The organism is Vibrio sp. V04_P4A5T148, assembly GCF_963875605.1.
In the GTDB taxonomy this organism is placed as follows: Bacteria; Pseudomonadota; Gammaproteobacteria; order Enterobacterales; family Vibrionaceae; genus Vibrio; species Vibrio anguillarum.
Genome location: NZ_CAWNMS010000018.1, coordinates 1 through 57,671, shown reverse-complemented (window position 1 = coordinate 57,671; position 57,671 = coordinate 1). Strand labels below are relative to the sequence as shown.

Genomic DNA, 57,671 nt, shown 5'->3' with positions numbered 1-57,671 from the left:
GGTCTGTCGTACCTCCGCCCACATCACAAACCAAGATCAAAGGGAGTGACTGTAGTTGCTGTGAGGCACAATGGCGGTGACGTGCGTACCAGTCATAGCAAACGGCTTGTGGCTCTTCAAGTAGTACAATTGAGCTTAAGCCAGCCAGTGTTGCAGCTTCGATGGTGAGCTTACGAGCCGTTTCATCAAATGATGCCGGTACGGTGATAATGACATTTTGATCTTCAAGTCGATGACTTGGATGACGGTGGTTCCATGCTTGCCGGATGTGATTGAGATAACTGGCGCTGGCAATGACAGGGGAAACTTTCGCCACATCGTGAGCACCTGCCCACGGTAAGATGGCTTGCTTGCGATCAACCCCTTGGTGGGAGAGCCAACTTTTCGCGCTGGATACTTGTCGCCCTTCTACTTTTGCACCTAAATCTCTTGCCCATTGGCCAATAATTACCTCTTTGCTATCGCCCATAACCGGTTCAATTTGCCAAGGGAGCGATAGGGCATCAGGTGCGATCTGCCCGTCGGCTGGGTGATAACGAAATGACGGAAGGAGTGGTTTTCGAACCACTTCACCGGGGCCAATCAATTGGTCGACCTCAAAAAGATGCACGGGTGAGTCTTCTAACGATTCGGTGATTTCACAAAATGCCACCACAGTATTGGTGGTGCCTAAATCGATACCGACGAGAAAGCGAGGAGAAGACATGGAGGCTCCTGAATTTCAAAAACGGCATCCGAAGATGCCGTGTGGGGATTATTGAGTGACTTGAGGATCTTCACGCACATCGAACTCAACGTGCCATGTTTGGCCGTTGTCGGTCGCAATGGCTTCTAAGTGAAGTGTCCCGAGTTCTGTGATCGTTGAGGCTAAGTGAACCGGAACGACTTCGCCTTGTCGACGTCCTTCAGAAACAGGCAAGGTGACGTGGATCTCGGGCAGCTCTACAAGTTCTTCTGGAGCCCAATAATCTAAGTGCATGCCAGCTTCGTCATCGCGGCGTATTGTTGAACCAAAGAATTGAAAATGTACAGGCTCACCAATGACCAATCCAAACTCTTGGCTTGGTACGCGGACACTACTTCCTTCTTCCATGCCAAATGGAGCGACGCACAAGGCTTCCATCGGCGGTGTGATCCCCGGAATGGCAGGCATAGCACTTTCAATACCGACGTAATAACTCGAGGCAATGCCACCGCGAATACGCACACCTTGTCCACGACGAACTGCGCCGTAATACGCTGCGCCACATGCGACGGCTAAATCAAGGTCTAAGCCTGTTAAGCGCTTCATCTGTGGTGCTCCCACAGTGCTCAACCAAGCATTAATCGTGCTGAGAAGACGGTTTGCTAATAAATCGGATTTTAACACGCCACCGTTTAGTAAGATGGCGGTCGGTTTGATAAAATCCATCTCCGGAGCTTCGCCCATACCGGGCATGCCAGCAAATGGATTATCATTCAGAGCGGATATGTCGCCACCCATTGCATGGGCTTGTTTTGCCAAGAACGCGGCGATATGGCGGGTAACTCCAGCGTCTTGCGCGTAGGGAAGGCCCATTTGCGTTAATGCGCCACGTGCTTTTTGTACGGGATGATCAGTGATATTCACTTGTGGCAAAAAACCATCGACCAAGGTTTGTTGCACTTCTTGTTGAGTCAATTCGGTTTTAAGCGTTGTACCGAGCAGTTTTGAACCGCGACTTGGTACCACAATCGGTACGGAATGTAGGGCACTGTCATTAAGAAGCGCCTCTTTGGCATCTCGGCAAGCGTGCGTCATCGCTTGTACTTGCCAAGGGGCTAATTCTTTACCTTCTTGCGCCAATTTCATTTTTAAACGGTAAGCAAGGGCAAGGTCCATGTTGTCGCCGCCGAGTAAGATGTGCTCACCAACCGCAATCCGATTGAGCGTTAAGTTACCAGCGTCTTCAGTCACTTCCACTAAGGATAAATCAGTGGTTCCCCCACCAATATCAACCACCAGAACAATGTCACCCACTTTGACTTCATCGCGCCACGCATCGTGGCTATTATCTATCCAACTGTATAAAGCCGCTTGTGGCTCTTCAAGCAGCGTTAATTGCTCAAAACCAACGTTGCGTGCTGCTTCAGCGGTTAAATCTCGGGCGGCTGGATCAAATGAAGCGGGTACTGTTAACGTGACATCTTGTGTAGCTAAGGGGAAGTCAGCGTGAGCGTGATCCCAAGCGCTTTTTAAATGCTCTAGATAGCACTCAGTGGCTTTTAATGGCGAGATCTTTTCCACTTCATCGCTGCTACCCACGGGTAAAAATGCATCACGTCGATTGATGCCACCATGACATAGCCATGATTTGGCACTGGCGACTAAACGAATCGGTGTCTTACTGCCAAGGTTGCGCGCAATGGCACCGACTAAAGCTTTTGGCTCGGCCGACCAAGGCAAAACGCGTGCGGCAGGGCTCATCTCATGTTCATGAGGCTGGTATAAAAACGAGCCTAATTGATGACGGCTTTCAACCGTACCGGGCGCGGTAAGTTGAGGGATGCTCATTACTGAAACGCGAGCGTTTTCATCCTGTGTATCAACATAAGAGAGCACGCAATGTGTTGTGCCTAAGTCAATACCAATACTAAATTTTGGCGCTGTCTGTTCCATTACAATTCAACCTCGGCAGGTGCGATGATTGAAGCATCATACTGTTCAGCCAATTTAGGCAAAGTGATAGCCGTTGCTTTCCAACCTTTATGGACTAAGGTGCCATTAAAGGGTGCTGAACCCGTCACATTACCCGTTAAGCGAACTTCTTGCGGGTTGAAACCAGCTTCAATGGTAATTCGGCTTTCTTCATCTTCGCCGCGAATGGGCGTGAGCTGAATGTAATCTTGCAGAACTTTTTTACCACCTGCGTGGATCACGCGCGCCGCGGCTCCGACTTCTTCATCCGAAAAGGCGGTGACATCTTCATTTAAGAAGTCAATCAGACGAGCTTCTTGCTGCATTAACGATAAAAGTTGTAGGGCGGAATCGGTTGGCGCTGTCGCTAATTTAGATTCGACTTCAACTACGCGCTCAACCACTTTTTCTACTGCTACGATTTTTTCGACTTCAACAATCGTTTCAACCGGCTTTTCGACTTCGACAATTTTCTCGACAGGTTTTTCAACAACTTTCTCAACGACTTTTGATTTGCGTGATACCACAATGAGAAGTAGCAAAAAGCTTGATGCACTGAGCCCAGCATGCAGCATATCAAAGGTGGTAGGGATCATATTTAAATCGAAGTTCATCACAATTCTCTTTACACAATGAAGTAGGCGTGGGAATTCTCGTGAGCCTACGGTGAATAGACTTAAAAATAGGGGCGCAGCTTACCATATTCAAGGCGAATACAGGATAGAAAGTCCGCATCATCACGTTTAAGCTAAAGTGATTGCTTGCGTTTTGAGCAGTATCAATCATTAATTCTCTATTTTGGTTCAACTTTAAGATTAATTGGTTAATAAATTGGTGACTGGCTATTGATTTACCTACTTTTATAAGAGTAATTTGAGTCCTGAGTCCTGAGTCCTGAGTCCTGAGCCACGGAGAGGCTGTTATGTTAGAGAGCGACAAAAAGGTGATCTACCCTTTATGTATTTCAATTATTACCTTAATGATGACAGCGTCAGTCATCTCATTACTCTACATTAATCAAAAGAATCATATTGTCATGTTGTTTGATAGCCACGCTGAACATCAAGCAAGCATATTAGACACGTTGGTTGGAAATGATGTCAGTTTTATTGGTTCGGCTGCCAATTTTTTGCATGCTACCGAGGGGGGTAATGTACAAGGATTTGACGTTTTTGCTCATGGTGTTATGTCAACATCCTACAGCCTTATCGGTTTGCAATGGTTAGCGAAAGTAACGAAAGATGATGCTGACGAATTTGTAACATTAATGAGGGATCGTTTGCCTCAATTTGAGTTATTTACAGTACCTAAAGCGGGTCAAAAGGTGATTGGATTTTCTGAAGATAATGAACAACCCGTTTATGTTCTGAGTGATATTTATCCTCAGACCAAAAGTAACCTTGAATTGCTCGGCTTCTATTCGCTACGCCCTCGCTTTCAAAGAATTGCTGCACATATTGAGAGTACGGGGCTACCTGCTATATCCGATAAGGTCCGCCTATTGCAAGATGGCATAGAAGCACACCACAAAAAGGATGGATTATTAGTATATCATCCCGTTTTTAACTACAACAAACAGGAAATGATTGGTGTGGTAGTGGGTGTTATTCGACTCTCTACTTATTTTGATGGATTGGTGAGCCGCACGGCATCCGATCATCGATTGTATATGAAAGTAACCGATCTCGGATTTGATGCCGAAGATGATCCGATTCTATTCCAAAGCCCAGATTGGGATTCAATCAAAGGCATAGAAATAGAGAAACGCTTATCTCTGCCTAACCGTGATTGGAAAATTGATTTTAAGTTCTCAGAACCAATAGCGAGCAACATACAGTGGATTTTAGTAGCGCTCAGCGTCGGTGGTTTAATTATTTCGATCTTGTTAGGTTATGTTGTCTATTTGTTGATGAGAGAAAAACTTCATCTTAGCGAGATGCTAGAAGAACGTACTGAAGAACTGCGCTTTTTAGCGGACCACGATAGTTTGACTGGGTTGTATAACCGACGTGCATTCGGACGTTTACTGCAAGAGAACGTCTTACAGAAAAAAGCTTTTTCGTTGGTAATGTTTGATGTCGATGATTTTAAACTGATTAATGACAACCATAGCCACATTGCAGGCGATGAGATGCTAATACATATCGCAACGGTTATTTCACGTCATATGGGAAATAATGATGTTTTAGCTCGGTTAGGTGGGGACGAATTTTGCATTATTTGTGAATTGTCAGAACTTCAACCTTTGCAGTGTTATTTAGAAACATTACGAGCGGCTGTTGAATCAACCGGATATGAGTTCATGGATGAGGTGCTGTATTGCACGCTCAGTATTGGGGCGGCGATCAATCATACTTATGATCAAGAGTCTTTATTACATTTGGCAGACAGCAAGTTATACGAAAGCAAAGAAAATGGTCGCAACCGAGTTTCAATCGCCCAATAACTGTCCGAACGAAAGGGCGAGAGTCGAGTTTTTGAGAGGAGTCGAGTAAGATAACGTTCTTTGACTACTTATATCTAAAGGATACGCCTGAACAATGAACTATAACCGAGTTGTCTGCTTCGATTTAGAAATGTGCTGCTGGAATGAAAATGGGGTTGGGACAACGGGTGAAATCATTGAAGTGGGTTTAGCTGAAATTGATGTGCAGTTGGGCATGATTGTGAAGCGCGCTCAATATTATGTCAGGCCAGAGCAAGACGAAATTTCGCTGTTTTGTAGTGAGTTAACCGGGATAACTCCGCGTAAAATTGAAAAACAGGGGCGACCACTTGCAGGTGTCGTTCAATCAATGGTCAAGAATTTTGGCGGCCCAAACAAGATTTATGTTTCGTGGGGGCGTGATGATCAAATTTTAGCTAAAGAGTGTGAGCAGAAGGGGATCGTTATGCCTTTTAGCGAGTTCATCAACCTAGCAACGCTCTACCGTATTCAGCAGAGAATGAAAGAAAAACGTATTGGTCACCGCGCCGCACAAGAAGCGCAAGGTATTGAGTGGGAAGGGCGACAGCACTCCGCTTATGTTGATGCCTACAACCTTGCGAAATTGGCGTTAACGATGTTGTAATCCGCTCTATTTTTGAGCGGAAAGTTTAGCGCGGATAAATTCACTGTGGTCGACATACAATAATTCTGCCGCTTTGCGGATCACCGCCTCTTCGAGTGGGTCTATCTCACCGTCCGCGTGCGCCACTTGCCACATCGCCTTGATAAGTTCATATCGCGTATCTTGCGAGAGCTCGCGTAATTGTGAAGTGAAATCATACAATGAAGCTGACTGTTTGACGCTTTGTTCTGCCCGAATGAGCAGTTCTGTGGTTTCTGTATCATCTAACGCTAATAGTCGTTTAACTAATTGAAACTTAGCGTCATTTTCTCGTGTGTCAATTTGATGATCGGCTCCTGCCACTTCTCTGAGCAAACAAGCAATCGCTAGGTTGGGGTTAGTGTTGGAACGCTGGCCTAAATCTTCTCCGTCCAAGAGTTGCTTGAATAGCGATGTAATGGCATTAAACATAAAAAAACCTACTGAAAATTTCGAATCATTATTGTTTAAATAGTGGCGTATTGAGCAAAACACAAGTCAGAATAAAGTGAGATTCTAAATATCAAGGGATTCATCTTCATCGTTCTCGTGATAAAAATCATTCGGATCTTGAGGAACGCTAGGGTCTTCTAGTATTTCAATGACTTCTGAACTTGAGTATTCATGCCCCATCAGGAAAAGCGCTAACATGGCGTCGGCTTTGGATTTATTGTCCGCTTTTTCTAGCAAAATTTCTTCAAAGCGTCGCCGTATCATGGCAATCTCATGTTCAACAAAACCGCGACCTTCTTCCTCTCCTTCACCTTCCTCGGGCGCATTATCAAACTCCAGAAACAGAAAATGGCCGTCCAATTGTGTGTCAATAAGACGTTCAGGCAACCAAGCCTCACCCATCACCAATTCTGGATCGGTGTTATCGGGTAGTGAATCGAGTATGTGTTTCAGTTCAGATGCTTTCACAGTTTTATCGTTTCAGTAATCATGTCGCTATTGTAGCGGCGATTTTCTTATAAACATAAGAAATCCTGATCCGATTGCCCAATTTTAAATCGCTTAATCATACGAACGATGGCAAAACATACCGGAATCGAGGAGGAAGCGAATAAATGCTCGCCGTTTGTGAAAGGATAACTGATTGCAGGCGCGTTGATTATGCTACAATCCGCTCAGTTTTATGTAATGAAATGAATAGGAAATGCTTTGACCTCGTCACAGCCCAATCAACACAAGTCAATGAACGCTAGCAGCAACAGTGCGGCATCTCTGCGCAATGCATTGAAAGAATGCATGATGCGTGATCGTTTTCGTCTGAGTAAACGCATCTCTGGTGCGAGCAAAATAAAAAATGAGCAAGCCAAACATGCCGTTTTTGATCAAATTGCGCTCGATATTGCTCAGTCAATGATGGTGGCGCAGCAGCGTCTCAACAGCCGCGTTACCATCGACTACCCTGATTTATTGCCCGTAAGCCAAAAACGCGATGATATCGCCAAAGCGATTGCTGAAAACCAAGTGGTAATTGTGGCAGGTGAAACAGGGTCAGGCAAAACGACTCAGTTACCCAAAATTTGCGCAGAACTTGGGCGCGGTAAATATGGCCTGATCGGCCATACGCAACCACGTCGCCTTGCTGCGCGTTCGGTCGCGAGCCGAATAGCGCAAGAGATGGAAACAGAACTGGGTGGCTTTGTTGGCTATAAAGTTCGTTTTAACGATCAAATTTCCGAGCAGACTCAGATCAAATTGATGACTGACGGGATATTGTTGGCCGAAATCCAGCATGATCGTTTTCTCAATCAGTACGATACCATCATTATCGATGAAGCGCATGAGCGCAGCTTAAATATCGATTTTATCTTAGGTTATTTGAAAGAACTGCTGCCGCGTCGTCCGGATCTCAAAGTCATCATTACTTCGGCCACCATCGATCCTGAACGCTTCTCTAACCATTTTAGTGGTGCGCCTATCATTGAAGTGTCGGGTCGTACTTATCCGGTCGATACGCGTTATCGACCACTGTTTGGTGAAGAGGACGCAGACCGCGATCAACTTGAAGGTATTTTTGAAGCCGTCGATGAACTCTGTGCTGAAGGGCTTGGCGATATTCTGATCTTCATGAATGGTGAACGAGAAATTCGTGATACGGCCGATGCGCTCAGTAAACGTAACTTACGTGATACTGAAATTGTGCCGCTTTATGCACGATTATCCGCCGGTGAGCAGAATAAAATCTTTCAGCCCCATATAGGGCGGCGCATTGTTTTAGCCACCAACGTGGCAGAAACATCCCTTACCGTTCCGGGTATCAAATATGTCATCGACCCTGGTACGGCACGTATCAGCCGTTATAGCTACCGCACCAAAGTCCAACGTTTGCCGATTGAACCAATTTCTCAAGCGAGTGCAAATCAGCGTAAAGGACGTTGTGGCCGTGTTGAAGAAGGGATTTGCATACGCCTCTATTCCGAAGAGGATTTTCTTTCACGCCCAGAATTTACCGATCCGGAAATACTGCGTACCAACTTAGCCTCGGTTATTTTACAAATGACCGCACTTGGGCTGGGTGATATTGAAGCATTCCCATTTGTGGAAGCGCCGGATAAACGCAACATTCAAGATGGTGTGCGTTTGCTTGAAGAGCTTGGTGCGATTGTTCCTGATACCAATAAAAATGGTCACGACAGCAAAAAGCAGTTGACGGATATGGGGCGCAAATTAGCACGCTTGCCGATTGATCCCCGTTTGGCGCGTATGGTGCTCGAAGCGCCAAAGCTTGGCTGCGTAAAAGAGCTGATGGTGATTGCCGCTGCACTTTCGATTCAAGACCCACGTGAACGTCCATCAGATAAACAACAAGCCTCAGATGAGAAACATCGCCGATTTTTTGATGAAGAGTCCGATTTCCTGAGCCTAGTGAATTTGTGGAACCACATTCAAACTGAGCAAAAAGCGTTAAGCAGCAGCCAATTTCGTAAGCAGTGCAAACAAGATTACCTCAATTATTTGCGGGTACGCGAATGGCAGGATGTCTACTTCCAAATTCACCAATCGATGCGTGAAATGGATTACAAATTGAACGACGAACCGGGCAATTACCAAAATATCCACAGTGCAATTTTAGTTGGTTTACTGTCGCACATCGGTATCAAAGACCAAGAGAAAAATGAATACCAAGGGGCTCGTAACGCCCGCTTTAATATCTTTCCCGCTTCTGGCCTGTTTAAAAAGCAACCCAAGTGGGTGATGGTCGCTGAATTGGTGGAAACCTCTAAACTGTGGGGGCGTATTGCAGCTAAAATCCAGCCTGAATGGGTTGAACCGCTGGCGCAGCATTTGATCAAGCGTAGCTACAGCGAACCGCATTGGTCAAAAAAACAAGCCGCCGTCATGGCCTATGAAAAAGTGATGTTATATGGCATTCCTATTGTGCCTAAACGTTTGATTAACTACAGCACCATTGACGAGCCACTATGTCGTGAGATTTTCATTCGCAGCGCATTAGTTGAAGGTGATTGGGAAACCAAACATGCGTTTTTCAAGCAAAACCGTCGCTTATTACTTGAAGTCGAGGAGCTTGAGCATAAGTCTCGCCGCCGCGATATTTTGATTGATGATGAACAGCTTTTCGAGTTCTATGATCAGCGAGTCGCAACGGATGTGGTCTCTGGGCGTCATTTTGATGCGTGGTGGCGAAAAGCCAGCAAAGCCACTCCAGATCTACTCAACTTTGAAAAAGAGATGCTATTTAAAGGTGATGCTAGCCACATCACTGATTTAGATTATCCCAACTTTTGGCACCAAAACGGTATTAAACTGAAGCTCAGCTACCAATTTGAACCTGGCGTGGATAGTGACGGTGTCACGGTGCATTTGCCACTGCCGATCCTCAATCAAATTGAACCGACAGGGTTTGATTGGCAGATCCCTGGGTTACGTCATGAATTGGTTGTCAGCCTCATCAAGTCGTTGCCTAAAACACTGCGCAAAAACTTTGTACCGGCACCTAACTATGCGGATGCGTTTTTAGCTCGTGTCACACCGATGGAATTGCCTTTATTGGATGCGATGGAAAAAGAGTTAAGACGCATGACGGGCGTCGAGGTGAAGCGTGAAGATTGGAAGTTAGAGCAAGTTCCGGATCATTTAAAAATCACTTTTCGCGCGGTGGATCATAAAAATCGCAAACTCAACGAGCATAAAGATTTATATCAGCTGAAAGAGAGTTTGAAAGAGAAAGTACAAGAAACACTCTCTCAAGTGGCAGACGATGATATTGAACAGCAAGGTCTGCATACGTGGAGCTTTGGTGAATTACCGAAAGTGTACCAACAGAAGCGCGGCGGTTTCGAGGTTAAAGCCTATCCAGCGTTAGTGGATAGTAAAGAGAGTGTTGAAATTAAGCTTTTTGAGACCGAGCAAGAACAACTCAATGCAATGAAAGCAGGGCAAAGGCGTCTGATTTTGCTGAACGTTCCTTCGCCGATTAAATATCTGCACACCAATTTACCGAACAAGTCAAAATTGGGGCTCTACTTTAACCCGTATGGCAAAGTACTAGACCTGATTGATGACTGTATTGCTTGTGGGATTGATAAGTTAATTGAGCAGCAAGGCGGTTTAGTGTGGGAGCCGGAGCAGTTTGAGGCACTGAAAGAGTTTGTGCGCGCTGAATTGGGCGATACTGTGGTCGATATCGCTCAACAAGTGGAGACGATTCTTACCACGGCATTCAACATTAATAAAAAGCTGAAAGGGAAAATCGATTTTACGATGGCCTTTGCCTTATCGGATATCAAAGCGCAGATCGAAGGTTTGATCTTTAAAGGCTTTGCCACCGAATGCGGCTGGAAGCGTTTGCCGGATATTCTGCGTTACATGCGCGCGATTGAACGTCGGATGGAGAAGTTACCCATTGATCCAAATAAGGATCGTTTGCACATGTTGAAAATTGAAGCGGTAACCAATGATTACAAAGCGCTACTAAACAAGATACCTCGCGGTGCAGAAGTACCTGAAAATGTTAAAGAGATCCGTTGGATGATTGAAGAGCTTCGCGTGAGTTTATTTGCTCAGCAACTTGGCACTCCTTATCCAGTTTCAGATAAACGTATAAAAAATGCGATTGATGCTTGTTAGGTATAAGATTTGCATCTAACCAACAGTTCACTATAATTTGACGCTATGTGGCAATCGGTCGCCGTTTTGAGGCCACTGCCAAATTAAATAAAGAAGGTTCATCATGAAAAAGACTTTAATCGCACTGGCGCTGATCAGTACATCTTCAATGGCGTTTGCTGACTCTTGGATTTATGGCGGCGCATCAGTAGGCCAATCGGATTTGAATGGTAAAAGCGGTACTTCGTACAACATTCATGCCGGTACTGGTATTCTTCCTCTGATTGGCCTCGAAGCGGGTTACACCGACCATGGCAAATTTGAAGTCACTGCCACGAATGAAATCGCGGCCTCTTCTGTTTATTTTGCGGTAAAGCCAAGCATTGATTTTGGCCCTCTGCATGTGTATGCCAAGGGTGGTTTGCATTCTTGGGATAAAAAATTAAACAGCAATAAAATAGATGATGGTTTTGACATCATGTACGGTGTAGGCGCTGAATACTTCCTGATGGGGCCAATTTCAGTTGGTGCAAGTTACATGAATTACACTTTGGGCGATGACGATATTGGTACGGTTTCATTCAACGCGACCTTCCACTTTCTTTAATCTAGTCACTCAATCGCTTTCAACCACTTCTTGCTCGTTAGTAGCAAGAAGTGGTTTTTTATTTGAGCAGTATGGTGTGGTGTACATTCTCAAGTACGCCAGTAACTGAAAGCAAAGCGTGACCAGTGATTGATGATGTAGTCAATAAATGCCTGAGTTCGCTCAGGAAGAAAACGTCTCTGAGGGTGCAGCAAATAAACATCCGCTCCTTCAATCTGCCAATTAGGCAATAATGGCACTAATCGTTTCTCCTCTAACTCCTTATCAATTAATCCTTTAGGTAACCTTGCAATACCCATATTCATGAATGTGGCTTGCAAAATCGTATCAATTTCCTCAGAGCTAATACGTGCCTGAGGGATAAATTGAAAACGTTCTTTGCTTTGCTGATGTTCAAATATCCACGCTTGTTTGGTATTTAAAGTGAGTAGTGGCAGAGAAAGTAATTGCTCTGGATGTTTTAGCAGCAAAGAAGCCGAGTAGTCAGGACTTGTGCACAACACGGAAGGGTTATTAGCTAGTTTGCGCGCAACCCAATCGGATTGCGGTTGTGGACCAAAACGTAGCGCTATATCAAGGTCGTGCTGGGTATGATAATCCAGCCCTGCACCGACTTGAATACGAATGTTGACTTTAGGATGTTGCTGACAAAATTCCAGTGCTAATGGACTTAGCTGATGCCGAATGGGTAGGATTGGCGCGTTAATGACGATCTCGCCTCTAAACTCTTGTTTGGCTTTTAAAGCTTGTGCTTGTTTATCTTCTATTTGGCTAAATAGGTTGGCATAGGTTTCAAACAAATGCTCGCCTTCTTTCGTTAGTACCACTTCTTTACTGTTTCTGATCAGTAGAATGCTGCCAATGTCTTGCTCCAACTGCTGAATTCTGCGGCTCAACGTGCTGGTGGACAAGGCTTTTTGTTTTGCTGCCAGCGTAAAATTGCCACATTTCACTACCGTTAAAAAGAGTGATAAATCATCAAGTTTCATCATTAATCCCATTTATGCAATAAGCCATCCCATTCTATCCTATTTTAGGATGTGCACTATTACGTTATCGTGTCGGTCGCGCATTCTAATCAAGTTCATATGAGGGGCACATGCCTACCGATTCAACTTATTCGGCTAATCCGAAAATTATTTTTGCCAGCGTTGCTTTAGTCATCGCTTTAGGCTCGCTTGAAAAAAGCATCGTTACCACACCATTGGCTCTTATTGGGCAAGATCTCTCGGCAGGACAAGCATTAACATGGGTGATTACTGCTTATCTATTAGCATCGACCGCTGTATTGCCCGTCTACGGTAAACTGAGCGACTTGTTTGGACGAGTTCGGATGCTAAATGTCAGTATCGTGATCTTTATGTTGGGTTCCGCGCTGTGTACCTTTGCTTTTGATCTACCCAGTTTAATTGGTGCTCGTGTGATTCAAGGGATTGGCGGTGGAGGCTTAATAGCTCTGGCATTTACCGTTATCGCCGATTCAATTCCTGCGCGCGAAGTGGGCAAGTACCAAGGTTATATTTCAGCGGTTTATGCGGTGTCCAGTATTGCAGGGCCACTGCTTGGCGGCTATTTTGCTGACTACCTCAGTTGGCGGTGGGTATTCGGTATTAATTTACCGTTAGGGTTGGTGGCACTTTACATGGTTAACCGCTATTTGAAGCATCTCAATAAACGCAGAGATAGTCGCTTTGATTGGGTGGGAGCAGCGTTACTCATGAGTGCGACGACTTTGCTGCTGTTATTACTTTCTTCACATTCATTTATCCCTACTGGCTGGGGTGCGTTTGCATTACTGGCGTGTTTAGTTGCTTTGGTGGTTGTTGAACGCAGAGTGAGTGATCCTATTTTACCGGCGCGTTTAGCACGTCTTCCGAATTATCTGACCGCGATTGTTCTTATTATGGGATCGCAAATGCTGATGTTTGCGCTTTTGGTTTATTTGCCGCTGCAGTTTCAGTGGCAAAAAGGACTCACTCCGTCAGAAAGTGGTGCGATTATGGTGATCTTCATGGTCTGTATTACCTCTGGCGCTTATGTGGGTGGGAAGCTCATCGCGAAGTTTGGCCGTTATAAGATGTTAGTGATCGTCGGTTTTGCTTTGGCTATGGCTGCATTGTGGCAAGTTCATTACGATATGTGGGTGAAATTTGCATTGGGTTTTGCGGGTATAGGTATTGGTTTAACCTTACCGGCCTTAGGCGTTGTTGTACAAAGTGTCTTACCCGCACGTGATCGCGGCATTGGCATGTCACTGTTTAATTTTGGACGAGAACTCGGCGGTGCACTCGGTGTTGCGTTCTGTTCCGCGCTCTTTTACCTGAGAGTGCCGAGCGAAGTCATGGTTGCTGAACACGGTGCCGAGCAGGCCGGCGTTTCCACTCAGGTATTATCACAAGGTTTTAGCTTGGTTTATATTGGCATGAGCGTACTAGCATTACTGGCGATGTTACTGACAGTATGGCGCTTGCGTAAAGATGCATTGATGAAAAGTTCATCATGAATTCCTGCGTGTTATTGAGCGTTAACTAAGTGTAAAAAAAGCAGCGATTTAAGCTGCTTTTTAAGTTTGGCGCTAAAGGTATCTATTCTTTAGGTGGTCTTGGAAATATTGAGCGTTAAGCACATCCCCAGTTGCTTGTTTCACTAATTCATCGGTTGTTAATAGGCTACCTTTTCGCCAAATATTATCGGCAAGCCAAGTAAATATTGGTGATAAATTGCCACTGCGAATGGCGGCATCAACATCCACCGTTTTCTTCATTGCTGCCATAAACTGGGCCGCATACATAGCACCCAGCGTGTAACTAGGGAAGTAGCCAAAGCTTCCATCTGTCCAGTGGATGTCTTGCATACAGCCGTTTTGGTCATTTCCTTGGGTAGAAAGGCCGAGGTAAGCCTGCATTTTGTGATCCCATAGCTCAGGCACATCGGTATGTTTGATATGACCATTGATCAAATCACGTTCAATTTCATAACGTAAAATGACATGCGCTGGATAAGTGAGCTCGTCGGCATCGACACGAATAAAGCCTTTTTCAGCGCGAGTGTAGATCTTCTGGAAATTCGCTTGTGCAAATACTTTATCTTCACTACCTGAAAAATAGCGGGCGGCTAGGGTGGCTAAGTGCTCAATAAAGGGTTCACTGCGCCCCATCTGCATTTCAAAGAAGAGCGATTGAGATTCATGAATACCCATCGAACGCGCTTCTCCTGCTGGTGTACCAGCAAGATGTTTAGGCAAGCCTTGCTCATAACGTGCGTGGCCCGTTTCATGGACAATGCCCATTAGAGACTGAATAAACTCCGACTCATTATAACGAGTGGTGATCCGAACATCGGTTGGAACACCGCCGCAAAAAGGGTGAACGCTTTCATCAAGGCGACCGTGTTCAAAATCAAACTGAAGCAGTTTCATGACTTCTAAGCCTAGCGCCTTTTGCTTTTCAGCAGGGTAATGGCCAGTCGGTATGATTATCTCTTCGGCGCGTTGCTTCTCTATGACTTGATCGATTAATGTTGGCAGCCAAGTTTTAACATCGCTGAAAACAGCGTCCAATGATTGAGTTGTTGTACCCGGTTCGTAAAGATCGAGCATCGCATCATAAGGCGTTAAACCTGTAGCATCAGCGCGGATCTGCGCTTCTTGCTGTGAGAGTGTGACCACCTCAGCCCAGTTTTTCTCAAAACCGACCCAATCATTGTTTTTGCGTTGGGTACGCCAAGCATGTTCACACTTTGAACCAGCAAGAGATTTCGCTTGCACCAAAGCTTCAGGTAGTACGTTTGCCTGCTGCCAGTGGCGTTTGAGTTCACGCAGAGTTGCTTTTTGCTCATCGTCCAATGGCTCATTTTGTGCTTTATCAAACCATTCAGCCAATTGAGGTTGAGTATGTAAACTATGAATATGAACGGACAAGTGCGCCATCGCTTCCGAGCGAGCTTGAGCGCCGCCAGCAGGCATTACTGCGGCTTGATCCCAGCCACAAATAGCCGCTAAATGATTGAAATGTGAAATTTTCTTAGAATGTTGAACTAATTGATTGAATGCATCCATGGAATTAGCCTTCCGTGACGTAAAAGAGAAGTAAGTGTAGCAACCATTAAGTGTCTAACCAAGGCTATCCAAGTCAATCAAGGTGAAAGAGCGTGACCCAAACCGACAAGGCTGTGAGTATTTCATTATTTTCTTATCCAGTGAAAACTGTTAAAGACTTTATAAAAGAGCTCAGGTATAAAAAGGCAAACGATGACATTTCTTTTATACAAGGACGGGTATGTATATCCAAAACGTTGAAGCCTTTCTGATCGCAATTACTATATTAACGCTAACTCCAGGGCTAGATACGGCACTGGTGATTCGTAACACATCACGAGCTGGGTTCACTGACGGCAGCATAACAAGTTTGGGTATTTGCATGGGGTTATTTGTGCATGCGACCTTTTCCGCCGTCGGTATTTCGGCGATTTTGGCACAATCGGCCGAGCTGTTTCATGTGGTTAAAATGATTGGTGCGGCGTATTTAATTTGGCTGGGACTATCTAGCTTAAAAGCGTTGCTGAAAAATAGCCAAGGTATGCAGGTTACGGCCATTTCACACAGTGAATTTACGCTGAAGCGGTCATTGCGTGAAGGCTTTCTTTCCAATGTGTTGAACCCTAAAACGGCAGTATTTTATCTCGCATTTTTGCCGCAATTTATTAACCCAGAATATTCTCCGTTGTTGCAATCGCTTTTGATGGCTGCTATTCATTTTGTTATCGCTATGTGTTGGCAGTGCGGTTTAGCGGGCGCATTGAGCTTTGCAAAAAACTTACTCAAAAATGCGTCATTTATGAAATGGATGGAAGGGACAACAGGCGTGGTTCTAGTTGCTCTGGGTCTAAAATTAATGCTTGAGAAAAGATAATTTAATCAATTAGTTGTAGGAGTTTTCTGAACAAAGCTAGAATGACATTTTTTTGAAGTTACTGCTTTAAATTTACGATATAAAACCTTGCATGGATTACGAGACATCACGTGTTGAGGGTAATTTGAATATATTGGTTATTTGTGCAGTTATCTTAGTGTGTTTTTTGTTGTTTCTGGAAGGATTAGCCTTGGGATACGGTGTTCCTACCTCGATAATCATTTTAGCTGTTTTAAACTTATCGTATTCTTGTTTGGATAAACAGATTAAAAAGCGGAAAAGACAGGCTTCAAACCGCAGGTAGGCGATTTAATGCCTACCTGCAATGTGGTTACTCAGTATTGAGTTTGAGGATTACGCGCCAAAGGCGCTGACTGTTTTTCAAAAAATAGCTTGGTCTCTTCAAGCACAATATGACGTAATGCGATTAATCCGATCAGATTAGGGATAGCCATTAAACCGTTAACGATATCAGCAATAATCCAAATCATATCAAGGTGCAAGAATGCACCTGATGCCACCAAACCGATAAAAATCAGCTTATAAGGCATTACTGCTTTGGTGCCAAACAAAAACACCACGCAGCGCTCACCGTAATAGTTCCAGCCTAAAATCGTCGTAAAAGCAAAAAACATCAAACCAATGGAGACCATCATCGGGCCCAAGGTTTGCGCATTTAAGCCCACGGCAAATGCATAGGTTGTCATAGCGGCACCAGAAAAATCACTTTGCCATGCGCCAGTTAAGATCAGCGCAAGCCCGGTCATGGTGCAAATAATGATGGTATCAAAGAAAGTACCAGTCATTGAAATCAACCCTTGTTTTACGCAAGAGTCAGTTTTCGCTGCCGCCGCGGCCATTGGCGCGCTGCCAAGACCAGATTCATTAGAAAATACACCGCGCGCAATCCCTGATTGAATCGCTAGCATGATGCTCGCTCCTAAGAAACCACCAGTAGCGGCTGTGGAAGTGAAGGCAGAAGTAATAACTAAACTGATGGCCGTGAGTAATTGATCGCTGTTGCTGATGATCACACTCAAACACGCAAGGATGTAAAAAAGGGCCATGGCAGGTACCACTTTCCCAGCCACTTTAGCAATTGATTGAATACCACCGACCGTGACAAATGCGACTAACAGCGTTAGAACCACTGCTGATATTTCGCGTGACACACCAAAAGAGATTTCAGTAGCATCTAAAATCGCGTTGACTTGTGGGAATGTACCAATGCCGAAACAAGCGACGCCGATGGCAAATAGGGCGAATAAAACCGCCAAAGTTCGCGAGCCCACGCCATATTGCAGGTAATACATCGGGCCACCAACCATTTGGCCTTTGTCATCCACTTGACGATACTTTACTGCCAGTAAACATTCAGCGTATTTGGTCGCCATACCAAACAGCGCGGCTAACCACATCCAAAATAGCGCGCCCGGCCCACCGAGCTTAATCGCTGTCGCTACGCCAACGATATTACCGGTTCCAATCGTCGCGGAAAGTGCGGTACATAAGGCGGCAAAGCTTGATACATCGCCTTGTTTACCGGTGTCTTTGTCTTTACTAAACACCATCTTAAGTGCGGTAGGTAAATGTCGAAATTGGATAAGACCGAGACGAAACGTAAAATAGATGCCTGTACCGACCAATAAAATTAAAAGTGGTGGTCCCCAGACAAAGTTGTCTATAGATTCAAGAATAGATTGCAGGTTGTTCATTAGTTCCCCTTAATAAAACGACAGTTAAGGAGAAGAGGGAAAGGGCAGTAATCTGAAAAGATCCCACAAAAAGATCACAGCAGGCCAGTGGTGAAGAAACCACACCTATTTATGATTGTAACTTTCCACTCCTCTGTCCTTTTGCCTGAGAGTTTCACCCCAAATAGGGTTTGCTCCTTCGGCGACCGATTAAACGGTTCTCTCCAGAGGTTCCTCCAACTACAGTCCTCGCCAGCTCTCATAAGAGAGAGCATTAGCACCTGAAAGATTTACTTCTTCGGCGAGCCTGTTTACTCATACTTTGAATAAACTAAGGCTACTCTCCTGCAGTCTTCATCGGAACTGATGATAAGTGCGCTTACCATCAAGGCGAGATATGTTACATAAAGCGTTTTTCAAGACAAGAAAAATTGTGCTTTTGATCTCAATTTGCTGCCGTTTGGTGGTTTGTTAACCATTTATAGACGTAAACGTAGGATGAGGGGTGAAAACTTTACGCTTGTTGTCGATTGTTCTACTTTTTTCTGACTTATCGCGTGTTATAAATGATATACACTACGTGAGAGGATAGGCTAATGACACGACTCATCACCATTATTTTATTGATCGCCATTGCTTTTATTTTTATTCGTTATCGTACCAACGAAAAGTTGCAAAAAGGTGTGGTGGTTTCTTTACTCACTGCTTTTGTCATTTATGCTGCCTCAATTGTGATTACTGAATTAACTCGCTGAGATAGATAGGAGCGAAAGAGTGAACAAACAGACGGACATTGATGCACAAGACGATGTCGTAGTGATTGAAGAACGAGACAAACGCACCTACGTCTACATCGCGTTAGCAGGGGTGTTGGGGTTAGCATTAGGTGGCTTAATCGGTTCAAGTATCACCACGAATAACTGGCAAAAAACATACCATCAGCTAGAAGAAAAATATGAACAGCTCACCCAAGATAAAAGCCAATTAGCTGAAAAAGTGCAATTAAAAGTCGCCAGTGTCGAAACTGAAGTAGCAAATAAACTTCAACAAGCATTAGAAGAGCAACAAAAGCAGTATCAACAAGAGCTGGATCAAGCGCAAAGCCAATACCAAGCATTAATGGCAGAAAATAAAGCGCTGCAAGCGAAACTTAATACACAGGAAAATACACTAGCGCAAGTTGAGAACAAAAATTCTAAATTAAATCGGCAAGCCGATATGCAGGCAACGATTTTTGAACGTTCACGCGAACTGTTCCAACGTGAATTGAAAATTAAGCAAGAGTTAGAAGCGCTGCAAAAAGAGAAAGAAAGTTTAGTACCGAAGTTAAAAACGCTCAAAATCGATTGTGATGTCTACTTAGAAGGTAAGTCGTGGGATGCAAAATCAGACGCATGTGATAAGCAAGATGAAGCGAATTCAAGAATTAGCCAAATCGATCAGATGATCCAAGTCCACCGCATGGATTTAGAACAAATCAAAGCGTTAACGGAAAATATAGGCTTATAATTTATACAAATCCCACCAATGTTTCTTTAGCAGGCCTCGCGAAAATGAGGCCTGTTTTATCGTAAGGCTTATTCGGTCAAATACGTTGTTAGGAATTCTGCAATCTTCACCATATCACTGATCGCAATATACTCTTCGGTGGTGTGAACTTTCGCCATGCCCGTTGACAAATTGACGGTCACTAATCCTTTTTCGTTAAAGTTGTTTGCATCACTGCCTCCACCAGTACGTTTGGTTTTTGGTGCAATCCCAACCGATTCAAAGCTCTTTTTGATCGCAGCGATATGCGGATGCTCTTCATCCAATACAAAGGCGTTGTAAGCACGAGTAGATTCAATCTCAACCTGCGCGCCATGCTTGTGCGCCGCGGCCTGAAATGTTGACACCATATGTTCAACTTGTAGGCTCAACTTATCATCATTCAATGAACGGGCTTCAGCGACAATTCTAAGATCAGGCATGACGATATTCGTTGCGCCACCGCCATGAACAAGGCCGATATTCGCCGTGGTTTCCTCATCAATACGCAGCAATTTCATTTGGGTAATCGCATCGGCTGCGACGGCGATAGCGCTAATACCTTCTTCAGGAGCAAGGCCTGCGTGTGCGGGTTTGCCTTTTATATTAACGATGATTTTTTGCTGCCCTGGGGCGGCTTTAACGATGGTTCCTATTGGACCACCAGTGTCGAGTACAATCGCCTTAGCCGATTGAATATGAGACATATCAAAGTGTTTGGAGCCTTGTAGCCCGCCTTCTTCATGGACGGTGAATGCAATTTCAATGGTTTTATGAGGTTGTTTTTGCGCTTTAATCGTTCGGATCGCCTCCATAATGGCCGCAATACCCGATTTGTCATCGCCGCCCAAAATGGTTTCACCGTTAGAGCGAATGACGCCATTTTCAATGACGGGTGTAATGCCAATCCCCGGTTTGACGGTATCCATGTGACAGCTCAGTACGACACTGTCATCGAGTTGTCCTGCTAGGCGAGCATAAAGGTTAAAGCCATTGGAAACATGTTCAGGTACGAGCAGTTTTTGGACTGAAAAACCAAGCTCACCCAATTGTTCAGACAGCGTTTCTGCAATCTGTTTTTCGTTACCCGATTCGCTGTCAATTTGAATTAGTTGTAGAAAGTGCTCAACCAAGCGCTGTTCATTTATCATGGTCATTTTGTTATCTCGTAGGAAACAGAAGCCATACCATATCGCGTGTGGATGACGCGATGTTCTGCGATAAATCAAAGAAGCACGACAAAATAACCGAATTTTTCGCTTATATATAGCCAATGGCTATTGTTTTAAACTTAATGATTCACCTGTGTTGGCCTAATGTTTTGTTCGTGTAGCTCGACATATAAAAATCATGTGCGCCTAACACCTCGCCCGATTGTGTGTTTTTTGCCGGAGGCAGTGTCGGCTTTTGATAAATGTAGCTAAAATGTTACGCCGTGCTATTTATCTTACTGAGCAACTGGTTATGATTGACTTGTGATTAACGTGGCCAATTAAGTAAAAGTGCTTAGTATTCAGTCAAATAAAAATAAATCATCTCTGTGAAATTCGCTAATTTACTATCCTATTGCTCATTAATAGATTTGTGTAACATTTTAATTACATTGACACTATTTGTTCTCCGCTAAACCGTTTTTCGTTATAGGGTTCATTTTTGCTGAAAATTACGCCATGTTCGCAATACTCAACACAAGCGTTAACAAAAAAGGAGCGCGAGATGACCTCAACATTTAACCCATTGGGAACAGACGGTTTTGAATTTGTGGAGTACACCGCGGCTGATCCCGCTGGAATCGCGCAGTTAAAAGAGCTGTTTACTTCTCTTGGCTTTGCTGAGATAGCCAAACATCGCTCAAAAGAGGCGTGGTTATATCGTCAAGGGGATATCAATTTTATCGTTAACTCTCAACCCCATAGCCAAGCTGCAGCGTTTGCCAAAGTGCATGGACCTTCAGTGTGTGGGATGGCGTTTCGCGTTAATGATGCATCTGTCGCCATGCAGCATGTGCAGGCAAATGGCGGGCGAGAATACAAAACACAAATTGGCCCAATGGAGCTGAGTATTCCTGCGATTTATGGAATTGGCGATAGCTTGCTTTATTTTGTCGATCGTTATGGTAGCCAGAGCATTTATGATGTGGATTTCAAGTTCTATGCCGATGCTAATCAACGAATGACCGACGCCAATGTTGGCTTGTTCGAAATTGACCACTTAACGCATAACGTCAAACAAGGCCACATGGACATTTGGTCTGGCTTTTATGAGCGGATTGGTAACTTCCGTGAAATTCGCTATTTTGATATTGAAGGGAAGCTAACTGGGTTAGTTAGCCGCGCAATGACAGCGCCTTGCGGCAAAATTCGCATCCCAATCAATGAATCGTCTGACGATAAATCACAAATAGAAGAGTTTATTCGTGAATACAATGGTGAGGGGATCCAACACATCGCTTTATCCACTGATGATATCTACCAGACGGTACGTACTCTGCGCGAGCGAGGGATGGATTTCATGCCGACACCGGATACTTACTACGAAAAAGTCAGTGATCGAGTTGAAGGGCACCAAGAAGATGTTGATCAGTTAAAAGCGCTGCGGATCCTGATTGATGGTGCACCGATGAAAGATGGAATTTTGCTGCAAATATTTACTCAAACCGTCATTGGCCCAGTCTTTTTTGAGATCATTCAACGCAAAGGCAATGAAGGTTTCGGGGAAGGTAATTTCAAAGCGTTATTTGAGTCGATTGAAGAAGATCAAATTCGGCGAGGAGTACTCAGCGATGCATAAATGGATCACATTTCCTCATCGAGAAGGGGTATGTTCAAACCAAGCTCATGCCGACTTCCCGCAAGAGGCCATCTATGAAAGAGAAGCAGGACGCAGTGGCTTTTTTGGCCCTGCGGCCCATTTCCATCACCAACATGCACCGACAGGGTGGAGTGAATGGCAAGGTGAGTTAAGGCCGAGAGCCTTTAATTTTAATTTGATCGAGCAAGCCAAACAAAGTTCACCGTGGAGCGTGCCGCATCTATTGCATAATGCACAATGTAAAGTCCGAGTATGGAGGCTGGCTCAAGCGATGGATCATTTAGTGCGTAACGCCGATGGGGATGAGTTACTTTTTATTCATCAAGGAAGCGCTGATTTTTATTGCGATTACGGGCATTTGAGCGTTTCACAAGGGGATTATGTGTTGATCCCGCGCTCAACCAATTGGCGGCTTGAGCCAAGTGAGCCGATGTTCATTCTAATGATAGAGAATACGGATGCGGCGTATGCTTTGCCAGAAAAAGGGCTAGTAGGGAACCACGCCATATTCGATCCTGCGGTTTTGCAAGTCCCGTCGATTAATCCAGAGTTTAAAGCGCAGTATTCAGAAAAGACCACCCAAGTTCATTTAAAACGTCATGAGAAAATCAGCGTCATTACTTATCCATTTAACCCATTGGATGCAGTAGGTTGGCACGGTGATCTTTCTGTGGTGAAACTCAACTGGCGAGACATTCGGCCGTTGATGTCGCATCGCTATCATTTGCCGCCCTCCGCTCACACAACGTTTGTTGGCCAAGGTTTTGTGGTCTGCACCTTTGTGCCTCGGCCGATTGAGAGTGACCCCGGCGCTTTAAAGGTTCCGTTTTATCATAACAATGATGATTACGATGAAGTGCTCTTCTACCATGCGGGTGATTTCTTTAGCCGCGATAATATTGAAGCTGGCATGGTCACTTTTCATCCTGCCGGGTTTACCCATGGCCCACATCCGAAAGCGTTCCAAGCTGGGCAAGAGTATAAGAAAAAATTTACCGATGAAGTGGCTGTGATGATTGATACGCGGCATGCATTACACTTTAGTGAGGCGGCGCAGCTGGTTGAAAATCAACAGTACGTCTACAGTTGGAAGAGCGAATAAACGAATAAGAATAAGGAAGTGACATGAAGTTAGCTACGCTAAAAAACGGCACAAGAGATGGGTTATTGGTTGTGGTCAGCCATGACTTATCAAAATGCGTTGCTGTGCCTGAGATTGCCGAGCATTTACAGCAAGCCTTAGACCGTTGGCAGGAAACCGCACCGATGCTCAGCGAAATTTATACGGCGCTGAATGAAGGCGAATTGCTGCAAGAGATGCTGTTTGATCAAACCTTGTGTCATTCGCCGCTGCCTAGAGCGTATCAATGGGCCGACGGTTCTGCTTACGTCAACCATGTTGAGTTAGTACGAAAAGCACGAGGAGCAGAGATCCCTGAAAGTTTCTGGAGTGATCCGTTAATGTATCAAGGTGGTTCGGATGCTTTTCTTGGACCGCGTGATGATATTCAAATGCAAGATGAAGCATGGGGAATTGATTTTGAAGCCGAAGTGGCCGTGATCACCGATGATGTCAGAATGGGTGCAACCCTAAGTGAAGCGGCGCAAGCGATTCGATTGGTGATGTTGGTTAACGATGTGTCGCTGCGTGGTGTGATCCCTCAAGAGCTTGCTAAAGGATTTGGTTTTTTTCAATCCAAACCGTCTTCAGCATTCTCTCCTGTCGCTGTGACACCCGATGAACTAGGCTGCCATTGGGACGGCGGAAAACTCAACCTGCCATTGCTATCAACCTATAACAATAAACCATTTGGTTGCCCCAATGCTGGCGTGGACATGACGTTTGAATTTCCACAGTTAATTGCTCACGCAGCAAAAACGCGCCCCTTGTGCGCGGGCACTATTATTGGCTCTGGTACAGTTTCCAATAAACAGGGAACCGATTTTGGCAGTGCGATTGCTGAAGGGGGAGTCGGCTATTCATGCATTGCAGAAGTGCGGATGATTGAAACCATTCGGAACGGTAAACCAAGTACCGAATTTATGAAATTTGGTGACAGGATAACGTTAGAAATGCGTGATGATAAAGGGAACAGCCTGTTTGGTTTAATCGATCAACGCGTGGTGAAAGGGTCATGAGTGGCCTCAAGTTATATGGGTATTGGCGCTCTTCAGCCGCTTACCGAGTACGCATCGCACTTCACCTCAAGGCGCTCGATTACCAGTCGATTGCTATCCATTTAGTTAAGGAGGGCGGAGTGCAACATTCAGCCGAGTTTAGCGCTCTCAATCCGAGTGAGTTAATTCCGGTACTGGAAGATAACGGACATTGCATTACTCAGTCGTTAACCATCATCGAATATTTGGATGACCAGTATCCCCAAGTACGTTTGGTTCCGCTATCAGGTAAAGAGAAATATCAGGTTAAAGCACTGGCGCAAGACATTGCTATTGATATTCATCCACTGAACAATCTACGAGTTTTACAATATTTAACGCGTGAACTGGCCGTGGATGAAAGTCAAAAAGGAGGCTGGTATCGGTATTGGATAGCCACGGGGTTTCATGCCTTGGAAAAGAAATTGGCGACAGTATCAGGGGAGTACTGTGTTGGTGATCAACTGAGCTTAGTGGATGTTTGTTTAGTACCACAAGTGTATAACGCGGAGCGCTTTAATCTTGATATGGCGCAGTTTCCGATCATCAAACAAATCACTGCTGAGCTTCGTGCTCATCCGGCGTTTATTGCCGCTGCACCAGAAAACCAGCCCGATGCTGAGAGTTAATCGAAAAGCCAGCCTTGCGGCTGGCTTTTCTTTGCGCTGTTTATTGAGCATTCGCCACTAAACTTGCATTGCTGTAATTGTTGTATCCATGCAGCAAAATAGAATAGCGGCCCGGTTGAGCATTGGAGAACTGACACGTTTCATTATTGCCACTGCGATAAGGACGGCAGTCGTATTGCTGTAGATCGGCATCAGTTTGATACTTAACGTATAAATCGGCATCGCCGCTTCCCCCTGACAATACAATACTCAAGTTGCCCGCTTCCTGCAGTTCGAATTGATACCAGGTTTTGCTATTTCTGCTGGCCGATAAACCGTTCACAGGTACGCCATTTTTCAGTTGATTGCTCGGTGTAGGCGGTGTTGAGGCGTTACCCATTTCAACCACATAAGCCAATCCAAGTTTAGTAAATTTCACCGCATGAAATCCTGTTGGGTCGGAATTTTGCAGAGTGTCTTGCGGGCTATGAATATTAGGGTTGTAATCATTAAGTTTGGATTCAAAAGGCATCGCAGCTGGGTAACCAACCGCATGCCAAGAGGCATGATCAGAGCAGGCATAGCCACAGGTATCAAATCCATAGGTTAATGACGGTAAATATTCATCCAATAGTTGTGTCAAATACTGGGTAAAATTACTGTCGGTGTAATCGCTCATAAACACAATATCTTCGCGTGAACCTTGGTAGTTAGTCATGTCTAACTGCATCACAGACATTACTTTTTTACCTTCGGCTTTAAAACGATTGGCTAAGTCTTGTGAACCTCGAAGGCCCACTTCTTCAGCAGCGTAAGCCATGAAAGCGATGCTGCGTTTAGGACGAAAATTTTGCTCAGACAACAAACGGATGATTTCTGTCACGCCCGCGATACCTGATGCATCGTCGTCCGCACCCGGCGCAATGCTGCTTTCGTTGGTTCGAGAACCAAGTGTCGAGTCTAAATGCCCGCCAATCACCACCCATTCGTCAGGTTTTTCAGAGCCTGTAATTGTGAGCATTACCGATTTCTGGTTGTAGCCTGAATGTGTGATTTGTTCTACTTTGCTTGCGGGCAGTGACGCAGAGAGTGAGCGCCAATGATCTGCAATCCAATTCGATGCTTGAGCACCAGTCGAGGTGGTATAAAAGCGATTTTTAAACTGGGTTAAGGTGGTGATGGTACTGGTGATTTGTTGCGCTGATACTGATGGCAGCCAAGCATTAACGGTGGTTTGCTGAGTTATTTCTGGTGCACTGAAAGTGTTTAGATTCAGCGGCATTGCGCTGACACTCATCGCACTTTGTGCAGAAGGGTGGACCATATAACCACCACATCGCTGATGATTTTCGTGCATTTCATGTGAAAGCGTCGCTAACTCGCTTACTGGTACTTGCCCAACCCATACTGATGTTTGATTGATAAGATTTTCAGGTAATAGACTTTGGGCTCCAGAGCGAAGCGCCGTTTGCGTCGCGTCACCACCAATGGAAATCCACACCTTTTCTTCTGCATAAGCGGTACTGAAACAGCCTGCTAGCGCAATCACCAATAACGTTTGTTTCTGGTTCATTCTCTCCTCCCTGGAGTATTATTATCAACATGACGTTGACCATAAACCCTAGGCCAAAAATAGGAATAATGAGAACAATTCGTTTTATACTCAGTTGTTCATAACGGTTGTCACTAAACTATCAATAAGGTATTTCATCGACTGAAAAAAAGAAAAAAGCCAGCGAAAACTTCAGCTGGCTTAAAGGTTTTAACGCTGTACCCATACTGGATAAGTGAAGAAAATAAGGTGGGAAAAATTAAAGAGAAAGTGGAAGAGTACAGCCGTCCATAAACGCCCGCTTAGATGATAGATCGCGCCGTAGCCAATACCAGCTAATGCGGCAAATAGTACCAAAGTCACGCCGCCAGAAAAATGCGCAAGACCAAATAGGGTACTAGCGAGCGCAATACCGAGCCATAGACCGAATTTTTCACTAACGGCTTTTTGTAAATAGCCCCGGAAAAATGCTTCTTCCACCACACAGGTTAAAAGCAAATTATTGAGAGCAAAGAGCCACCACCAAGTCGGTAAAGATAACTCGGGCTTAATCGCCCCAAGCGCCCATGCGACAAAAAGCAAAGCAAAAAGAGGAATCGACACTTTACCGATCGCGGCCCAACAAATGGTTTGATGGTTGCCAAGGAGTGGCGGCCAAGCGAGTAGCAAAGCAAAAAATACCATAGGTTTATCTAGGTTCAAGTAGAGACGAAAGGGGGCACTATTGGCACCAGCAACCACATTATCCAGCACTTTAGGGTTATTAAAACCAGGAATAGCATGCAGCAGCAGTGCAATTGCCCATAATAGCAACGCACCATGAGCAAACCATTTCCAGCGGCCTTTCAGTTGTGGGATGTAATAAGCACCACATAATCCAATGGCGACATACAGCAGGGCCATTAACGATAATCGGTCTGTGAACCATCCGCCCACTAACGACAGTGCTAGCAAGGCGAATGCTGGACGTAATTGCTTTTGAAAACTGAAGATAACGGCAAAAAGCAGCGGGATCCAAATCCATAACGATGAGTCAAGTATCATAGAGAGTACCTTAGGAAATCATCCATATTATTGAGTGATGACAGAGTGGAAGAGTGGCGCATTATGAAGAATCATTCTCAATAAAGAGATTCTACCAGTCAGCTAAACGCTTGCAGGCTTACAAAAAGCACTGTGGATCGTCACTAAAAATGGCGTCAACCGAGTTGAGATGTTTGAACTTTTTCGGATTATTCACCGTGTAGCACCAAATTTGGTAACCCGCTTGATGTAACTCGGCAATGTGCTTTGCACTGATCCATTGATAGTTAAGGTTACAGCCAAAGGCGTCAATTTCGGCTAACACTTGCTTATCTTTACGCGTTAATCGCTCGCTCAAAACCGCCAATTTATAACCCGGACAATGCTGATAAAGCTCGCGCATGATAGCGTGGCTAAAACTGGAGAGAACAATCTGTTCATTTGGTAATCCACATTGATCCAGTTGCGCTTTAAGCTGAGCAGCGACTTGAGCAACATCGTGTTTATCCACTTTGACTTCAATGTTTAAACCAAGGCTGTGCTGCTTTGCGAGTGTCAGCAACGTCTCTAATGTCATGATGGGTTCTCCTGCAAATTGAGGATCAAACCAACCGCCAAAATCGAACTGTTGTAATTGCTCAAGCGTATAAGAATCAATGCGCCCTTTACCATTACTGCAACGATCAATGGTGTGATCGTGGCAAACAACCAATATGTGATCTTGAGTCGGTTGCACATCCACTTCAACCCACTTTAGGCCTAAATCAATAGCGGCTTGCACACTCACTTGCGTATTTTCAGGGTAATGGCCGGCCACTCCGCGGTGGCCAATAATCATAGGCTTCATAGCGTTATCTCCACACAATTAAAACCGGCTCAGCATAGCGCGCGCCTTCTATTTTGTCTTCAAATTGATGGAAATGAGAGACGACACGCTTTGGACATCACTTTCGCTAATGCTATGCTTATCCAACATCAGGCAGGAGGTCTGATCTGTCAAGTAGGGATAACGGTGAAGCTACATACGATCAAAGGCTATATTCAGAATATGTATCTGGCTGAATATCCAGAACGATTATTACTGCTAGACGGTGCAAGTCGAGCAGACATACCTACGTTGCAGCACTTCATTGAGAATGAACTGAACCGTCCTTTTTCTCATCTTCATACCGTTGTGGTAACTCACATGCATCCAGATCACGCTGGGGCGGCTCATCAATTGCGTGCATTAACGGGTTGTAAAATTATCTCTGCCAATAAAGATCATGATTGGTATTGTGGTTTGGACGGATTTTGTATGCATTTAGCCGATCTTGCGCTTGCGCGTTGGATGGCGAATCGCCTAGGCCGCCCGCGGCAGAATTTATGGTATCCACGTGTCTTAAAGCCTGACATTAAGCTCAACGATGGCGACACTATTCCTCATTTTAACGAATGGCAAATCTTAGAAACTCCAGGGCATACCGACAGAGATTTGTCTGTCTACCATGCACAGCAAGGCATTGTGTATGTTGCTGATTTAATGGTTGAAGTGAAAAAGCAGTTGATTGCCCCTTTTCCTATTTTCCATCCCAATCAATATCGCCAGTCACTTGAACGGATCTTCAAGCTCAACCCTGAAACACTGCTTCTTGCACACGGCAAAGAGGAGCGTTTGAGCGAAAAAACCTACCAACACCTGCTAAATACCGCACCTATACGGCCTATCACACATTGGCGAGTGGTCAAAATAAAAGTCAAAAGTTTAATGAAGTCTGTTTGGCAATTTGGGGTCAGCAAAGGTAAATAAAGGGTAGGTGGCTTTAAAACTCATCAGCAAAGAGTGTTCGCCGCATACTGTGGTTGTTTGCACCGGAAAAAATCGTTAGAATGCGATCCTTGATGATAATGAGAGCTTTTATCAACAAGATAAAAACACTTCGTTGAAGGTAATGAATAACGTCTATGAATCTTTTAAAAATCAGCTTGTCCTTGGTGGCGACTACCAGTTTGTTCGCAGTAAATGCTTCTACACTCAGTGACGCGAATGCCATCCAAAATAAAACCAATTCGGCTTCAGTCGCCAGCCAACAGAACATCAATCACAGTTCTCAATCAGCGTTGCTGATGCAAGCTGACATCGATCAGTTAAAAGAAGAAGTGAAAAATCTCACTATTTATCGTAATCACTTGGCATCGCTGGTGGAAAACCAGAATCAGGAAGCGCAAAGTCTATCGTCACAAATTGATGAGATAAAACTGACTCGCCAAGGCATCGTTCCTTTGATGTATCAGATGATCGACGGGCTACGTACCCTAATCGAAAACGACAAACCATTAAAGCGCGAAACGCGTTTAGAGCGTTTAGAAAAGCTGGAATCGATGATGGTGCGATCGGATGTCAGCGATGCTGAAAAATACCGCCGTATTCTTGAAGCGTACCAAATCGAAATTGATTACGGGACTAAACTGGGTGTTTATCAAGGCGCAGTGGTGCTCAATGAAAACAAAACCATTGAAGCTGACATTTTATACGTTGGCCGTTTATCGCTGGTGGCTCGTAGCTTAAATGGCAAACAGTATTGGAGCTGGAGCCAAAACTCGCACCAGTGGACCGATGTCGATAGTGGGCTATATGCCGATTTAGATACCGCTTTCAAAATGGCCAACAATTTAATTACACCAAACTTAATGACGATACCTGTTTCACTTGAGTTAGTAGAGGAGCAAAGCAAATGAAGATGGTTTTCTCTCTCTCATCACTCTGTTTAACACTATTGGCTTTCAACAGCTTTGCTTCTACGGAATTAGTCAGCAACGCCAAAGTGGAAAACAAACAGCAACAGCAGCACAATATCGAACGCGAAGCGGGTTTTAAACAAACCGAACAGCAGCTACGCCGCGCCAAAGCAGAGCTAGAAGCTCAGCGCCAAGATTTACAAGCGCAAGCGGATAAGCTAAGCACGCAATTCAGTAATAATGAAAACCGACTAGCACGTTTAGAAGAGCAGCTTCGCTTAGAAACAGGAAGCCTTGGAGAGCTGTTTGGTGTGGTACGCCAAAATGCCAAAGCATTAAGCAGTGAATTGGAATCTTCCATCACTGCGGTTGATCGCCATCAGTATACATCGCGGGTACAAGAAATTGTCGCCGCAAAATCTTTACCCTCGATGCCGCAGCTGACGGGGTTATGGCACAGCTATGTTGAACAGATCATCGCCAGTGGTGAGCTAAGACGCGTTCAGATCGCATTTATCAATGGTGACGGTGTCACGCAAAATGTGGCCGCCTATCGTATTGGAACCTTTGGTTTGGTGACAGAGCAAGGTTATGTCAAATGGAACGGGGATAAACAAGCCGCCACCGCTTATTTGAAACAACCGGACAATGGGCCTATTTTCTCTGGCCTAAATACGGGAGAAATCGAAAGCTTAGTGGTCGATCCTTCGCGTGGCATCATGCTTGAACAGCTAGCCCTTACGCCAACGTTAGCCGAACGGCTACAAATGGGTGGTGCGGTCGGTAACATCATTTTGGTACTGCTTGGTATTGGTTTAATCATCGCTTTCTATCGCGGCTTCGCATTGGTGATGACTCACCACAAGATCAAAGCGCAGCTTAAAGATGTACAGAAAATTGGTAATAACCCATTGGGGCGTGTACTCAGCGTCTATAACAAAGAGCAAAATCGCAGCGTAGAAGCGTTGGAGCTGCGCTTGCTGGAAGCGGTGGTCGATGAACAAGCGCATTTGGAAAAAGGCTTATCGATGCTGAAGTTATTAGCTGCGATTGCGCCGATGCTTGGGCTATTGGGTACGGTGACCGGCATGATTGAAACCTTCCAAGTGATCACACAATTTGGTAACGGTGATCCAAAAGTAATGGCGGGCGGCATTTCAATGGCCTTGGTGACTACCGTTCTGGGTTTAGTCTCTGCGATTCCACTATTATTAGCTCATAATATCTTAAGCTCTCAAGCCGAAAATATTCGCTCTATTTTAGAAAAACAGGGGATTGGCCTCGTTGCTGCGCAAGCAGAGCAAGAATGCCAAGCTTCAATGAGGAATGCGGCGTAATGAACAGCGTATTGCCAAGCGCACTTCTCAGCAATGACTGGCTAACAACCTTGCAGCAGTTTATGCAGCAAGGAGGTATCGTCTTATGGTGGCTAGCTGGGGTGGTGGCGCTTTATTGGTTGTTGATCATCGAACGCGTACTGTTTGTGGTGTTGAGCTTTCCTAAATATCGAAAAGGGTGGTTAGAGCAATGGCATCAACGCGCGGAACACCATTCATGGTATGCCCATGCGATTCGCGAAGGTTGGCTTGGTGAAGCACAGCAGATGCTGCGCCACAACCTTAACATGATCAAACTGCTCGTGACACTTTGCCCAATGTTAGGGCTGCTCGGCACAGTCACCGGAATGATCTCTGTGTTTGATGTGATGGCAAATCAAGGCAGTAGCGATCCTAAATTGATGGCATCTGGCATTTCATTGGCCACATTACCGACAATGGCCGGAATGGTCGCGGCCCTTGCGGGCATGTTTGTGCATGCTCGTCTTGCAAAAAAGTGTCATCTACTTGAATTAAAATTAGAAAAATCGTTAAGGAGTTTGCGATGAGATTAGGCAGACGCCAACCAAGAAATGATGAGGCGCAGATAGACTTAACATCGATGCTCGACATCGTCTTTATCATGCTGATTTTTTTCATTGTCACCAGCTCATTTGTTCGTGAATCAGGTGTTGAGGTTAACCGTCCTCAAGCTTCTCACGCGGTGAGTCAGAAAGATGCGGGTATTTTTGTCGCTATCAATGCATCCAATGATATTTACATCGACAAACGCTTGATTGATGTTGAACGTGTAGAGGCCACCCTAGAACATCTGTTGCTCGAACAACCAGACGCGGCGTTAGTGATTCAAGCGGATGAACATGCTTATAACGGTACGGTTGTTAAAGTGATGGATGCGGCCAAAGGGGCCGGAGTGAAAAATATCGCATTGGCGGCGGAGAAACGTTAATGGGACGTTTACTGCTTGCTTTGCCAATTGCAGGAGCGATTTCGCTGGCGCTGTTCAGTTTTATGGCGTGGATGGTGGATAACGGTAACCAACGCGCTGTAAAACCAACTCAAGCACTGCGATTTAACATGGTGATGATGGAACAAGAACACGATTTACAGCGTCGCCAACGTAGCGTTCCGGAACCTTTAAAGTTGCCTGAGCCGCCACCGCAAGCACAAGTGACACAGTCACAAACTACTGCTACGGCCGCTACATCACTCACTAGTTTACCAGCTTTGGGTTTGGATACCGCGCTTAATGGGGTGGCGATTAGCGCACCAACCTTTGGTGATTTTGGCTCAAACCAGCAAGCAATGCCGTTATATCGTGTCGAGCCGGTTTATCCAAGCCGAGCTCTAAAGCGAGGCGTAGAAGGTTTCGTTACATTAAGCTTTACCATTGATACAACAGGAAAAGCCGTCGACATCAATGTCGTCGATGCCAATCCTAAACGTATGTTTGAGCGTGAAGCGATGCAAGCGCTGAAAAAATGGAAGTATCAACCTCAGATTGTCGACGGTAAAGCCATTGAGCAGCCGGGACAAACCGTGACTGTGGAGTTTAAAATCGCCAAATGATGAAACGTATGTTGATTGGCTTATCACTTGTTATCGGCTCGCTCTCTTTAAATGCGAGCGAATTAAGTGCGACAACAGTCCTGAAAGTGCAAAAAGCACAGCAATTTGCATTAGAAGAGAACCTCACTCAAGCCATTGAGGTACTGAGCAGTGTTGAAACGTCACGTCTTTACGATAAAGCATTTGTCGCCCGGATGCTTGGTGTGTTTTATTGGCAAAGTGGTCAGCCCAAAGCGGCTATCAAACAGATCAAGTACGCTGTAGAGAGTGGAGAGCTGCAAGATGAGCAGGCATGGACCACTGAACGTATGTTGGCTGATCTGTATGTCAATGAACAACAATTTGAAAAGGCGTTACCGCACTACTACCAATTATTGAAATCCGTTCCACCTTCACAAAAAGTAGACGATCTGTGGTTGCGTATCGCACAGACCCACTACCAAATTGCACAATGGGAAAAAGTGCTGCATGCGTTGGATAAATACCAAACCGTGACACCACTTAATACTAAAAATCCATTATCACTTAAATTAGGTGCGCAGCTTCAGCTAGAACAATGGAAGGCGGCCATTCCAACTTTAGAAAAACTGATCATGCTGGAGCCTGACCAAGCCAGTTGGTGGCGACAGTTGGTCGGTTTACATCTGCGTTTAGATCAGCGTCGTCAAGCATTAAACAGTTTAGCGTTAGCCAAATTACAAGGTGTGGAATTAACCGATAAGGATAAACACTTGCTCGCGCAGTTGTATGCGCAAAACGGCATTCCAGAACGTGCGGCGCAAGTTCTGCAAACATTATCTGATGCTGATCAAGACTTAACTTTACTGAAAGAGCAAGCCACTTACTGGCAGCAAGCCAAAGAATGGCAATCAGCGATCAGAACATGGACAAAAGCAGCTGAACAGGATGAGCAATATTATTGGCAAGTGGCGCTGCTGTACAACCAGCAAGGGCAATTTAAAGAAGCGTTACAGGCGTTGGATAAAGTCACCACGCGCGAGAAAAAAGCCGATGTCGCGTTAGCGCGAGTTCATGCGCTGTACAAACTCAATCAACTCGATAATGCTCTATACCAAGCCAAGCAAGCTGAAAACCTAAATCCATCAAGCCATGCCAAAGGATGGATCAAATTCCTTTCTCGTTTACAAAAAGTTCAGCAAGCGCAAACTGCTAATATCTGATCATAGCGCCTCATCTGCCCGATGATGAGGCGTCTGACCTTTTACGATTTTTGAATCGTCATTATCAAGACTGACATTGGTTCGGTTTTGCCTATCTTAGTGATAAAGAGAACCTATTATTGTCTTTCTGATTTTTTCCGTACCATAACGTTTAATGATGAAGTACAGAGAGAGAATCATGATGAAAGCGTTAGTGGTTGAAGGTGGTGCGATGCGCGGCATTTTTGCCAGTGGAGTCTTGGATAGTTTTTTACAACATCAGCACAACCCATTTGATTTTGTATTAGGTGTTTCAGCTGGAGCTTCAAACTTAATCGGCTACCTTGCGAAGCAACCGAGACGCAGTTATCACGTTGTAACTCAGCTTGCCACCGACCGTCTTTTTTTTAACCCAATTCGCTTTATTAAGGGGGGAAATCTCGTCGATGTGCGTTGGCTAATCGATGAGTCCAACCGACGTTATCCGATTGATGAAGACAAACTGTTTAACTCAGTCCCTTTCTTTGCCGTTGCAACCAATATCGAAACGGGTAAAGCCGATTATTATCGAGTGACTCAAGAAAACTTGAGCACGGCCATTGAAGCCACATCCGCGCTACCGATAGTTTATAAGCATACGCCTTGTTTCCATGGTGGTTGCTACACTGATGGAGGGGTTGCTGACTCGATCCCGGTTAAAGAAGCGTATCGCCGTGGAGCACGAGATATTACGGTTGTTTTATCACATCCACTTAGCTATATCATGTCGCCCCCTAAAAGTAAGTGGATGATGAAAAAACTTTTTTCACGCCATCCAAATATGGCTAAATCAATGCTATTTCGTGCGAAACATTACAACCAATCACTTGAATTTATTCGCAATCCACCTTCTGATGCCATCATTCGAGTAATCGCGCCACCTGAAGGGTTTCCCGTTAAGAGATTGACGATGAAGTTACCGTTGCTCAACATAGGCTATGACATGGGCTTAAAAGCAGGGCAAAATCATTTGGAGTGGCTTGAATACACACATGCAGCCTAAAAACGCTTAGGTTCAAAAGGCTGATAAAACACTATCTACATGTCGTAACTGTCTATGTAATAAGCTGTTTTTTAGAGATGATTGAGTATGAATTTCATCGCAATTTATCTTGTTTATGGTTTTCATATGAGTGGCACGTGTTAAGTATGTACCACATTTTGATTGATCGAGCCTGACGGCATGCAACTGAAACTATCGCTACTCTCCATCGCTTTATTGAACACAATTCCTGTCACTGCAACGGAAAACTTTCAGATGTTTATTCCGGTCACTGCGGCCAATAGTTACCAACATGGCATTGATGTTGCTGGGTACTGGAAAAGTGAAAAACTGGATGGAATTCGCGCCATCTGGAATGGACAATATCTCCATACGCGTAATGGTAATAAGATCAATGCGCCTGCTTGGTTTACTGCACCATTACCTAATAAAGCATTAGAAGGAGAGCTCTGGGCTGGACGAGGTCAGTTTCATCACGTACAACAAACGGTATTGGATACCATACCAACCGATGAAGCGTGGCAAAGCATCCGCTTTATGCTGTTTGATATGCCCGAAGCGATCGGTGACTACCAAAAGCGATACCGCAATCTCATCCACTTATCCTCACTCATGAATGCTCCGCACATTACCTATATTGAACATTCACCAATTCACTCAGAAAAAGAGCTGCTTGGGTATTTAGACAACGTAAGTGATGGGCAGGGTGAAGGGGTAATGCTGCGAAAAATTAATGCCCATTACCAAGCCGGCCGCAGTAACGATTTACTTAAGCTTAAAAAACACCAAGATGCTGAAGCTACGGTCATTGGTTATAAACTGGGTTCTGGCAAGTATCAAGGTATGATGGGATCAGTGCTAGTGCGCTTAGAAAACGGTGTTGAGTTCTATATCGGCAGCGGTTTTTCTGATGAGATCAGAAATAATCCGCCAAAGATCGGATCCATTATTACTTTTCGTTTTAATGATCTCACTGCAGAAGGAAAACCAAGATTTGCACGCTTTATGAGAGAAAGGCCAGCAATATAAATAAGGCCAGACAATGTCTGACCTTATTATTTCATCGCAACGCCTTTTCGCCACGTTGAAATTCATAGAATCAAGCTGTTATTTCGATGCAAAATCAAGTTGCACGCTATCGGCTTGTTGATGCATCCAGTGTAAGCGGATACCCAGCATCAAAGCAGCAGAAGATAAGCCAACGATAAATCCTATCCAGAACCCACTTGCACCCATAGGTTCGACAATGAAATCTGTCATTGCTAATACATAGCCCGTTGGCAAGCCAATCATCCAATAAGCGATAAAGGTACGATTAAAAATAGCCGTCATGTCTTTATAACCACGTAGCGCTCCTGCTGCAACGACTTGAATCGCATCCATACATTGATAAATAGCCGCAAAAATAAGCAACTGCATCGCCATGGCTACAACGGCTTGGTTTTCCGTATAAAGCAAAGCCACATATTCACGAAATAGAACCGTTAACGTCGCCGTGATAATTGCAGTAGATAAACCGACTAACAAGCCAACCTGTGAAGCGATGGTTGCCCCTTCAATATTTTTTTCGCCCAGCTTATGGCCAACACGGATGCTCACTGCAGCGCCGATACTCATCGGTAACATAAAAATTAATGATGAGAAATTCAAAGCGACTTGGTGAGCCGCCACCACCAATGAACCGAGTGGAGCGACCAACAATGCGACCACAGCAAATAGAGTAACTTCAAAAAATATCGCTGCCGCCACAGGAAAACCAAGCTTGAATAAGCGAATTTGCGCTTTCAATTGTGGTTTATGGAATTCACCAAAGATATTAATGTGCGCCATGCGTTTAGAAGTGACGACATAAAACAGCAGCATAAAAAACATCAACCAATAGACAATTGCCGTCGCCACACCACAACCTACACCGCCTAGCTCTGGTGCGCCAAATTTTCCGTATACGAAAATCCAGTTAAGTGGAATGTTAACTAATAAGCCCGCAAAACCAATCACCATAGCGGGTTTCGTCAGTGAGATACCATCCGTGAAACTGCGCAATGCTTGAAATAGTAAATAAGAAGGTACGGCAAACATCACGGCGTACATGTACCCGTTAGTTTTTTCAGCCATCAACGGCTCAATATCCATCCACCCCAAAATCCATTGAGTTTGAAAAAGAACACCAATAATGGGAATAGAGACAAACAACGCTAGCGCTGCACCTTGTTGGATTTCAAAAGGAATTTTCTTTTGCCGCCCTGAACCATTGAGTTGTGCCACAACGGGAACCAACGCCATTAACAACCCAACACCAAACAGAATCGAAGGTAGCCAAATACTTGCCGCGATCGATACCGCAGCCATATCAATCGCACTCACACCACCTGCCATGACGGTATCTACAAAGCCCATTCCAGTTTGAGCAATAGAGGCAATCAACACAGGTGTTGCCAATTTGATTAAATTTGAAGCTTCTTGTTTATAACGATGCACAAATATCTCCAGAGGAAGGACAAGCAAAAATCGCGACCAATAATCAACTTATCGCGTAGGCATGGATGATAAAGAAATGTCACACTAAGCTCCATGAAAAACTGATGAAATTACCTAATGTTTATTGGGAAGGTTGCTCGTCGCGCTATATGCGGTGAAATCTATTTCAGACAAAGCTTGATTAGGCTAGATAGGGGGGGCTTGGCGTGTTGCACGTAACCATTAAGAAGAGCGCTTGCCAAGCGCTCACTTTTTAAAAGATTTGTTCATCATCGGCATCAACAAACAACTCTATTTTGTCTAAACGTTCATCGACCATCATATTGAGATGAATCGCATGGCAACAGGCGGGGCAATCGTCATAAAACTCTTGGCTACCATTTGATGCATCTAGGGTGATCCTAATGGAATGACCGCAGTGAGGGCAGTTGACCATTCTTTCCGTATAATTTTTCATATCTCTTTCCTTACATCCTTGGAGATACCTTAATACTAAGTCGCTAAGTTCCTTTAAGCGGCAAATTAAGTTCAAACTTTGAATTGGCCCATAAAACAACAAAAGAGCCATTTATTAAGGCTCATTTGTTGTCTATACAGCTCGGTTGTTTACACCGTTAAAAGGAGAGGATTTTCTTGATCAAACTTTCCGCTTCGACCAGATAGTGGCCACCAAATTGATTGTAGTGATTGAGGACATGATAGAGGTTATAAATATTCTTACGTTCCACATAGTCCAAACTCAAAGGTAAGATACTCTCATAGCCTTGGTAAAACTCAGGTTGAAAACCTTCAAATAACTCTGTCATTGCGATATCGCATTCACGATCACCCCAATAACAGGCAGGATCGTAGCAAATTGGACCAAATACCGAGTTTGCCACATTCCCATGCCACAAATCTCCATGCAGCAGAGATGGGCGAGGGCTATGGTTAGCTAAGCGAGATTGGACAACGTCGACCAACTCGCTGATATTGAACAACTCAATTCCTTTTTCACGCAACAATTGCAATTGCCAGCCGATACGTTGTTCCGCAAAAAAACGACCCCATTTTTTGTCCCACGGATTTGGCTGCAAAGTGGAACCAATATAATTGTCTGCATCAAACCCATACTCTTTTTGTTCTCCCCATTGATGCAGTTTGGCCAGTTGTACACCGAACTCATAGCTGTTCGTCGCGTTATCTAGGGGTTTGGTTGGTAGATAGTTTAGAACAATGAAAGCATGATTTTTACTGGTTCCAATCATCACTAGCTCGGGAACCTGTACTGTTGACGTTTCACGAAGCGAACGTAGGTTTTCACCTTCAATCTCAAACTTAGCTAAGAAGTCTCGTGTGTTCACTTTAACAAAATAGCGTTGCTCACCATCGCTGATCATGTAGCAATCACTAATGTCACCACCGCTGACTTTTTCTTTTTCAACAGGGTTAAATTCAAACATGAGCGTATCGGATAACTGCTGAATGAGAGTTTGCCACATAACGACCTCTGCCTTGATTTACTTAATAATTCGTAGTTTAGGTCATGGTTACGAATATTTCAGAAGTGCGTGACACATAATTTAGCCACTTTCCTTTTGAGGGAGCACCAATGCTCATAAATGTGATTAAGTGCAAGAATTTGCAGATGCGAATACAGAAATAGTATTAAAAATAACGCTATATTTTCCATAAGTTGATCTTGCTTAGGTGCTAGTAACCCAATTTATAGGATGGCGTATCCTACTTTGGGGAAAATAAATGCTCGTGAAATAGATGCTTATCAAGAAATCGCGGGAAATTTGAACGTCTAAACTATCAAATCTGTGAAAATGGGCTGACATGGCTTAGTATTATTGAAGGTACAGTGATTACTAGCAATTTAGCGGTAAAGCGGAGAATTAAAGTGGTTGTAGAAACCGATGGTTATTTGGCTCTGATAGAGCATCTCTCTTTTAATATGGATGTGTTCACATCAGGCGGAGATATTGGCGCTGAAAGTGTAGAAGATGTTGTGACCGACATGGTTTCAAGCAACATCATGGCTATTTTTGAACAAAACCCTGAGCTACATTCCAGTGTTCGATTCCAGTTGCTCAAAGAAGCCGATTCTGTAGTGGAAGATCTTGGTGAAGTATTGGCGGGTGTTTGGAGTAAACCTGCGACCAATGAACAGATCCTTTTTCTTGATGAATACATCGCCTTAGTGAAGAATCTGTTCGATACTGCCGTTGCGAAGTACGACTAATTGAAGTATGACTAATCAGAGTTAGGCGGGCTTATAATCCGCCTAAATTGCCAGAATTTAGAAGCCCAATAGGGGTTATCGATTCTTGAGATCATCACACCTTTAGACGTAGAGGCGTGCATGAATTTTTTGTCTCCTAGATAGACTCCAACATGATTGCTCGTCCTTGATGTTCTAAAAAAGACCAAATCCCCGCGCTGCGCATTTTGATAATTTACCTCAAAACCCGTTTGACTCTGTGAGCGTGTGGTTCGTGGTAGAGGGATCTGCCATACATCTTTAAACGCTATTTGCACAAATGCTGAGCAGTCGACTCCGTTCAACGTTTCACCACCTAATCGGTACGGCACTCCTTGCCAGCGCTGAAAAACCGTGCCTAACCCATCGTCTTTATCTTGGACAATTGACAGAATCTCTTCTTGAGTAACATAAGTAGGGCCAGAATTGGACGAAATAGGCGATCCTACGCAACCCGTTAGCACACTAGTTATTGATAATGCGAAGAGTATTGGACTTTTAATCATTTATCATCCCAATGAAATGTAACTGAAACATTTTTGAAATATTGCATTCCTACTATGGTTGAGCCTTAACACATTCTCTAATCACTTAGTTGCATTTATCATGAATTCCTCAATCAATAATCGACATTCACTGTCGTTGATTCAAACCATCAGTGCCATTTTCATCACGATGACGTTACTGGTGGTCCTTTTATCCATCACCAGTTTAAAAAGCATCGATAAGGTAGGGCTACAGTTTTCTGGATTGTCTGAACAAACACTACCTTTGGCATTAAATAATGCAAGGTTGACGCAAAATATATTAGAACAAGTACAATCTCTCGGAGATGGCATTCGCACAGCGGAATCGGCAGAATTAGAAGCGGTAAACCAGCAATTAAGCCACTTAAACCAGCAGACTGACCAACTTACTGACCAGCTTTTCTCCATCGCTACTCGTATCGGTAACGCGATTACTCAAGATCATCAAGTGTCGTTACGCAGCAAAAGTGCGGCATTTCAGCAGCTCACCTATTCTATTTTATCAACGCAGGCCTCTTTGCTTGAACAGCAGAATGCTATCGATAACGCCGCCACCGCGTTTCGTTACGGATTAAGCTCCATTGGACCGGAGATGAACCGGATCAGTTCATTTCTCGCATTAGATAACCCGGAATCGATGGATGCGGCTAACCGCTTTATTGCCAGTGCAAGTTCGATGGAAAGTACCTTCTTACTGTTAATGATGCAAAACGATCCTGAACAGGCCAAAGTGCAATTTAAAGAAATCCGTAATCGCATGGCGGGAATTGAGCTAGCCTTTGATGATTTCAAAGAGTGGCATCCTGATGTTATGGAGTTTGCGAGCCTGACGGCACCTTATGAAATGGTTAAAGCGGGTTTTGTTGAGCATGGCATTTTGGCACTGATCTTAAATAAAATTGAGCAAGCACAGCAGCAGCGACAAGAAATGGCACAAGCTGCGCAGCTAGCCAAAGACACGGTAGCACTGCTAAATACGATTTCTGCCACCGCAAGTGAGTTGATCAAACACAGTGAGAACGTGGTTCATGACGCAATGCTAATGGTTAAGCAAGTACAATATACTGGCGGCATTATTCTGGTCGCTTTGGTTTTACTTGCATGGCTAGGGTTACGCCACTGGCTAAAGCTGGGGCTGAATAACTTATTGGCCAAGCTTGCATTATTAACTCAACACGATTTTTCTCAACCCGCTCGCTTGATTGGCCCGAGTGAATTTAAAGAAGTTGCTCTACAACTAAACCAAGTTATTGAATCAACAAAATATTCAATTTCTACCGTAACGCGCAATTGTGAAATGCTCTACCAAAATGCCGAAACCAGTCACGATGCAGCCGATAAATCCAACCGCAGTTTAGCCGCACAAAATGATTCGTTGGTTAACATGGTTTCCACAGTGAGTGAGTTGGAATCGGCGATTCGGAATATCGCGCTTGTGACCAGTGAATCTTATGAAGAATCAGTGGCTGCCAGCCAGTTTTCTGCGCAAGGGGTGAAAGTAGTGGAACAAAACCGTGTTCGCTTGGAATCTCTTGAAAATACACTGCATTTAAACGATGAAGCAATGCACGAGCTTGACCAGCGCGTGAAGAAAATTCGCGAGATGGTGGATATGATCAGCGGTATTGCTGACAGTACCAACTTACTGGCGTTGAACGCCGCGATTGAAGCAGCAAGAGCTGGCGAACAAGGGCGTGGTTTTGCGGTTGTAGCCGATGAAGTACGCAAATTAGCCAGCGATACATCACAGCAAACCACCAATATCCGAGACATGATGAATGAACTCACCAATGCAACGCAGCGCTCTCGTCAAGCGGTATCGGATTCGCGCCAAGAGATGAGTAATGCGCTGCAATCGAGTCAAGAAGTCAAAACAACATTTGAGCAGATAGAAAAAGCAGTGGAACAGATTCGTGCTCGAGTTGAGCAGATAAGCGTTGCAACAGAAGAGCAAGAGCGAGCGACGGCCGATGTAAGCCAATCTATCAGCCAAGTTTCATCGCAAGGTGAGCAAACCAAATTACAGCTTGAAGCCATGGTCGAAAGTTCAGAGCAGGTGGCTGAAGTTGCGGGTGAACAGCAGGCTATGTTGCATAAATATACGCTCAACTAGCTTATCCAGTGCGAATTTCTGTATTTTCATGACGTTGTCACTTTTTTCTAAATGGTTGGGTAAGCATTTTATCCAACCACTGCTCACGCTTCTCTCGAAAGAGTGGTAGGCCGATAATGACCTGCTTATGGCCCAATTCTGGCTGCGCACGATAAGTACGAAATAGCCGATCCCAACATGACAAGAAAAAACTAAAATTGGAGTGAGTTTCTCGCACAATGACTGAATGATGCACCCGATGCATGTCAGGTGTCACCACCAACCAGCGAAGCCAACGGTCCATTTTCAACGGTAATTTTGCGTTACTGTGGTTAAACATCGCGCTCGCATTGAGCACAACCTCAAATATCAATACCGCGAATGGGCTGACACCCAACATGATCACGCAAGTGATTTTGATCCACAAAGAGAGAATCATTTCGAATGGGTGAAACCGTGAGCCAGTGGTCACATCAATATCTTGATCAGCGTGGTGCATGCGATGTAAACGCCATAACCAAGGAGAGAAGTGAAAAAGCACATGCTGGGCGTAAATCACGCCATCAAGAATAATAACTGACAGCACAATTTCAGCTACTTGTGGTAAATCCACCCAATTAAAAAGGCCAATCGAGTCTTGCTGCGCCCAATAAGACGCTTCAATGGCTAACACTGGCATCAATAGCGATAAGCACACGCTATTTAAACCAACCAAACCTAAATTATTCAGCCAGCGAGTGGCTTTACTTTGGGTGAGTGTTTTACGTGGGCAAGACCATTCCCACAGCGCACAAAGCATAAATACAGCGAAAAATACGCTCAAACGGATCAATTCAGGGTTCAGGTTCATGCTTAATGGCTCATCTTCAATGGTCTTGTGCTAGGAATCTGCTTGTACTGTAAGTACAATCGGCAGCACTTTCCAGCTTGCCGCCCTGATTTATGAGAATCCACGCATTTAACCATTTGTTCCAACATCGCTTAGCGTTATCGACCAAACCTTTTCAAGCTCGTGGTGCGAAAGTTGAACGTTGCGCCTATTGTCAGGTCGCCACGCAATACTGCTTATGCGGCCATCAACCGGATATGGATACGGATATCGCAGTATTACTGCTGGTTTCTGAAAATGAAGTATTTAAACCCAGTAATACTGGTCGACTAATTGCCGATGTGATTAAAGAAACTTACGTTTATCAGTGGAATCGCACCGAACCTCACGCGGAAATGCTAGCACTGTTGAATAATCCCGCTTATCAACCAGTCGTCATTTTTCCCGAAGAGTATGTGGATGAAAAGCCTCGAGTAATGCAAAGCCCTCCCAGCGCGCACGATAAACGCAAACCACTGTTGATATTGCTTGATGGAAGCTGGCGCGAGGCAAGACGAATGTTTCGCAAATCACCTTATTTGGATGCGCTTCCGGTGATGTCTATCGCACCTAAAAGCGTATCGCAATATATGATGCGTAAATCTGATAATGAGCAGCATTTATCAACGGCTGAAGTGGCGTCGTTGGTATTGGCTGAAGTGGGTGAGCATCAAGCCTCTCTGCTATTAAGCCAATGGTTTGAAGTGTTTCGAGAAAGTTACTTGCTGAGCAAAACCCGCCTAAAGCATGATTTGAGCAGGCCAGTCTTGAAACGTTTCATCGACCAGCAGCAAAGCAAAGCGAGACGTGACTCTAAAGTTGATCGATTCGGTGATGAGTAATTGTTCAATCGAACCTATAGACCAGATAAATTGGTACTCGGTCACGGATTGTAGGCTGAGCTCTGTGGATAATGCCCAAAGTTTTATTTTTAGCTCATTGATGAGCAAATTTTAGGAGAGATTGCATGTACTACGGCTTTGATGTCGGTGGCACTAAAATTGAGTTTGGTGCGTTTAATGAGAAGTTAGAACGCGTAGCAACGGAGCGCGTTCCTACCCCAACAAACGACTACAATCTGCTAGTTGAAACCATTGCGCAGTTGGTGAGTAAATATGACGCGCAATTGGGTGTGGAAGGCAAAATAGGCCTTGGCCTACCAGGTATGGAAGATGCTGATGATGCTACGGTATTAACCGTCAACGTTCCTGCTGCAAAAGGCAAGCCGTTACGCGCTGATTTAGAAGCAAAAATTGGCCGCAGCGTGAAGATTGAAAACGATGCAAACTGCTTTGCGCTTTCTGAAGCATGGGACGATGAGCTGAAAAATGAGCCTTCGGTTATGGGCCTAATTCTCGGCACAGGTTTTGGTGGCGGCCTTATCTATGAAGGGAAAGTGTTCTCTGGTCGTAACCACGTAGCAGGGGAGTTTGGTCATATGCGTCTGCCTCTTGATGCATGGTTACATCTTGGCGATAACGCGCCGATGCTCGGCTGTGGTTGTGGCAAACAAGGATGCTTAGACAGTTATCTCTCTGGCCGCGGTTTTGAGCTATTGTACGAGCATTATTACGGCGAGCACAAAAAAGCGATTGATATCATTCACGCCAATGAAGCAGGCGAAGCGAAAGCCGTTGAGCATGTTGAGCGCTTTATGGAGCTACTTGCCATCTGTTTTGCCAACATTTTTACAGCCAATGACCCACACGTTGTTGCGCTCGGTGGCGGTTTATCAAACTTTGAATTGATCTACCAAGAGATGCCTAAACGCGTACCGAAACACCTGCTTTCTGTCGCGAAATGTCCGAAGATCATCAAAGCAAAACATGGTGATTCAGGCGGCGTACGTGGTGCGGCTTTCCTTAATATCAAATCATAAAATCAAACAAAAAGGGCCTATAATCAAACGGGCCCTTTTTATATCAGTCAAAAGTTAACTCTTTAACCTAAGTTCTGTTTATTTGGTGTTAGCGCCTTTTTTACCCACACCTACGTTTTCTTTTTGTTGCAGTGTTAGCTTGCTAAAACCTAACTTTTTAAAGTGGTTATCGCGGTAATTGCGTACCGCTTTTGCGTCAGAAATCATTTCCAGCTGCTGTTCCATTTTTAAAAAATCAGTAATATCAATACCTTCTGCTTCGGCTACTGCTTCTTGAATGTTGTGATGCTTTTCGTAAGAAAAAGTCAGCGTTTTATCTTCATTTTTGTAAGTGTACAAAATGGTGCGAGCCATGATCATCTCTCTAAAATCGTCATTCCCAATTTCGGGAAAATAAACAAAGGCTGATCGCTTACTATCAACCGATTGAAAATGGGGGGCGTTGGTAGCGCTTAAACATGACTAACCAACATGTAATGGGCTAGATTTTGCCTTTAAGTGGGATAATTGTCACGCTTTCAGCACCGAAATAGCGCAGGATATTTCATTTACAACGCTGTACATATTCAATCACAAACGCTGCTATTGCATCGAGATCATTGATGTCCATCTGTGGCAAAGCACTTTTCACAACTTCATCCGCGGCGATAGCGATGATATTTTCATCATTTGGATATAGCCAAGGTTTACCCACTTCAGCACGGTGCAACTCAATTTTTGGAAAGGCGAGGTTTTTACACCCTTCAACTAAAATTACGTCGAGTTTATCGTAATCAAAGCGAGACAAAAGATATTCGAAATCGGGTTCGGCTTCTGGCGTCTCAGTCATCATTGCATGACGATAGCGCGATGCAACTAACATCTGGCTTGCCCCCGCTTTACGCAGCCGATGGCTATCTTTACCTGGTTTATCAATATCAAAATCGTGGTGCGCGTGCTTAAGTACGCCTAATGTTAGGCCTGCTGCCCTTAACTTGGGCAATAAGGCTTCAAGCAGGGTCGTTTTTCCTGTGCCAGAGTAGGCCGCAAAACCAAGTAAAGGGCATGAAGGCGCTTGATATTTCATGATGTCAAAGTTCCAAATTGTGCCAGATCTTGAGGCGTGTTGAGGTTCAAAAAGCAGTTTGGCGAGTCGCTAAAGTCAACGTAATCTGTGTGGCATTCTTGATAAAGACGGGTGATTTTTCTCTCGCCACGTTCTAAAAATGCAGTCAGTGTTGGCAGCACACGTTGGTGAATAAGGGTGAATACGGGTTGAGCGAAGTGACCATCATGGGCGACTAAAATATCATGCGAGTCTTGAGCAGCATGGCAAAAACGCGCAACAAGATCGTCATTGATCAACGGGCAATCGCAAGGGACAAATCCGACCCAATCGGTTTGTGCATGGGTTAACCCTGCCTGAATTCCAGCGAGTGGACCGGGATAATCAGCCATGGTATCGGAAATGACAGGTGCAAACTGACGATACTGTGCATGGTTACGATTAGCGTTAATCGTCAGGTTAGTAGATTGCGGCTTAAGCTTATTCATGACATGTTGAATCAAAGGTTGGCCATTGAGTTCAATCAGCCCTTTGTCTTGTCCACCCATACGGCTGGCTTGCCCACCCGCTAAAATAACCCAACTTGTTTGTGTGGGAAGTAACATGAAATGTCTCTTAATTGTGCGATGAGAAGAGCGCCGTACAGACAAGTTAAACTCATTGATTGAGCATCACTCGCCCATTTTTAGTGGCGACAAACCAAGGTAAGGATGATAACGCAACTCATGCCTTGGTGCTAACTGGCTGATGATTATAACCAATCTCACTTGTGCGGGTGGATCTTTTTCATTGCTCTCGTTAAGTTTTTCATTGCTCTCACTAAGACACAAACGCCTCCATTAGTTTGGAGGCGGTTGGTCAAGCTAGGCAGTATTAAGCATCTTCAGGTAGTAGGAATAACCCCACGGGGTTGATCGTCAGATAAGCGTGATCAGCGTAACTGGGGTCAAACTGTGACGAGTTGAGTTGCAGTAACAGCTCTTTGTTGTGCCATTTAACCAACACTTCATACATCGACCCCATGTAAGCAATACTGGTAATTTGACACTGTTGGCAGGCATCACCGTCCGCGCAGAGCAAAATAGCTTCTGGTCGAACACCAATTTGATAATTTCCCGCAGGCAAAGCCGTGACACTGTCATCATTAGCGGGGATCTTATAGCCATTGATGATCAAATATTCACCATCATATTGACCCTCAAAAATATTGGCTTCGCCCATGAAGTTGGCCATGAACATCGAGGTTGGGTGCTTATACAGTTGAGTTGGTGAGCCCTGCTGCATGATGTCGCCATCTTTCATCACAATCACAGTATCAGAAACGGCAAAGGCCTCAGCCTGATCGTGCGTCACATACAAAGAGGTGATATTAAAACGCTGCTGCAACTCTCGAATAGTTTCACGCATGCTGCGTCTTAAATTGGCGTCCAAGTTACTGAGCGGCTCATCGAATAGCAATACCTTAGGCTTAAGCACCAACGCGCGAGCGAGCGCTACTCGCTGTTGCTGACCTCCTGAAATTTGGTCAACGTAACGTTCCCCAAAGCCTTCTAAATCAACTAATTTCAAGGCTTCATCCACTCGCTGTTTTACTTCATTTTTACTCAAGCCAATCATTCTTAGGCCGTAACCTACGTTGTCATGTAAGGAAAGGTGAGGAAACAGAGCGTAAGATTGAAACACCATGCAGATGTCACGTTGCTGAATGGAAGTGTTCGTGACATCTTCACCATCAATAAAAATTTGGCCACTGGTTGGTTTTTCAAGCCCTGCGACCAAACGCAGCACGGTCGTTTTTCCACATCCTGAAGGGCCGAGCAGCGTTACAAGGCTGCCTTTTTTGATTTCTAAATCCAAATTACCAATGACGGTTTTATCGCCAAAACGCTTGCAGACATTCTTTAAAACAACAAAGTTTTCATTTTCCATGGTGATATCTCCAATGGTTATTCTTGGTTATTGGCTTTAGAACGAGAAACACGTGCCTCGCCAACGATAAAATCAAAAATTAAAATAATAGCCAACATCACAACAATCAAAATCGAGCCATATGCGATCGCAACGCCATACTCACCATCTTCTACACGATTCAGGATGTAAGACGTTGCCACCCGTGTTTCTGGTGTCACCAAGAAAATAATGGCGCTGACGGTCGTCATTGCTCGAACAAAGCTGTAAATCAGTGTTGAGAGAATTGCTGGTCGTAATAACGGCAACAGAATATGAGTAATGGTTTTAAAGGAGTTAGCCCGCAAACTGAGTGACGCTTCATCGAGCGATTTATCAAGCTGGCCTAGCCCTGCAATACCTGCGCGAATGCCTACAGGCACGTTACGCATCACCATGGAAATCACAACAATGGCCGCGGTACCGGTGAGGTAAATAGGCGCATCATTAAATGCAAGAATGTAAGATACCCCCGCAACCGTGCCCGGAACGGCGAAGCAAAGCATGGTTGCAAACTCAATCACTTTCTTACCGTAAAATTGCTGACGGACAACGATATACGCAATCAACAGACCAAAGAAGGCGGTTAATGGCGCTGCAACGCCGGCATAAATCATCGTCGTGATAAGTGATGGCCAAGCACCTTCACTCATTCCCATGCCAAACAGATGAATATAGTTTTTAAGCGTTAAACTGTAATCTACACCCCAGTTCACGGTGAAGCTGCCGAAGATGATGCTGCCATAAAGCAAGATGTTAAATGCCATCCAAAAATAGAGCAGTGCCGAAACCGTATGTTTAAGTAAGGTAGGCAGCGCTTGCACATCGCCACGATATGATTTGCCGGAAATGGTGACGTATGAACGCTTTCCTATCCACAGATATTGGACAACAAAGATCGCCAACGAAAATAGCAACAAGACGGCTCCAAGTGTGCTGGCGGAAGCGTAATCTAATTGAGCTCCTGCGATGTAGAAGTAAATCTGAGTGGCTAACACATCGAAACTGCCCCCAAGTACAAGCGGGTTACTGAAGTCGGCCAGTGATTGGACAAAGATGATTAAGAAACTGTTGGCCAAAGCAGGTTTGAGCAATGGCATGACAATTTTAAAAAAAGTTTGATAACGATTGGCACGCAGCGTGTAGGACGCCTCTTCCAGTGATGGATGTAGGGATTTCATCGCGCCATCTAAAATCATGAATGACATAGGAGCAAAGGCGAGCACTTGTGCCATCCAAATGCCTGTAAAACCATACAGCCAGTTTGTCTGTTGTAACCCAAACCAATCCACCATGAGTTCGGTGATATAACCGGAGCGCCCAAGCATTAAAGTCACCCCAAGCCCAACGACAAAAGGGGGAGTCACAATGGGAAGAATAGAAAAAATTCGCGCAATGAAAGCGGAGCGAGTGGCAATGCGTGTGGTATAGATAGCAAAGATCAAACCAAAGAAAGTGGCACCTATACCCACAGATACGCCAAGCAGTACGGAGTTCCAAACAATTTGTATGATCTGCGCTCGGCTCAAAATTTCAATGAATTGCCACGCAACAAAGTTCCCCATTTCATCTTGGAACATCGGTACAAAGATGGCGATACTCGGAAAGATAATAAAAATCGTGATCAAGAGAACAATCGAGATCAGAGCACCAATCACGAAGCTGTCACCGCCCAAAAACTCAAGACGAGCCAATGCCAATGTCATGACAGCACTTAAGGCAATAAATAGTGCAATGGTTGAATAACCTAAACCTTGCTGGGTATACCAAGAGCTGACCAACACGAAAAACATGCATGCCGCTGAATAACCGATATCAAAATAGTGACGGTGTTTGGCGTACTTATTACCTGCATAGCAAGGGCGAATGAGAAGTACACCCGGAAGCGCAAACCATAACCAAGAAATATTGGCACGGCTCCAACCCATAGCGGCATAAAACTCTTGCGATGTTGAATCAAACACTCCGTAATCAAGTGCAAAAGAGGGCAACAGCACAAACGCACACAATAACGTCAGGATCCAATAAAAAATCGGGTCCCTATGCGAGGTTTTTAGCGGCCGATGTGGTGCAGTGCCTGCTGTAAATTCATTCATTTTTCTGTACCAAAGTTATTTGTAGCCACACGGTGATAAGCCTGGTATTGGCTTTATAAAAAGGGCAGTAGGCACTGCCCATCGAGGCTAAGACAAGGGAATGCGTTGGCTATTCGCCCATTTTTACAACATTAACCCACTTATTAATCAATCGTTTACGTTCATCAGAGGATCCATAGGTATCCATGTCATAATCGATCAAGGTTAACTTTTTAGGGTCGAGGGCGTTGGGGGATTGTTCCGCTTGAGTGTTAGTTAAAATTTGGAAAGATTGACCTTCTTTCCATGCCAGCTCTTGTCCTTCTTTTGACATGACCCAGTCAACAAACCGTTTCGCGTTATCAAGGTTACGCGACCCTTTGATAATGCTCACACCACCAATTTCATAACCTGTACCTTCACAAGGCGAAATCAGCTCCAGCGGTGCTCCTTTCGATTGTTCGAGTGAGTAGTCATGCAAAAAACCAATACCAATCGCAATTTCACCACGCGCTGAGTTACGTGAAGGGGTAACACCTGATTTGGTGTATTGAGAGACGTTTTTGTCGAGTGCTTTGAAATAATCAAAGGCTTTATCTTCATCCCAAAGTTGAATGAAGGTGGCTAATGCGGTGTAGGCTGTTCCTGAACTTTGTGGGTCAGAGATTTGAATCTCTCCTTTGTATTCAGGTTTGGTTAAATCATTCCAGCAGCGCGGGATCGGTAATCCTTTTTCAGCCAAACGTTGAGTGTTCACCCCAAAACCTAAAATACCCATATAAACGGCCGAAGAGTAGTTCCCTTTGCGTTTCGCTGGATCTTTAAATCCATCCATAATGAATTCAAGCTGCGGGGATTGGTAAGCGTGTAAGAGATCCATTTCACCCGCCTGTGATTGAGGATCCAACGTGCCGCCATACCAAACATCCGCGCGTGGGTTCTTCTTCTCTGCTTCGATTTTGGCCAGCGTGCTACCAGAGCCATTGCGAACAAAAGAGGTTTTTACGTCATATTTATCAGAAAAGGCTTTAGTCGCTGTCTCGCACATGGCGTTAGTGGCACTGCAATAAACCACGAGTCGGCCTTCAGCAAATGCTTGAGGCGCGGCAAGCGAAGCACCGAGAATGCAGGTAGCAAGTACACTGCGAGGTAATCTATCTTTCATGTCTGTTTCCTCTTGTTATTTTCATTACTTAACGTAGACGTAGGGCAGCGTTAAGTTTCATCACATTCCTGTGATTTCGTTTTTGCTGCATGACACAGCGAAATCAGAAAACAACGTGAGGAAAGGTTATGACATAGTGACGGCATTCCCTGCACGCTGTTGCGCTTTTAAAAAGGGCAAAATCAGTAATCCAATCAGTGCGGCTGAGAGGGTAATGACACTGAAAAATCCTTCCCAACTAAATTGTTCAATAATGACAGCCAATGGGTAACTGGCTAACGCTGCACCAAGATAGCCAAATAAGCCGACAAAACCGGTCGCGGTTCCAGCCGCATCCTTGTGCGAACATTCAGCGGCGGCCATTCCTATCATCATTTGCGGACCAAAAATAAAAAATCCGATGGAAAAGAAGCAGCCCGACAACACCACAAAGTTGTCAATCGGTGTTAGCCATAACGCCGCCACTGAAATGAAAATGCCTAGCGCAAAAATCAAGTTCATCGGCGCTCGATTGCCTTTAAAAAATTTGTCCGAGCCCCAACCACCAAATAGCGATCCTAAAAATCCTCCGACTTCAAACATCGATACGGCAGCGTTGGCCGAAAAAAGCTCATAACCATGTCGTTCAGTGAGGTATAAATTACCCCAATCATTTAGCGCGATACGCACCACATACACCAGTAGATAGGAGCTACATAACAGCCAAATGTACTTATTCCCTAGCACGTAACGACTTAAAATTTGGCGAAATGGCAGCCCTTTACCTTCAGACTCATGGCGCTTTTCTAATTCATCGTTACGCCACTCACCCACTGGGGGTAACCCTAACGTTGTGGGCTTATCTTGCATGCGAAAGCAGAGCACTAAACCAACGATGATCGCCAAGCAACCCGGTGCAATAAATCCGTACCGCCAACCAAAAGTCACAGCGATAAAACCAATGCTGATCGGAATGAGCGCGCCACTTAAATTGTGGCAAGTGTTCCAGATAGACCACCAAAACCCACGTTCAGATCGGGAATACCAGGTGGTGAGCAATTTAGCGCACGGCGGCCATCCCCAACCTTGGAAAAAAGCGTTCAATGTCCAAAGCACGGTAAATGCGGCTAGGGAAGAGCTCAAACCAAACAGCACATTAATCACACCCGTTGCAACCAGCCCCAAACCCATGAAGTAACTCGGTTTTGATTGGTCGCTGACCATGCCAGAAACAAACTTTGACAAACCGTAGGTCATGTAAAAGAGCGTACCAAGCAGACCCACATCGGAATGTTCAAGCCCGAGATCAGTGAGCATCGCAGGCATGGCAAAATTGAGACTTTTGCGTGTGAAATAAAACACCCCATAGCCGACGTACATCGATAACATTAAATGCAAGCGCCAGTAACGATAAGTTGCATCAATGTCCTGTGGTTCTATAGGTGCTGATGTCGGTTTTGAAATCAGAAAACCCAGCATGCTATGTTTCTCCCTAGTGCTAAGAGATGGTATCGGAGTGATTCACCAAATGAATGAGACAAAGTTATAAGTGACTAGGAAATTTTCCTAGTTTGTTGATATTGTGAGCGGTTTTGTGGGCAAGTTAACAGTTATGCGCGTCCCAAGTGGTATTTGGCTACGCTGCGATTCAATTAAAAATGTGCCACCCAGTGCGCTGACGCGTTCTTCGATGCCGAGTAAGCCTTGACCTTTGCTGCGCCAATTGGAAGCTAAACCAATGCCATTATCACGCAGCTCGACACTGAACATGTCACCGGGAACAAGGCTTAATTGCACGGCTGATGCTTGTGCATGTTTGCACACGTTATTAAGCAGCTCTTGAATAATTCGATACAGTGTAACGGCCGTAATGTCATCTAAACGCTCTGCAAAAATTCCGAAATTCAGACGAAAATCGACGTGTCGTTCCGCAAATTTCATTTCACTTGCAAGCTGCCGAATTGCGCTCTCAAGCCCCAATTCATCAAGCGCATGAGGGCGAAGCTCGGTTAATAATTGACGTGTCGATGAGTGAATTCGTAGCGCGAGCGTGTTGATCGTCTCAGCGATGTTGGTTTGTTTTTCATTTTGTGCTAAGCGACTAGCGAGCATGGATTGGATCTGTATCGCGGTAATATTTTGGCCAATTTCATCATGCAGTTCGCGTGCAACTGATTTTCGGATTTGCTCTTCAACCTTGACTAATTGCCGAGCCAGTTGCTGTTTGTTCGCGAGTTCGATTGCCAGCTTTTGGTTAATTTTAGCTAAGCGTTGCGCCAAGAAATATTGACGGCTAATCGCGATACCAAGCCCTAAACCAACAAAAGCCTGCGTCGCTATAAAACTTTGTAGTTCAATATCGGATTCAAATGAACCTGTCATTTGCCGTGCCGTAGCAAGCAAAATACTGTTCATTAGACTAGCCAATACGCCGCCTTGCCAACCGTATTTATAAGCCATAAAAATATTGGGAAGCAGGAAAATGAGCAGGGCGATCGGTTTGAGCTGCTCTAGCAAGGTTAACTCCGCGATCAATCCGCCACTAAAAAAAAGCAAACACCACAGCAACGCAGAGGGGCGAAGTGTTACGTCCTGATGGATGAGATCGGGTGACAGTGGTCTCCAGATCTGCTGATGTAGATAATCGTACAGGAGAAACAAGAACGGAGTGAGCAGTATACCGCCGGTCAGAGCTGAAACGGTCGCTTGTGCCACGTAATGCAGTTCGAGGTTGAGCGGTTTGACCAACAGCAAAACCGAGCTCCCACATAAGATGCCGTAAACGACCGTCAACCCGGTAAGCGCCAACAGTTTTTTCCAATAAACGTGCAGTGATGTCCAGAGAGATTGAAAGGCAATCGCCAGCCAATAAGCGATCAATGCAAACAGCAGTAATAGATATTCATGAGCAGCGATAGCCAACACATGCCCGAGCAACGCCACTATAGCCATTTCGCATAAAGTGATCCCAAGCCAAAAACGACGCGGTGCAAGAGCGAGTGTGGCCAGCTTTAAGCCTGTGGGCAAAAACAGACCAGCCAGCAATAAATCAGGAGTTAAGTAGCGGCTGATGTTCCATAAACAAAACCAACCAATTGAATACAAAACGCATGCAAATGCATAGCTAAAGCCAGAGGAGAGAGACAACCGAGGTAAAGCTTCAGAAAATCGGTGATGAAAATGCATAGCCGCTTCTATAACGTCTCGTTAACCAACAGTTGGTGAGTAATAGCAAAGCGGATGAGATCCACATTGTTGGTAAGCCCCAGTTTGCTTAAAATATTTGCCCGATGCACGTGAATCGTTTTGTGGCTAATTGATAAATCGTAACCAATCTCTTTGACGTCTTTGCCTAAAATCAGGTGATCAAACACCTCTCTTTCGCGTTTAGTTAACCCTTCAAGGACAGATGGCGTACCTGAAGCATTGCTTAGGTTAATTAAGGCATCGGCACACAAATAGCGATCACCATTAGCCACGGTACGAATGGCGCTCACTAACTCCCCAGGCCCACAACGTTTTGATAAATAACCACAAGCGCCAGCTTCTAGCGCTTTACTGACAAAGGACGCTGAATCATAAATAGAGAGAATGATGGCTTTAGAGTCCGGCTGAGCGCGGCGCAGTTTCTCTAACAACACAAGCCCACTTTCGTCGGGCATTGAAATGTCGATAACTGCCACATCGATAGAAGCGTTCACCAGCGCACGAAATGCTTCGCGCGCGCTACCATACTCACTGTGGACATGAATGTCTGGTTCAACCGATAACAGTTGTGCAAAACCAGAGCGAACCATGAGGTGGTCATCCACCAAAGCAACTGAAATCATACGGGTATCCTATAGGTTTGCAGTGATAGTCGCAGATGTATCAATAAGTATCAAAAACCAGCGCAGGGGATGTGATTGCTCTCTCGAAACTTATGATCAGTGGCAGGTAGGCATTAAATGAGCGAGTTACTCGCACTACGAGGGCAGTGAAACAAAAACATCGCTTGCAGTTCGAGCCTTGAACAAGTAACGTTGCGCAGTTTTTTATACAATTCACATTTATTAAGGTACTGGTTTTGATCTCCACCGCGAATATCACTCAACAATTTGGCGCAAAGCCTCTGTTTGAAAACATTTCCGTTAAGTTTGGCGAAGGTAATCGCTATGGCCTGATTGGCGCTAACGGTTGTGGTAAGTCAACATTTATGAAGATTCTAAGCGGAGAGCTTGAACCTTCGAGTGGTAACGTTAGCTATGATCCTAACGAACGTGTGGCGAAACTAAATCAGGATCAATTCGCTTACGAAGAGTTCACGGTTATCGATACGGTAATCATGGGCCACAAAGAGTTGTGGAAAGTTAAACAAGAACGTGACCGTATCTATTCTCTGCCTGAAATGACCGAAGAAGATGGCATGAAGGTTGCGGATCTCGAAACTGAATTCGCGGAAATGGACGGCTACATGGCCGAGTCTAAAGCCGGTGAATTGTTGCTTGCGGTGGGCATTCCTCTTGAACAGCACTTTGGTTTGATGAGCGAAGTGGCACCAGGTTGGAAACTACGTGTGCTATTGGCGCAAGTTTTGTTTGCTGAACCACACATCATGCTGCTTGACGAACCAACCAACAACTTGGATATGGATACCATTCGCTGGCTAGAAGATACGCTAAACCAACGTAACTGCACCATGATCATCATCTCGCACGACCGTCACTTCTTAAACAGCGTATGTACACATATGGCTGACTTGGATTACGGTGAACTGCGTCTGTACGCGGGTAACTACGACGAGTACATGACAGCGGCATCGCAAGCGCGTGCTCGTCTGCTCTCTGATAATGCCAAGAAGAAAGCACAGATTGCTGAACTGCAAACTTTCGTTGCACGCTTTTCTGCGAACGCATCTAAAGCGAAGCAAGCGACGTCACGAGCTAAGCAGATTGACAAGATCCAATTGGACGAAGTTAAAGCGTCTAGCCGCCAAAACCCTTTCATTCGTTTTGAACAATCGAAAGAGTTGTTCCGTAACGCGTTAGAAGTTGAAAACCTTAGCCAAGGTTTTGAAAACGATCTGTTCAGTAACTTCAACGCCATTTTTGAAGTGGGCGAACGCGTAGCGATCATTGGTGAAAACGGCGTCGGTAAAACGACACTGCTTAACACCTTAGCGGGTGTACTTGAGCCTCGTAGCGGCAGCTATAAATGGTCTGAAAACGCAAACATTGGTTACTACGCTCAAGATCACGCGCACGATTTTGCCGAAGATATGAACCTGTTTGACTGGATGAGCCAATGGCGTCAAGAAGGGGATGACGAGCAAGTGATCCGCAGCTTCTTAGGGCGCATGTTGTTTGGCCAAGATGACATCAAGAAATCTGTTAAGGTCATCTCTGGTGGTGAACAAGGTCGTATGTTGCTTGGTAAGATAATGATGCATAAGCCAAACATGCTGTTGATGGATGAGCCAACCAACCACATGGACATGGAATCGATCGAATCACTCAACACGGCTTTGGAGAACTACAAAGGGACTCTGTTCTTCGTATCTCACGACCGCGTATTTGTGGATTCACTGGCAACGCGCATCATTGAAATCCGTGATAACAAACTGACCGATTTCAAAGGCACTTATGCTGAATTCTTGAAATCTCGTGGCGTAAACTGATCCACGGTTTACTCTTAAGAAAAGGCTTCCTGCGGGAGGCCTTTTTAATGCCTGCAATCTGGAACGAGCCAAAAAAATAGAGTGCATTAAAATGGAGCGCACGTTCCAATTTGGTGCGCTTTTTATGAATGCGTTTATTCTTCCATCATGCAACAACTCCCTTGATATTTATATAATTC

At 44.8% G+C, this 57,671-nt stretch carries 51 protein-coding genes, 1 pseudogene and 1 riboswitch (1 of these 53 running past the window's edge); of the genes and pseudogenes, 26 read left to right on the top strand and 26 right to left on the bottom strand.

The window, feature by feature from the left end:
- The 3 genes in view from AACT18_RS01595 to AACT18_RS01585 are tightly spaced (at most 48 nt apart) and all read right to left on the bottom strand, a layout consistent with a single transcriptional unit that may run on beyond the window.
- A protein-coding gene (locus AACT18_RS01595; RefSeq protein ID WP_094125871.1) for an Hsp70 family protein crosses the window boundary here: on the bottom strand, window positions 1–706 show its 5' portion. It extends 2,099 nt beyond the left edge of the window; only the first 706 of its 2,805 coding nucleotides appear in the window; the start codon lies at window positions 704–706; its stop codon lies off the left edge, out of view.
- Window positions 707–754: 48 nt separating this feature from the next.
- Window positions 755–2,638 carry an Hsp70 family protein gene (locus tag AACT18_RS01590; protein ID WP_094125872.1) on the bottom strand — a complete coding sequence of 628 codons (1,884 nt, stop codon included), beginning with the start codon at window positions 2,636–2,638 and terminating at the stop codon, window positions 755–757.
- Window positions 2,638–3,270 (bottom strand): DUF2760 domain-containing protein, encoded by a 633-nt coding sequence (locus AACT18_RS01585; protein WP_094125873.1) that lies wholly within the window; start codon window positions 3,268–3,270, stop codon window positions 2,638–2,640. Before AACT18_RS01585 ends, AACT18_RS01590 begins: the two co-directional genes overlap by 1 nt.
- 308 nt (window positions 3,271–3,578) lie before the next feature.
- Between AACT18_RS01585 and AACT18_RS01580 the strand changes: the two genes are divergently transcribed.
- Both AACT18_RS01580 and AACT18_RS01575 read left to right on the top strand, forming a co-directional pair.
- Window positions 3,579–5,102, top strand: a complete 1,524-nt coding sequence (locus tag AACT18_RS01580) for a sensor domain-containing diguanylate cyclase (protein WP_088721170.1) — start codon at window positions 3,579–3,581, stop codon at window positions 5,100–5,102.
- A 94-nt stretch (window positions 5,103–5,196) separates the two neighbouring features.
- Entirely contained in the window at window positions 5,197–5,727 is a 531-nt protein-coding gene (locus tag AACT18_RS01575) for a 3'-5' exonuclease (protein WP_094125355.1), read from the top strand.
- Between the two features lie 6 nt (window positions 5,728–5,733).
- Here AACT18_RS01575 and AACT18_RS01570 read toward each other — a convergent pair whose 3' ends face one another.
- On the bottom strand, window positions 5,734–6,177 hold the full coding sequence (locus AACT18_RS01570; protein ID WP_026027231.1) for a tellurite resistance TerB family protein: 444 nt from the start codon (window positions 6,175–6,177) through the stop codon (window positions 5,734–5,736).
- 84 nt (window positions 6,178–6,261) lie between these two features.
- Window positions 6,262–6,666 (bottom strand): hypothetical protein, encoded by a 405-nt coding sequence (locus tag AACT18_RS01565; RefSeq protein WP_017050533.1) that lies wholly within the window; start codon window positions 6,664–6,666, stop codon window positions 6,262–6,264.
- 240 nt (window positions 6,667–6,906) lie between these two features.
- On the opposite strand from AACT18_RS01565, the gene hrpA reads away from it, so the two are divergent.
- Both hrpA and AACT18_RS01555 read left to right on the top strand, forming a co-directional pair.
- Window positions 6,907–10,842 (top strand): ATP-dependent RNA helicase HrpA, encoded by a 3,936-nt coding sequence (gene hrpA / locus AACT18_RS01560; RefSeq protein WP_094143062.1) that lies wholly within the window; start codon window positions 6,907–6,909, stop codon window positions 10,840–10,842.
- 103 nt (window positions 10,843–10,945) lie between these two features.
- On the top strand, window positions 10,946–11,428 hold the full coding sequence (locus AACT18_RS01555) for a porin family protein (protein WP_017044743.1): 483 nt from the start codon (window positions 10,946–10,948) through the stop codon (window positions 11,426–11,428).
- Window positions 11,429–11,517: 89 nt separating this feature from the next.
- Here the strand turns inward: AACT18_RS01555 and AACT18_RS01550 are convergent, their stop codons facing one another.
- Window positions 11,518–12,429, bottom strand: coding sequence for a LysR family transcriptional regulator (locus AACT18_RS01550; RefSeq protein ID WP_013856811.1), 912 nt, complete (start codon window positions 12,427–12,429; stop codon window positions 11,518–11,520).
- Between the two features lie 98 nt (window positions 12,430–12,527).
- Between AACT18_RS01550 and AACT18_RS01545 the strand changes: the two genes are divergently transcribed.
- Window positions 12,528–13,931, top strand: coding sequence for an MDR family MFS transporter (locus AACT18_RS01545; RefSeq protein WP_013856812.1), 1,404 nt, complete (start codon window positions 12,528–12,530; stop codon window positions 13,929–13,931).
- Window positions 13,932–14,003: 72 nt separating this feature from the next.
- Here the strand turns inward: AACT18_RS01545 and AACT18_RS01540 are convergent, their stop codons facing one another.
- Complete coding sequence (locus tag AACT18_RS01540) at window positions 14,004–15,485, bottom strand: carboxypeptidase M32 (RefSeq protein WP_094125431.1); 1,482 nt, start codon at window positions 15,483–15,485, stop codon at window positions 14,004–14,006.
- Window positions 15,486–15,705: 220 nt separating this feature from the next.
- Between AACT18_RS01540 and AACT18_RS01535 the strand changes: the two genes are divergently transcribed.
- Entirely contained in the window at window positions 15,706–16,338 is a 633-nt protein-coding gene (locus AACT18_RS01535; RefSeq protein WP_013856840.1) for a LysE family translocator, read from the top strand.
- Window positions 16,339–16,673: 335 nt separating this feature from the next.
- Here the strand turns inward: AACT18_RS01535 and AACT18_RS01530 are convergent, their stop codons facing one another.
- On the bottom strand, window positions 16,674–18,053 hold the full coding sequence (locus tag AACT18_RS01530) for an alanine/glycine:cation symporter family protein (protein WP_094124874.1): 1,380 nt from the start codon (window positions 18,051–18,053) through the stop codon (window positions 16,674–16,676).
- 123 nt (window positions 18,054–18,176) lie between these two features.
- Window positions 18,177–18,270: riboswitch (glycine riboswitch) on the bottom strand.
- A 358-nt stretch (window positions 18,271–18,628) separates the two neighbouring features.
- On the opposite strand from AACT18_RS01530, the gene AACT18_RS01525 reads away from it, so the two are divergent.
- Both AACT18_RS01525 and AACT18_RS01520 read left to right on the top strand, forming a co-directional pair.
- Entirely contained in the window at window positions 18,629–18,787 is a 159-nt protein-coding gene (locus AACT18_RS01525; RefSeq protein ID WP_010319274.1) for a hypothetical protein, read from the top strand.
- Between the two features lie 19 nt (window positions 18,788–18,806).
- Window positions 18,807–19,541, top strand: coding sequence for a chromosome partitioning protein ParA (locus AACT18_RS01520; RefSeq protein WP_094124875.1), 735 nt, complete (start codon window positions 18,807–18,809; stop codon window positions 19,539–19,541).
- 68 nt (window positions 19,542–19,609) lie between these two features.
- Here AACT18_RS01520 and AACT18_RS01515 read toward each other — a convergent pair whose 3' ends face one another.
- Window positions 19,610–20,716: a M20/M25/M40 family metallo-hydrolase gene (locus AACT18_RS01515; RefSeq protein WP_094124876.1), complete on the bottom strand. Its 1,107-nt coding sequence runs from the start codon at window positions 20,714–20,716 to the stop codon at window positions 19,610–19,612.
- 559 nt (window positions 20,717–21,275) lie between these two features.
- Here AACT18_RS01515 and hppD point away from each other — a divergent pair.
- The 4 genes from hppD to maiA are packed head-to-tail and all read left to right on the top strand — an operon-like array spanning window position 21,276 to window position 25,156.
- The gene (hppD, locus tag AACT18_RS01510) at window positions 21,276–22,349 is read left to right on the top strand and encodes a 4-hydroxyphenylpyruvate dioxygenase (protein WP_094124877.1); all 1,074 of its coding nucleotides are present in this window, start codon (window positions 21,276–21,278) and stop codon (window positions 22,347–22,349) included.
- Window positions 22,342–23,472, top strand: coding sequence for a homogentisate 1,2-dioxygenase (locus AACT18_RS01505; protein WP_094124878.1), 1,131 nt, complete (start codon window positions 22,342–22,344; stop codon window positions 23,470–23,472). Before hppD ends, AACT18_RS01505 begins: the two co-directional genes overlap by 8 nt.
- A 23-nt stretch (window positions 23,473–23,495) precedes the next feature.
- Window positions 23,496–24,509 (top strand): fumarylacetoacetate hydrolase family protein, encoded by a 1,014-nt coding sequence (locus tag AACT18_RS01500; protein ID WP_094124879.1) that lies wholly within the window; start codon window positions 23,496–23,498, stop codon window positions 24,507–24,509.
- On the top strand, window positions 24,506–25,156 hold the full coding sequence (gene maiA, locus AACT18_RS01495) for a maleylacetoacetate isomerase (protein ID WP_094124880.1): 651 nt from the start codon (window positions 24,506–24,508) through the stop codon (window positions 25,154–25,156). Before AACT18_RS01500 ends, maiA begins: the two co-directional genes overlap by 4 nt.
- A 40-nt stretch (window positions 25,157–25,196) precedes the next feature.
- On the opposite strand, the gene AACT18_RS01490 is transcribed toward maiA, so the two are convergent.
- The 3 genes from AACT18_RS01490 to AACT18_RS01480 all read right to left on the bottom strand — a co-directional run bounded on the left by AACT18_RS01490 (window position 25,197) and on the right by AACT18_RS01480 (window position 28,557).
- Entirely contained in the window at window positions 25,197–26,708 is a 1,512-nt protein-coding gene (locus tag AACT18_RS01490; RefSeq protein ID WP_094124881.1) for a M28 family metallopeptidase, read from the bottom strand.
- Window positions 26,709–26,897: 189 nt separating this feature from the next.
- The gene (locus AACT18_RS01485; protein WP_094124882.1) at window positions 26,898–27,731 is read right to left on the bottom strand and encodes a CPBP family intramembrane glutamic endopeptidase; all 834 of its coding nucleotides are present in this window, start codon (window positions 27,729–27,731) and stop codon (window positions 26,898–26,900) included.
- Between the two features lie 118 nt (window positions 27,732–27,849).
- A complete protein-coding gene (locus AACT18_RS01480) occupies window positions 27,850–28,557 on the bottom strand; it encodes a glycerophosphoryl diester phosphodiesterase (protein WP_017044733.1) in 708 nt (235 codons plus the stop codon).
- A gap of 165 nt (window positions 28,558–28,722) precedes the next feature.
- Between AACT18_RS01480 and AACT18_RS01475 the strand changes: the two genes are divergently transcribed.
- From AACT18_RS01475 to AACT18_RS01435, 9 genes are all read left to right on the top strand, one after another.
- Window positions 28,723–29,499, top strand: a complete 777-nt coding sequence (locus AACT18_RS01475) for an MBL fold metallo-hydrolase (protein ID WP_094124883.1) — start codon at window positions 28,723–28,725, stop codon at window positions 29,497–29,499.
- 155 nt (window positions 29,500–29,654) lie between these two features.
- Window positions 29,655–30,428 (top strand): DUF3450 domain-containing protein, encoded by a 774-nt coding sequence (locus AACT18_RS01470; protein WP_019282153.1) that lies wholly within the window; start codon window positions 29,655–29,657, stop codon window positions 30,426–30,428.
- Entirely contained in the window at window positions 30,425–31,765 is a 1,341-nt protein-coding gene (locus AACT18_RS01465; protein ID WP_094124884.1) for a MotA/TolQ/ExbB proton channel family protein, read from the top strand. The genes AACT18_RS01470 and AACT18_RS01465 overlap by 4 nt, the downstream gene beginning before the upstream one ends.
- On the top strand, window positions 31,765–32,313 hold the full coding sequence (locus AACT18_RS01460; RefSeq protein WP_013856854.1) for a MotA/TolQ/ExbB proton channel family protein: 549 nt from the start codon (window positions 31,765–31,767) through the stop codon (window positions 32,311–32,313). The genes AACT18_RS01465 and AACT18_RS01460 overlap by 1 nt, the downstream gene beginning before the upstream one ends.
- Window positions 32,310–32,714 carry an ExbD/TolR family protein gene (locus tag AACT18_RS01455; protein ID WP_013856855.1) on the top strand — a complete coding sequence of 135 codons (405 nt, stop codon included), beginning with the start codon at window positions 32,310–32,312 and terminating at the stop codon, window positions 32,712–32,714. The genes AACT18_RS01460 and AACT18_RS01455 overlap by 4 nt, the downstream gene beginning before the upstream one ends.
- Window positions 32,714–33,334 carry an energy transducer TonB gene (locus AACT18_RS01450; protein WP_013856856.1) on the top strand — a complete coding sequence of 207 codons (621 nt, stop codon included), beginning with the start codon at window positions 32,714–32,716 and terminating at the stop codon, window positions 33,332–33,334. Before AACT18_RS01455 ends, AACT18_RS01450 begins: the two co-directional genes overlap by 1 nt.
- Entirely contained in the window at window positions 33,331–34,515 is a 1,185-nt protein-coding gene (locus AACT18_RS01445; RefSeq protein WP_094124885.1) for a tetratricopeptide repeat protein, read from the top strand. Before AACT18_RS01450 ends, AACT18_RS01445 begins: the two co-directional genes overlap by 4 nt.
- A gap of 157 nt (window positions 34,516–34,672) precedes the next feature.
- Window positions 34,673–35,536, top strand: coding sequence for a patatin-like phospholipase family protein (locus tag AACT18_RS01440; RefSeq protein WP_094124886.1), 864 nt, complete (start codon window positions 34,673–34,675; stop codon window positions 35,534–35,536).
- Between the two features lie 180 nt (window positions 35,537–35,716).
- Complete coding sequence (locus AACT18_RS01435) at window positions 35,717–36,565, top strand: DNA ligase (protein WP_176428294.1); 849 nt, start codon at window positions 35,717–35,719, stop codon at window positions 36,563–36,565.
- 78 nt (window positions 36,566–36,643) lie between these two features.
- On the opposite strand, the gene AACT18_RS01430 is transcribed toward AACT18_RS01435, so the two are convergent.
- From AACT18_RS01430 to AACT18_RS01420, 3 genes are all read right to left on the bottom strand, one after another.
- Complete coding sequence (locus AACT18_RS01430) at window positions 36,644–38,014, bottom strand: MATE family efflux transporter (RefSeq protein ID WP_026027236.1); 1,371 nt, start codon at window positions 38,012–38,014, stop codon at window positions 36,644–36,646.
- A gap of 253 nt (window positions 38,015–38,267) precedes the next feature.
- Window positions 38,268–38,471, bottom strand: a complete 204-nt coding sequence (locus AACT18_RS01425) for a CPXCG motif-containing cysteine-rich protein (RefSeq protein ID WP_010320526.1) — start codon at window positions 38,469–38,471, stop codon at window positions 38,268–38,270.
- A gap of 157 nt (window positions 38,472–38,628) precedes the next feature.
- The gene (locus AACT18_RS01420) at window positions 38,629–39,495 is read right to left on the bottom strand and encodes a fructosamine kinase family protein (RefSeq protein WP_017042505.1); all 867 of its coding nucleotides are present in this window, start codon (window positions 39,493–39,495) and stop codon (window positions 38,629–38,631) included.
- 404 nt (window positions 39,496–39,899) lie between these two features.
- Here AACT18_RS01420 and AACT18_RS01415 point away from each other — a divergent pair, with 404 nt between their 5' ends.
- Window positions 39,900–40,241, top strand: coding sequence for a DUF3802 family protein (locus AACT18_RS01415; protein ID WP_026027237.1), 342 nt, complete (start codon window positions 39,900–39,902; stop codon window positions 40,239–40,241).
- Window positions 40,242–40,252: 11 nt separating this feature from the next.
- On the opposite strand, the gene AACT18_RS01410 is transcribed toward AACT18_RS01415, so the two are convergent.
- Window positions 40,253–40,765: a C40 family peptidase gene (locus AACT18_RS01410; protein ID WP_017042506.1), complete on the bottom strand. Its 513-nt coding sequence runs from the start codon at window positions 40,763–40,765 to the stop codon at window positions 40,253–40,255.
- A 58-nt stretch (window positions 40,766–40,823) separates the two neighbouring features.
- Here AACT18_RS01410 and AACT18_RS01405 point away from each other — a divergent pair, with 58 nt between their 5' ends.
- Window positions 40,824–42,899: a methyl-accepting chemotaxis protein gene (locus AACT18_RS01405; RefSeq protein WP_094124971.1), complete on the top strand. Its 2,076-nt coding sequence runs from the start codon at window positions 40,824–40,826 to the stop codon at window positions 42,897–42,899.
- Window positions 42,900–42,936: 37 nt separating this feature from the next.
- Here AACT18_RS01405 and AACT18_RS01400 read toward each other — a convergent pair whose 3' ends face one another.
- Complete coding sequence (locus AACT18_RS01400) at window positions 42,937–43,728, bottom strand: sterol desaturase family protein (RefSeq protein ID WP_094124972.1); 792 nt, start codon at window positions 43,726–43,728, stop codon at window positions 42,937–42,939.
- A 92-nt stretch (window positions 43,729–43,820) separates the two neighbouring features.
- On the opposite strand from AACT18_RS01400, the gene AACT18_RS01395 reads away from it, so the two are divergent.
- Both AACT18_RS01395 and nagK read left to right on the top strand, forming a co-directional pair.
- Window positions 43,821–44,588, top strand: coding sequence for a tRNA-uridine aminocarboxypropyltransferase (locus AACT18_RS01395; protein WP_094124973.1), 768 nt, complete (start codon window positions 43,821–43,823; stop codon window positions 44,586–44,588).
- Between the two features lie 125 nt (window positions 44,589–44,713).
- On the top strand, window positions 44,714–45,625 hold the full coding sequence (nagK, locus tag AACT18_RS01390) for an N-acetylglucosamine kinase (protein ID WP_094143018.1): 912 nt from the start codon (window positions 44,714–44,716) through the stop codon (window positions 45,623–45,625).
- Between the two features lie 78 nt (window positions 45,626–45,703).
- On the opposite strand, the gene AACT18_RS01385 is transcribed toward nagK, so the two are convergent.
- The 9 genes and pseudogenes from AACT18_RS01385 to AACT18_RS01345 form a co-directional block, all read right to left on the bottom strand.
- Window positions 45,704–45,979, bottom strand: a complete 276-nt coding sequence (locus AACT18_RS01385; RefSeq protein ID WP_026027239.1) for a DUF2960 domain-containing protein — start codon at window positions 45,977–45,979, stop codon at window positions 45,704–45,706.
- 199 nt (window positions 45,980–46,178) lie between these two features.
- Window positions 46,179–46,691, bottom strand: a pseudogene (gene mobB / locus AACT18_RS01380) (molybdopterin-guanine dinucleotide biosynthesis protein B); the annotation flags it as partial.
- Window positions 46,688–47,275: a molybdenum cofactor guanylyltransferase MobA gene (gene mobA, locus AACT18_RS01375; protein ID WP_026027998.1), complete on the bottom strand. Its 588-nt coding sequence runs from the start codon at window positions 47,273–47,275 to the stop codon at window positions 46,688–46,690. The gene mobA and the pseudogene mobB, both read right to left, overlap by 4 nt.
- A gap of 268 nt (window positions 47,276–47,543) precedes the next feature.
- On the bottom strand, window positions 47,544–48,599 hold the full coding sequence (gene fbpC / locus AACT18_RS01370) for a ferric ABC transporter ATP-binding protein (protein ID WP_094125876.1): 1,056 nt from the start codon (window positions 48,597–48,599) through the stop codon (window positions 47,544–47,546).
- A gap of 17 nt (window positions 48,600–48,616) precedes the next feature.
- Window positions 48,617–50,713 carry an ABC transporter permease gene (locus AACT18_RS01365; protein WP_029388220.1) on the bottom strand — a complete coding sequence of 699 codons (2,097 nt, stop codon included), beginning with the start codon at window positions 50,711–50,713 and terminating at the stop codon, window positions 48,617–48,619.
- Between the two features lie 109 nt (window positions 50,714–50,822).
- Window positions 50,823–51,857, bottom strand: a complete 1,035-nt coding sequence (locus AACT18_RS01360; protein WP_013856874.1) for an ABC transporter substrate-binding protein — start codon at window positions 51,855–51,857, stop codon at window positions 50,823–50,825.
- Window positions 51,858–51,983: 126 nt separating this feature from the next.
- Window positions 51,984–53,315, bottom strand: coding sequence for an MFS transporter family glucose-6-phosphate receptor UhpC (gene uhpC, locus AACT18_RS01355; protein WP_013856875.1), 1,332 nt, complete (start codon window positions 53,313–53,315; stop codon window positions 51,984–51,986).
- An 87-nt stretch (window positions 53,316–53,402) separates the two neighbouring features.
- Complete coding sequence (locus AACT18_RS01350; RefSeq protein ID WP_094125877.1) at window positions 53,403–55,022, bottom strand: MASE1 domain-containing sensor histidine kinase; 1,620 nt, start codon at window positions 55,020–55,022, stop codon at window positions 53,403–53,405.
- An 8-nt stretch (window positions 55,023–55,030) separates the two neighbouring features.
- Window positions 55,031–55,666, bottom strand: coding sequence for a response regulator (locus tag AACT18_RS01345; RefSeq protein WP_094125878.1), 636 nt, complete (start codon window positions 55,664–55,666; stop codon window positions 55,031–55,033).
- A gap of 236 nt (window positions 55,667–55,902) precedes the next feature.
- On the opposite strand from AACT18_RS01345, the gene AACT18_RS01340 reads away from it, so the two are divergent.
- Window positions 55,903–57,492 (top strand): ABC-F family ATPase, encoded by a 1,590-nt coding sequence (locus AACT18_RS01340; RefSeq protein WP_094123503.1) that lies wholly within the window; start codon window positions 55,903–55,905, stop codon window positions 57,490–57,492.
- Window positions 57,493–57,671: the final 179 nt, after the last annotated feature.

Coding starts and splice junctions, on each gene's coding strand:
- AACT18_RS01590 (WP_094125872.1), bottom strand. CDS start 2,638: ATGGAACAGACAGCGCCAAAATTTAGTATTGGTATTGACTTAGGCACA.
- AACT18_RS01585 (WP_094125873.1), bottom strand. CDS start 3,270: ATGAACTTCGATTTAAATATGATCCCTACCACCTTTGATATGCTGCAT.
- AACT18_RS01580 (WP_088721170.1), top strand. CDS start 3,579: ATGTTAGAGAGCGACAAAAAGGTGATCTACCCTTTATGTATTTCAATT.
- AACT18_RS01575 (WP_094125355.1), top strand. CDS start 5,197: ATGAACTATAACCGAGTTGTCTGCTTCGATTTAGAAATGTGCTGCTGG.
- AACT18_RS01570 (WP_026027231.1), bottom strand. CDS start 6,177: ATGTTTAATGCCATTACATCGCTATTCAAGCAACTCTTGGACGGAGAA.
- AACT18_RS01555 (WP_017044743.1), top strand. CDS start 10,946: ATGAAAAAGACTTTAATCGCACTGGCGCTGATCAGTACATCTTCAATG.
- AACT18_RS01550 (WP_013856811.1), bottom strand. CDS start 12,429: ATGGGATTAATGATGAAACTTGATGATTTATCACTCTTTTTAACGGTA.
- AACT18_RS01545 (WP_013856812.1), top strand. CDS start 12,528: ATGCCTACCGATTCAACTTATTCGGCTAATCCGAAAATTATTTTTGCC.
- AACT18_RS01540 (WP_094125431.1), bottom strand. CDS start 15,485: ATGGATGCATTCAATCAATTAGTTCAACATTCTAAGAAAATTTCACAT.
- AACT18_RS01535 (WP_013856840.1), top strand. CDS start 15,706: ATGTATATCCAAAACGTTGAAGCCTTTCTGATCGCAATTACTATATTA.
- AACT18_RS01530 (WP_094124874.1), bottom strand. CDS start 18,053: ATGAACAACCTGCAATCTATTCTTGAATCTATAGACAACTTTGTCTGG.
- AACT18_RS01525 (WP_010319274.1), top strand. CDS start 18,629: ATGACACGACTCATCACCATTATTTTATTGATCGCCATTGCTTTTATT.
- AACT18_RS01515 (WP_094124876.1), bottom strand. CDS start 20,716: ATGACCATGATAAATGAACAGCGCTTGGTTGAGCACTTTCTACAACTA.
- hppD (WP_094124877.1), top strand. CDS start 21,276: ATGACCTCAACATTTAACCCATTGGGAACAGACGGTTTTGAATTTGTG.
- AACT18_RS01505 (WP_094124878.1), top strand. CDS start 22,342: ATGCATAAATGGATCACATTTCCTCATCGAGAAGGGGTATGTTCAAAC.
- AACT18_RS01500 (WP_094124879.1), top strand. CDS start 23,496: ATGAAGTTAGCTACGCTAAAAAACGGCACAAGAGATGGGTTATTGGTT.
- maiA (WP_094124880.1), top strand. CDS start 24,506: ATGAGTGGCCTCAAGTTATATGGGTATTGGCGCTCTTCAGCCGCTTAC.
- AACT18_RS01490 (WP_094124881.1), bottom strand. CDS start 26,708: ATGAACCAGAAACAAACGTTATTGGTGATTGCGCTAGCAGGCTGTTTC.
- AACT18_RS01485 (WP_094124882.1), bottom strand. CDS start 27,731: ATGATACTTGACTCATCGTTATGGATTTGGATCCCGCTGCTTTTTGCC.
- AACT18_RS01480 (WP_017044733.1), bottom strand. CDS start 28,557: ATGAAGCCTATGATTATTGGCCACCGCGGAGTGGCCGGCCATTACCCT.
- AACT18_RS01470 (WP_019282153.1), top strand. CDS start 29,655: ATGAATCTTTTAAAAATCAGCTTGTCCTTGGTGGCGACTACCAGTTTG.
- AACT18_RS01465 (WP_094124884.1), top strand. CDS start 30,425: ATGAAGATGGTTTTCTCTCTCTCATCACTCTGTTTAACACTATTGGCT.
- AACT18_RS01460 (WP_013856854.1), top strand. CDS start 31,765: ATGAACAGCGTATTGCCAAGCGCACTTCTCAGCAATGACTGGCTAACA.
- AACT18_RS01455 (WP_013856855.1), top strand. CDS start 32,310: ATGAGATTAGGCAGACGCCAACCAAGAAATGATGAGGCGCAGATAGAC.
- AACT18_RS01450 (WP_013856856.1), top strand. CDS start 32,714: ATGGGACGTTTACTGCTTGCTTTGCCAATTGCAGGAGCGATTTCGCTG.
- AACT18_RS01445 (WP_094124885.1), top strand. CDS start 33,331: ATGATGAAACGTATGTTGATTGGCTTATCACTTGTTATCGGCTCGCTC.
- AACT18_RS01440 (WP_094124886.1), top strand. CDS start 34,673: ATGAAGTACAGAGAGAGAATCATGATGAAAGCGTTAGTGGTTGAAGGT.
- AACT18_RS01435 (WP_176428294.1), top strand. CDS start 35,717: ATGCAACTGAAACTATCGCTACTCTCCATCGCTTTATTGAACACAATT.
- AACT18_RS01425 (WP_010320526.1), bottom strand. CDS start 38,471: ATGAAAAATTATACGGAAAGAATGGTCAACTGCCCTCACTGCGGTCAT.
- AACT18_RS01420 (WP_017042505.1), bottom strand. CDS start 39,495: ATGTGGCAAACTCTCATTCAGCAGTTATCCGATACGCTCATGTTTGAA.
- AACT18_RS01410 (WP_017042506.1), bottom strand. CDS start 40,765: ATGATTAAAAGTCCAATACTCTTCGCATTATCAATAACTAGTGTGCTA.
- AACT18_RS01400 (WP_094124972.1), bottom strand. CDS start 43,728: ATGAACCTGAACCCTGAATTGATCCGTTTGAGCGTATTTTTCGCTGTA.
- AACT18_RS01395 (WP_094124973.1), top strand. CDS start 43,821: ATGAGAATCCACGCATTTAACCATTTGTTCCAACATCGCTTAGCGTTA.
- nagK (WP_094143018.1), top strand. CDS start 44,714: ATGTACTACGGCTTTGATGTCGGTGGCACTAAAATTGAGTTTGGTGCG.
- AACT18_RS01385 (WP_026027239.1), bottom strand. CDS start 45,979: ATGGCTCGCACCATTTTGTACACTTACAAAAATGAAGATAAAACGCTG.
- mobA (WP_026027998.1), bottom strand. CDS start 47,275: ATGTTACTTCCCACACAAACAAGTTGGGTTATTTTAGCGGGTGGGCAA.
- fbpC (WP_094125876.1), bottom strand. CDS start 48,599: ATGGAAAATGAAAACTTTGTTGTTTTAAAGAATGTCTGCAAGCGTTTT.
- AACT18_RS01365 (WP_029388220.1), bottom strand. CDS start 50,713: ATGAATGAATTTACAGCAGGCACTGCACCACATCGGCCGCTAAAAACC.
- AACT18_RS01360 (WP_013856874.1), bottom strand. CDS start 51,857: ATGAAAGATAGATTACCTCGCAGTGTACTTGCTACCTGCATTCTCGGT.
- uhpC (WP_013856875.1), bottom strand. CDS start 53,315: ATGCTGGGTTTTCTGATTTCAAAACCGACATCAGCACCTATAGAACCA.
- AACT18_RS01350 (WP_094125877.1), bottom strand. CDS start 55,022: ATGCATTTTCATCACCGATTTTCTGAAGCTTTACCTCGGTTGTCTCTC.
- AACT18_RS01345 (WP_094125878.1), bottom strand. CDS start 55,666: ATGATTTCAGTTGCTTTGGTGGATGACCACCTCATGGTTCGCTCTGGT.